At 67.9% G+C, this 53,566-nt stretch carries 58 protein-coding genes (1 of these 58 cut by a window edge); 18 read left to right on the plus strand and 40 right to left on the minus strand.

Annotated features, from left to right (window positions below):
* The 6 genes from vnfD to nifH form a co-directional block, all read right to left on the minus strand.
* On the minus strand, positions 1 to 261 hold the beginning of the coding sequence (vnfD, locus tag BMY22_RS06750; RefSeq protein ID WP_090620590.1) for a nitrogenase vanadium-iron protein, alpha chain. 1,164 nt of this gene lie to the left of the window's left edge; 261 of the gene's 1,425 nt are visible here — the first part of the coding sequence; the start codon lies at positions 259 to 261; the stop codon falls past the left edge of the window.
* A 402-nt stretch (positions 262 to 663) separates the two neighbouring features.
* The gene (locus tag BMY22_RS06755; protein ID WP_090620724.1) at positions 664 to 1,371 is read right to left on the minus strand and encodes an RNA ligase family protein; all 708 of its coding nucleotides are present in this window, start codon (positions 1,369 to 1,371) and stop codon (positions 664 to 666) included.
* 7 nt (positions 1,372 to 1,378) lie between these two features.
* Complete coding sequence (locus tag BMY22_RS06760; protein WP_090620592.1) at positions 1,379 to 1,915, minus strand: hypothetical protein; 537 nt, start codon at positions 1,913 to 1,915, stop codon at positions 1,379 to 1,381.
* Positions 1,912 to 3,300: a DUF3696 domain-containing protein gene (locus BMY22_RS06765; protein WP_090620593.1), complete on the minus strand. Its 1,389-nt coding sequence runs from the start codon at positions 3,298 to 3,300 to the stop codon at positions 1,912 to 1,914. The genes BMY22_RS06760 and BMY22_RS06765 overlap by 4 nt, the downstream gene beginning before the upstream one ends.
* A 353-nt stretch (positions 3,301 to 3,653) precedes the next feature.
* Positions 3,654 to 3,851 carry a ferredoxin gene (locus BMY22_RS06770; protein WP_090620594.1) on the minus strand — a complete coding sequence of 66 codons (198 nt, stop codon included), beginning with the start codon at positions 3,849 to 3,851 and terminating at the stop codon, positions 3,654 to 3,656.
* 129 nt (positions 3,852 to 3,980) lie between these two features.
* Entirely contained in the window at positions 3,981 to 4,853 is an 873-nt protein-coding gene (gene nifH, locus BMY22_RS06775; protein ID WP_090620596.1) for a nitrogenase iron protein, read from the minus strand.
* Between the two features lie 445 nt (positions 4,854 to 5,298).
* On the opposite strand from nifH, the gene pcaK reads away from it, so the two are divergent.
* A complete protein-coding gene (gene pcaK / locus BMY22_RS06780; protein ID WP_244158817.1) occupies positions 5,299 to 6,675 on the plus strand; it encodes a 4-hydroxybenzoate transporter PcaK in 1,377 nt (458 codons plus the stop codon).
* Positions 6,676 to 6,735: 60 nt separating this feature from the next.
* Here pcaK and gloA2 read toward each other — a convergent pair whose 3' ends face one another.
* The 12 genes from gloA2 to BMY22_RS06840 all read right to left on the minus strand — a co-directional run bounded on the left by gloA2 (position 6,736) and on the right by BMY22_RS06840 (position 18,549).
* On the minus strand, positions 6,736 to 7,140 hold the full coding sequence (gene gloA2, locus BMY22_RS06785; RefSeq protein WP_090620598.1) for an SMU1112c/YaeR family gloxylase I-like metalloprotein: 405 nt from the start codon (positions 7,138 to 7,140) through the stop codon (positions 6,736 to 6,738).
* Positions 7,141 to 7,347: 207 nt separating this feature from the next.
* Positions 7,348 to 7,728 (minus strand): hypothetical protein, encoded by a 381-nt coding sequence (locus tag BMY22_RS06790; protein WP_090620600.1) that lies wholly within the window; start codon positions 7,726 to 7,728, stop codon positions 7,348 to 7,350.
* Between the two features lie 115 nt (positions 7,729 to 7,843).
* Positions 7,844 to 8,392: a NifB/NifX family molybdenum-iron cluster-binding protein gene (locus tag BMY22_RS06795; RefSeq protein WP_090620601.1), complete on the minus strand. Its 549-nt coding sequence runs from the start codon at positions 8,390 to 8,392 to the stop codon at positions 7,844 to 7,846.
* On the minus strand, positions 8,389 to 9,771 hold the full coding sequence (nifN, locus tag BMY22_RS06800) for a nitrogenase iron-molybdenum cofactor biosynthesis protein NifN (protein WP_090620603.1): 1,383 nt from the start codon (positions 9,769 to 9,771) through the stop codon (positions 8,389 to 8,391). Before nifN ends, BMY22_RS06795 begins: the two co-directional genes overlap by 4 nt.
* 1 nt (position 9,772) lies before the next feature.
* A complete protein-coding gene (gene nifE, locus BMY22_RS06805) occupies positions 9,773 to 11,182 on the minus strand; it encodes a nitrogenase iron-molybdenum cofactor biosynthesis protein NifE (RefSeq protein ID WP_090620605.1) in 1,410 nt (469 codons plus the stop codon).
* 262 nt (positions 11,183 to 11,444) lie between these two features.
* Positions 11,445 to 13,013 (minus strand): sigma 54-interacting transcriptional regulator, encoded by a 1,569-nt coding sequence (locus tag BMY22_RS06810; RefSeq protein WP_090620607.1) that lies wholly within the window; start codon positions 13,011 to 13,013, stop codon positions 11,445 to 11,447.
* 44 nt (positions 13,014 to 13,057) lie between these two features.
* A complete protein-coding gene (locus BMY22_RS06815; RefSeq protein WP_090620609.1) occupies positions 13,058 to 13,354 on the minus strand; it encodes a NifU family protein in 297 nt (98 codons plus the stop codon).
* 334 nt (positions 13,355 to 13,688) lie between these two features.
* On the minus strand, positions 13,689 to 14,072 hold the full coding sequence (locus BMY22_RS06820; protein WP_090620611.1) for a RidA family protein: 384 nt from the start codon (positions 14,070 to 14,072) through the stop codon (positions 13,689 to 13,691).
* A gap of 56 nt (positions 14,073 to 14,128) precedes the next feature.
* A complete protein-coding gene (gene spoT, locus BMY22_RS06825) occupies positions 14,129 to 16,237 on the minus strand; it encodes a bifunctional GTP diphosphokinase/guanosine-3',5'-bis pyrophosphate 3'-pyrophosphohydrolase (protein WP_090620613.1) in 2,109 nt (702 codons plus the stop codon).
* A gap of 60 nt (positions 16,238 to 16,297) precedes the next feature.
* A complete protein-coding gene (gene rpoZ / locus BMY22_RS06830; RefSeq protein WP_039806815.1) occupies positions 16,298 to 16,561 on the minus strand; it encodes a DNA-directed RNA polymerase subunit omega in 264 nt (87 codons plus the stop codon).
* Between the two features lie 466 nt (positions 16,562 to 17,027).
* On the minus strand, positions 17,028 to 17,645 hold the full coding sequence (gmk, locus tag BMY22_RS06835) for a guanylate kinase (protein WP_090620614.1): 618 nt from the start codon (positions 17,643 to 17,645) through the stop codon (positions 17,028 to 17,030).
* 40 nt (positions 17,646 to 17,685) lie between these two features.
* The gene (locus tag BMY22_RS06840; RefSeq protein ID WP_090620616.1) at positions 17,686 to 18,549 is read right to left on the minus strand and encodes a YicC/YloC family endoribonuclease; all 864 of its coding nucleotides are present in this window, start codon (positions 18,547 to 18,549) and stop codon (positions 17,686 to 17,688) included.
* A gap of 142 nt (positions 18,550 to 18,691) precedes the next feature.
* On the opposite strand from BMY22_RS06840, the gene rph reads away from it, so the two are divergent.
* Both rph and BMY22_RS06850 read left to right on the plus strand, forming a co-directional pair.
* Positions 18,692 to 19,411, plus strand: coding sequence for a ribonuclease PH (gene rph / locus BMY22_RS06845; protein ID WP_090620618.1), 720 nt, complete (start codon positions 18,692 to 18,694; stop codon positions 19,409 to 19,411).
* Between the two features lie 7 nt (positions 19,412 to 19,418).
* Positions 19,419 to 19,787 (plus strand): DUF4870 domain-containing protein, encoded by a 369-nt coding sequence (locus BMY22_RS06850; RefSeq protein WP_090620620.1) that lies wholly within the window; start codon positions 19,419 to 19,421, stop codon positions 19,785 to 19,787.
* 51 nt (positions 19,788 to 19,838) lie between these two features.
* On the opposite strand, the gene BMY22_RS06855 is transcribed toward BMY22_RS06850, so the two are convergent.
* Positions 19,839 to 20,618, minus strand: coding sequence for an exodeoxyribonuclease III (locus tag BMY22_RS06855; protein WP_090620622.1), 780 nt, complete (start codon positions 20,616 to 20,618; stop codon positions 19,839 to 19,841).
* 80 nt (positions 20,619 to 20,698) lie between these two features.
* Between BMY22_RS06855 and pyrE the strand changes: the two genes are divergently transcribed.
* Positions 20,699 to 21,340: an orotate phosphoribosyltransferase gene (pyrE, locus tag BMY22_RS06860; RefSeq protein WP_090620623.1), complete on the plus strand. Its 642-nt coding sequence runs from the start codon at positions 20,699 to 20,701 to the stop codon at positions 21,338 to 21,340.
* 70 nt (positions 21,341 to 21,410) lie between these two features.
* Here pyrE and argB read toward each other — a convergent pair whose 3' ends face one another.
* From argB to coaBC, 4 genes are all read right to left on the minus strand, one after another.
* Positions 21,411 to 22,313, minus strand: a complete 903-nt coding sequence (gene argB, locus BMY22_RS06865; protein ID WP_090620625.1) for an acetylglutamate kinase — start codon at positions 22,311 to 22,313, stop codon at positions 21,411 to 21,413.
* A gap of 145 nt (positions 22,314 to 22,458) precedes the next feature.
* Positions 22,459 to 23,856: a phosphomannomutase/phosphoglucomutase gene (gene algC, locus BMY22_RS06870; protein ID WP_208599240.1), complete on the minus strand. Its 1,398-nt coding sequence runs from the start codon at positions 23,854 to 23,856 to the stop codon at positions 22,459 to 22,461.
* Between the two features lie 191 nt (positions 23,857 to 24,047).
* Complete coding sequence (gene dut, locus BMY22_RS06875; protein ID WP_090620629.1) at positions 24,048 to 24,503, minus strand: dUTP diphosphatase; 456 nt, start codon at positions 24,501 to 24,503, stop codon at positions 24,048 to 24,050.
* A 5-nt stretch (positions 24,504 to 24,508) separates the two neighbouring features.
* The gene (gene coaBC / locus BMY22_RS06880) at positions 24,509 to 25,717 is read right to left on the minus strand and encodes a bifunctional phosphopantothenoylcysteine decarboxylase/phosphopantothenate--cysteine ligase CoaBC (RefSeq protein WP_090620630.1); all 1,209 of its coding nucleotides are present in this window, start codon (positions 25,715 to 25,717) and stop codon (positions 24,509 to 24,511) included.
* 158 nt (positions 25,718 to 25,875) lie between these two features.
* Here coaBC and radC point away from each other — a divergent pair, with 158 nt between their 5' ends.
* On the plus strand, positions 25,876 to 26,550 hold the full coding sequence (gene radC, locus BMY22_RS06885) for a RadC family protein (RefSeq protein WP_090620632.1): 675 nt from the start codon (positions 25,876 to 25,878) through the stop codon (positions 26,548 to 26,550).
* A gap of 35 nt (positions 26,551 to 26,585) precedes the next feature.
* Here the strand turns inward: radC and mtgA are convergent, their stop codons facing one another.
* Positions 26,586 to 27,278 (minus strand): monofunctional biosynthetic peptidoglycan transglycosylase, encoded by a 693-nt coding sequence (gene mtgA / locus BMY22_RS06890; RefSeq protein WP_167363707.1) that lies wholly within the window; start codon positions 27,276 to 27,278, stop codon positions 26,586 to 26,588.
* Between the two features lie 69 nt (positions 27,279 to 27,347).
* Here mtgA and BMY22_RS06895 point away from each other — a divergent pair, with 69 nt between their 5' ends.
* The 4 genes from BMY22_RS06895 to trmB all read left to right on the plus strand — a co-directional run bounded on the left by BMY22_RS06895 (position 27,348) and on the right by trmB (position 29,700).
* The gene (locus tag BMY22_RS06895) at positions 27,348 to 27,725 is read left to right on the plus strand and encodes a DUF423 domain-containing protein (RefSeq protein WP_090620636.1); all 378 of its coding nucleotides are present in this window, start codon (positions 27,348 to 27,350) and stop codon (positions 27,723 to 27,725) included.
* Positions 27,726 to 27,813: 88 nt separating this feature from the next.
* A complete protein-coding gene (thiS, locus tag BMY22_RS06900) occupies positions 27,814 to 28,014 on the plus strand; it encodes a sulfur carrier protein ThiS (RefSeq protein WP_090620638.1) in 201 nt (66 codons plus the stop codon).
* 79 nt (positions 28,015 to 28,093) lie between these two features.
* Entirely contained in the window at positions 28,094 to 28,888 is a 795-nt protein-coding gene (locus BMY22_RS06905) for a thiazole synthase (RefSeq protein WP_090620639.1), read from the plus strand.
* A gap of 89 nt (positions 28,889 to 28,977) precedes the next feature.
* Positions 28,978 to 29,700 carry a tRNA (guanosine(46)-N7)-methyltransferase TrmB gene (gene trmB / locus BMY22_RS06910; RefSeq protein ID WP_090620641.1) on the plus strand — a complete coding sequence of 241 codons (723 nt, stop codon included), beginning with the start codon at positions 28,978 to 28,980 and terminating at the stop codon, positions 29,698 to 29,700.
* A gap of 57 nt (positions 29,701 to 29,757) precedes the next feature.
* Here trmB and hemW read toward each other — a convergent pair whose 3' ends face one another.
* From hemW to BMY22_RS06955, 9 genes are all read right to left on the minus strand, one after another.
* The gene (hemW, locus tag BMY22_RS06915) at positions 29,758 to 30,912 is read right to left on the minus strand and encodes a radical SAM family heme chaperone HemW (protein WP_208599243.1); all 1,155 of its coding nucleotides are present in this window, start codon (positions 30,910 to 30,912) and stop codon (positions 29,758 to 29,760) included.
* 32 nt (positions 30,913 to 30,944) lie between these two features.
* Positions 30,945 to 31,541: an RdgB/HAM1 family non-canonical purine NTP pyrophosphatase gene (gene rdgB, locus BMY22_RS06920; RefSeq protein WP_090620643.1), complete on the minus strand. Its 597-nt coding sequence runs from the start codon at positions 31,539 to 31,541 to the stop codon at positions 30,945 to 30,947.
* Positions 31,538 to 31,954 (minus strand): DUF4426 domain-containing protein, encoded by a 417-nt coding sequence (locus BMY22_RS06925; protein ID WP_090620645.1) that lies wholly within the window; start codon positions 31,952 to 31,954, stop codon positions 31,538 to 31,540. Before BMY22_RS06925 ends, rdgB begins: the two co-directional genes overlap by 4 nt.
* Before the next feature lie 93 nt (positions 31,955 to 32,047).
* Positions 32,048 to 32,638, minus strand: coding sequence for a methionine biosynthesis protein MetW (metW, locus tag BMY22_RS06930; protein WP_090620646.1), 591 nt, complete (start codon positions 32,636 to 32,638; stop codon positions 32,048 to 32,050).
* Positions 32,639 to 32,645: 7 nt separating this feature from the next.
* Entirely contained in the window at positions 32,646 to 33,779 is a 1,134-nt protein-coding gene (gene metX, locus BMY22_RS06935; RefSeq protein ID WP_279626350.1) for a homoserine O-succinyltransferase MetX, read from the minus strand.
* Between the two features lie 80 nt (positions 33,780 to 33,859).
* The gene (locus BMY22_RS06940) at positions 33,860 to 34,159 is read right to left on the minus strand and encodes a DUF167 domain-containing protein (RefSeq protein WP_090620648.1); all 300 of its coding nucleotides are present in this window, start codon (positions 34,157 to 34,159) and stop codon (positions 33,860 to 33,862) included.
* Entirely contained in the window at positions 34,159 to 34,752 is a 594-nt protein-coding gene (locus tag BMY22_RS06945; RefSeq protein ID WP_090620650.1) for a YggT family protein, read from the minus strand. The genes BMY22_RS06940 and BMY22_RS06945 overlap by 1 nt, the downstream gene beginning before the upstream one ends.
* A 17-nt stretch (positions 34,753 to 34,769) precedes the next feature.
* Positions 34,770 to 35,588 carry a pyrroline-5-carboxylate reductase gene (gene proC / locus BMY22_RS06950; protein WP_090620652.1) on the minus strand — a complete coding sequence of 273 codons (819 nt, stop codon included), beginning with the start codon at positions 35,586 to 35,588 and terminating at the stop codon, positions 34,770 to 34,772.
* 17 nt (positions 35,589 to 35,605) lie between these two features.
* Positions 35,606 to 36,298 carry a YggS family pyridoxal phosphate-dependent enzyme gene (locus tag BMY22_RS06955; protein WP_090620654.1) on the minus strand — a complete coding sequence of 231 codons (693 nt, stop codon included), beginning with the start codon at positions 36,296 to 36,298 and terminating at the stop codon, positions 35,606 to 35,608.
* Positions 36,299 to 36,369: 71 nt separating this feature from the next.
* On the opposite strand from BMY22_RS06955, the gene BMY22_RS06960 reads away from it, so the two are divergent.
* From BMY22_RS06960 to BMY22_RS06970, 3 genes are all read left to right on the plus strand, one after another.
* The gene (locus BMY22_RS06960; protein ID WP_090620656.1) at positions 36,370 to 37,404 is read left to right on the plus strand and encodes a type IV pilus twitching motility protein PilT; all 1,035 of its coding nucleotides are present in this window, start codon (positions 36,370 to 36,372) and stop codon (positions 37,402 to 37,404) included.
* A 73-nt stretch (positions 37,405 to 37,477) separates the two neighbouring features.
* Entirely contained in the window at positions 37,478 to 38,623 is a 1,146-nt protein-coding gene (locus BMY22_RS06965; protein ID WP_090620657.1) for a PilT/PilU family type 4a pilus ATPase, read from the plus strand.
* A gap of 68 nt (positions 38,624 to 38,691) precedes the next feature.
* Positions 38,692 to 39,093: a TM2 domain-containing protein gene (locus tag BMY22_RS06970; protein WP_090620659.1), complete on the plus strand. Its 402-nt coding sequence runs from the start codon at positions 38,692 to 38,694 to the stop codon at positions 39,091 to 39,093.
* 63 nt (positions 39,094 to 39,156) lie between these two features.
* Here BMY22_RS06970 and BMY22_RS06975 read toward each other — a convergent pair whose 3' ends face one another.
* The 7 genes from BMY22_RS06975 to gshB all read right to left on the minus strand — a co-directional run bounded on the left by BMY22_RS06975 (position 39,157) and on the right by gshB (position 45,046).
* Positions 39,157 to 40,428, minus strand: a complete 1,272-nt coding sequence (locus BMY22_RS06975; RefSeq protein ID WP_090620661.1) for a dihydroorotase — start codon at positions 40,426 to 40,428, stop codon at positions 39,157 to 39,159.
* Positions 40,428 to 41,444, minus strand: a complete 1,017-nt coding sequence (locus BMY22_RS06980) for an aspartate carbamoyltransferase catalytic subunit (RefSeq protein ID WP_090620663.1) — start codon at positions 41,442 to 41,444, stop codon at positions 40,428 to 40,430. The genes BMY22_RS06975 and BMY22_RS06980 overlap by 1 nt, the downstream gene beginning before the upstream one ends.
* 18 nt (positions 41,445 to 41,462) lie before the next feature.
* A complete protein-coding gene (pyrR, locus tag BMY22_RS06985) occupies positions 41,463 to 41,972 on the minus strand; it encodes a bifunctional pyr operon transcriptional regulator/uracil phosphoribosyltransferase PyrR (protein WP_090620665.1) in 510 nt (169 codons plus the stop codon).
* Positions 41,973 to 42,015: 43 nt separating this feature from the next.
* Positions 42,016 to 42,444: a Holliday junction resolvase RuvX gene (ruvX, locus tag BMY22_RS06990; RefSeq protein WP_090620667.1), complete on the minus strand. Its 429-nt coding sequence runs from the start codon at positions 42,442 to 42,444 to the stop codon at positions 42,016 to 42,018.
* Positions 42,441 to 43,007 carry a YqgE/AlgH family protein gene (locus tag BMY22_RS06995; protein ID WP_425265962.1) on the minus strand — a complete coding sequence of 189 codons (567 nt, stop codon included), beginning with the start codon at positions 43,005 to 43,007 and terminating at the stop codon, positions 42,441 to 42,443. The genes ruvX and BMY22_RS06995 overlap by 4 nt, the downstream gene beginning before the upstream one ends.
* A gap of 93 nt (positions 43,008 to 43,100) precedes the next feature.
* Positions 43,101 to 43,994 carry an energy transducer TonB gene (locus BMY22_RS07000; RefSeq protein ID WP_090620670.1) on the minus strand — a complete coding sequence of 298 codons (894 nt, stop codon included), beginning with the start codon at positions 43,992 to 43,994 and terminating at the stop codon, positions 43,101 to 43,103.
* A 95-nt stretch (positions 43,995 to 44,089) separates the two neighbouring features.
* Positions 44,090 to 45,046, minus strand: a complete 957-nt coding sequence (gene gshB / locus BMY22_RS07005) for a glutathione synthase (RefSeq protein ID WP_090620672.1) — start codon at positions 45,044 to 45,046, stop codon at positions 44,090 to 44,092.
* Between the two features lie 232 nt (positions 45,047 to 45,278).
* Here gshB and pilG point away from each other — a divergent pair, with 232 nt between their 5' ends.
* From pilG to BMY22_RS07035, 6 genes are all read left to right on the plus strand, one after another.
* Complete coding sequence (gene pilG, locus BMY22_RS07010; RefSeq protein WP_090620731.1) at positions 45,279 to 45,686, plus strand: twitching motility response regulator PilG; 408 nt, start codon at positions 45,279 to 45,281, stop codon at positions 45,684 to 45,686.
* A 46-nt stretch (positions 45,687 to 45,732) separates the two neighbouring features.
* Positions 45,733 to 46,098 (plus strand): twitching motility response regulator PilH, encoded by a 366-nt coding sequence (pilH, locus tag BMY22_RS07015; protein WP_090620674.1) that lies wholly within the window; start codon positions 45,733 to 45,735, stop codon positions 46,096 to 46,098.
* 44 nt (positions 46,099 to 46,142) lie between these two features.
* A complete protein-coding gene (locus BMY22_RS07020) occupies positions 46,143 to 46,685 on the plus strand; it encodes a chemotaxis protein CheW (RefSeq protein ID WP_090620675.1) in 543 nt (180 codons plus the stop codon).
* A 182-nt stretch (positions 46,686 to 46,867) separates the two neighbouring features.
* Positions 46,868 to 48,916 (plus strand): methyl-accepting chemotaxis protein, encoded by a 2,049-nt coding sequence (locus BMY22_RS07025; protein ID WP_090620677.1) that lies wholly within the window; start codon positions 46,868 to 46,870, stop codon positions 48,914 to 48,916.
* A gap of 80 nt (positions 48,917 to 48,996) precedes the next feature.
* On the plus strand, positions 48,997 to 49,866 hold the full coding sequence (locus BMY22_RS07030) for a CheR family methyltransferase (RefSeq protein ID WP_090620733.1): 870 nt from the start codon (positions 48,997 to 48,999) through the stop codon (positions 49,864 to 49,866).
* Positions 49,867 to 49,887: 21 nt separating this feature from the next.
* Positions 49,888 to 53,566 (plus strand): FimL-related protein (locus BMY22_RS07035; protein ID WP_208599241.1); only part of this gene is annotated, 3,679 nt, incomplete at its 3' end.

Raw genomic sequence — 53,566 nt, forward strand, 5'->3', positions numbered from 1 at the left:
GGTCGGGTAGCGCTTGGTGTGCCAGGTGTCGTAGGCACAGCCGAGCGGGCCGTGAATCATCTGGATGGTGTCTTTCAGCACGCCGCCGATCACCAGCTTGGCGCCGCAGAAGGCGCAGCCGCGTTCGGAGAGGGTGCCCGGGATGGTCGCCGCGTTGGCGATCGGCAGGAACTCGCGGGTATCCTCGTTGGGCGCCTTCAGATAGATGTGTTTCTGGCGCTCGGGTATGTCCTTGTCACATTCCAGCAATACCATTGGCATGGTTAACGTCTCCTCGGCTCTATGCGTTAATCGAACCCCGTGACCGGTACTCGATCGGGACCGGAAAAACCGGTTGGCAAGGAGGAGATGGCAGGATGCGTGCCAGATGCCCTTGCGGGGGTTGCGGGAATTTTCCGCTCGCCCGCCTATCGACCTGATTAGTCCTTTTGAATCAATGACTTGTTGATCGCTTTCGCTGCTGCAGAAAGGCGTCGCGCGGGGGGCTTTTCGGGTGTTTTTTCCAGGTGTGCGGCGCTTGCGCGGGCGGCGGGCGGAATACGCAAAAGGTTTTTCGTTCGGCCAAGTACGGAGCGTTCGGGGTCTGTACGTCGAGGTGCGTGGGGGATGCGCGGAGGCTGCTCAAGGCCTATGGGCGAGGAGCCCTGGCGGCGGCTGCAACGGTCAGCTCGAACTGCCGGGTTTTCCCGAGGGCCTTCGAATCCGATTCCATTGAATGGCCCTGCTTCTCCAGTGTTCGCCGATATTCTGAGTGAAGTCCGGCCGTACCAGCTTGGCTCTGGCCTGGCACCCGTCGGCCGTTTCCCGGCGGATCACCACACCTTCCGGCGGTCCCTGGCGATAGTGGCTTGGCTGGGCGAACAGCAGTTTTTTCAGGTCGTCCAAGGTCGTTCGTCCATGCAGCACTTGGGGGACCACGGAAAGCTCAAGCGTTTTTGCCAGGGCATTGCGGCGGCGCGTGCTCCAAAAGCGCCGTTCACGTCGATCATAGACATCGAACAGAAGGAACCAGTCAGGCAGGGTTGCATAGCCCAGCGAGTGCCGGGCCGCACACCACTCGCCAAACAGGATCAGGTGCTCGTCCAATTCATCCGTAAGGGCATAGCGATGCTGCGCCAGCCATGAGGTGAGACGGGAAAACTGGCCGGAAAACGGCTCCTGCAGGTACTGGCCACGGTTTTGAATGCGCAACTGGCCCTCTGGCCCGAGGGAGATGCCGAGGTTGGCGCCATCGAGTTTTTCTTCGACAACCACCTCGCCTGCCAGCAGGGCGCTGGCTTCGGCAGCGTCCAACACCTTGTCGTCGCGAGGCTTGCCAGTGGCCAGCCAGGTGATATGGGGCGTGTGGGGAAAGCGGAAGAAGTCGTGCATCTCTGTTTCAAGCATCGGGCAAGGCTGGCACGGCCTGCGACGGGAACTTCTTCCGGTAGAAGCGACAGGCGTCGTCCGGACACAGAAACTTGACGGCAATACCTTGAGCCCGCAGTGCCTGCCACCAGTCCAGCCATTTGCAATCGGCTGCCTGCAGAACCGGTGGCTTGTCCGGATGGGCATGCGCCACGGCGGCAAACTTGCGATCCGGTGCATCGAATTGCGGCTGCAATAGCTGATCGGGAAACTCGGCAAACTCGTCCGGCGCCAATTCGGTAATGGACACCTGTTCGACATGCTTCGGATTGCTGGCATTTTGCAGCAGCCACTTCAGGAAGACATCGCCAACTCCTTTGGGCGGCTTGAGCTGAGTCTTGTTCAGATATTCGCCCAGAATGCGGTAGCCATCATCAATCACGGTCACGCCCTTGGACTGCATATCCCGCAGATAGCGTACACATTCGGCCACGCATTCGGGCGACACCTCGGGATGTTGTAGATTGGCCACCAGCAACACATTGGTGTCGATTACTGCCTTGATCATTCGTCGTCCTTGCGCTGCTCGATCTTGCGCTGCATGGCGGCAAGGGTTCGCGCCGAGATATCGGCCATTTCATCGCCAAAGAAGTTTTCCGGCCAATTCTCGATTTCGCCGAACATGTTCAGCCGCAGTGGTTCCAGTTCTGCGGCGGAGCCGGGGCGGCGGCAGAAATACACGGCCACATCGTCCGGCGTGATCTCGCCTTCGGCGACACGGCGCTGCAGGCGGTTGAGGAAGTGCTCGGAGTGGCTTTCCACGATCAACTGAATGTTCCGCTCCTTGCTGTCCTCGCGCGACTTGATGGCGGAAATGAACACGTCCGCCAATTCGGCCTGAACTTGCGGATGCAGGTGGATTTCCGGTTGCTCCATCCAGACGGTGGAGTTGGGAGGGCAGTAAAACGCTTGCACCAGCGCCGGCAATACCTGCGATACGCCAAAACCCACGTCGGTGATCTTCACATCGCTCGCGCTGGCATGCGCTTTTACCAGTACTTCGTATTCCTTGCGGCCTTCCGCCACCGGCTTGACGACAAAACGTTCAATGATGCCTAAATCCTTAAGCCACTGGGCAATGAACGCATCAAACCGATATTGCCTTTTTTTGGGGCCACGATTGAGCATGCGCTCCTGCTCGCTGGCAGCAAGAATGGCGGCTATCGAGAACTCGCCTTTTTGTCCGACGCTTTCCGGCGTTTCGCCGGACCAGGAGTAAATGCGCTTTGGGTGCTCGCGCAGCGGTCCGAGGTAATAAACGCTGCCCAGTGCAGCCTCCGTCTGCAAGGCGAGGTCGGAAAGAAATTCGGCGTTTTGAAAACGTGCCCGGCTCTGATCGGAGATGCGGTAAAACTTGTCCGGCTCATCCAGCGGCCAGGCTCGCCCGGTATTGCGCACCAGCCGGTACTGCTCCGAGCGGATTTCCGGCTTGTCTTTCTCGTCGCGAAAATAGTCCACCACCAGAGTAGCGTGTTGCTGTTGGCGCAACTCATAAGCCAGACGCTGGATGCGTGGCTGTTCTTTCTTGTCCGCCTGGAGGGATACATTCAGGCGCAACTCATCGCCGACGAATTTAAGGTGACTGAGTGGGTCGCGTATTTCCAGCTTGCCTGGCACGCGCCAGCCAAGCTCAAACTGCAGGGGGTGGCCGAGATCGTGGTTATGCAGGCATTCGGCAAAGGTGCCCAGCTCGATTAGCGAGTTTTCATCGCCCAAATGCAGTGGACGTTTGCGGTCGGCAGACAATACCGTTTGCTTCAATGCCAGGAGCAAATGCCCAAGGCTGCTTTTACCAGCGCTGTTGGCGCCAAAAATCACGGTAAGGGGGGCCAGGCGAATCGGGCCGGTGTCTTTCCAGGCCTTGAAGTTCTGGATATGCAAAGAGGTCAGCATCGGCTCGGTTCTCCAGCGTGCAATTCGTTCCAAGCCTCCAGCACTAACCCAGAGGGATATTCGCCAGACCTGAGCAACTCGTCGTTCTCGAGCATATGCAAAGGGTGGTTGTGGGAGCAGTGTGCAGCGTGGCTAGTAGATTGAGGTGCTGTAAGGCTACCACTTCGCATGTGGCTTGGACGCAACGGGCAGGATGACCGTACGAAGCGAGTGCACGGAGTGCGGTCGCCCTCGGATGGAGAAAAACGAAAACGGCGATCGCCCCTGAGGAAAGCGATCGCCGTTTGGGACCCGGTGGCAGAGCGGCGCGGGATGCTCTGTCGCCGGCAAGCGGGTGCGGGCTCGTTCAGTCTTCAGTCATCGAGCGGCTGGATGCAGAAGTCCACGGGACAGACGCCGAGGCAGCGCGGTTCGCCTGCATCGGCGCACTCGTTGCAGCTGTCGGCATCGATCGTGTAGATCCCGCCCTGGAGGGCGATCGAGCCGGTCGGGCAGACCGGCTTGCAGTCGCCGCAGACGGTGCATTCGTAGCCGTCGATGGCCATGGCCATAGGGTCAGCTCCTGAGGTTGGAGAATTCGGGGCGATTCAAAAGGGAGGACGGCGTGCGCCGCCGGCCGCGAGAAGCCATTCCGGACAGCCCGCGACGCACGCTCCTCCGCAAACACTGCGCGGGGTGGATCAGCCTTCGGCGGCGGTCTTGCCGACGATGGATTCGTCTTCGGCTTCCATGATGCCGAACTCCATCAGCAGCTCTTCGAGGTCTTCCATGCTCGCCGGGTTCGGGATGACCAGCATCTTGTTCTCGACGATCTTCCTGGCCAGGGCGCGGTACTCGTCGGCCTGCTTGGCTTTCGGATCGTATTCGATCACGGTCATGCGGCGGATTTCGGCGTGCTGCACGACGTTGTCGCGCGGCACGAAGTGAATCATCTGGGTGCCGATCTTCGCGGCCAGAGCCATGATCAGCTCGTCTTCGCGGTCGGTCTTGCGGCTGTTGCAGATCAGCCCGCCCAGACGCACGCTGCCGGAGTGGGCGTACTTCACGATGCCCTTGGCGATGTTGTTGGCGGCGTACATGGCCATCATCTCGCCGGAGCAGACGATGTAGATTTCCTGGGCCTTGTTCTCGCGGATCGGCATGGCGAAGCCGCCGCACACCACGTCGCCCAGCACGTCGTAGAACACGAAGTCCAGGTCGTCGCTGTAGGCGCCTTCTTCTTCCAGGAAGTTGATCGCGGTGATCACGCCGCGGCCGGCGCAGCCGACGCCCGGCTCAGGGCCGCCGGACTCGACGCACTTGACGCCGCCGAAGCCCATCTGCAGCACGTCTTCCAGCTCGAGGTCTTCCACCGAGCCGGCGGATGCGGCCATCTCCATGACGGTGTTCTGGGCTTTGGAGTGCAGGATCAGGCGGGTGGAGTCGGCTTTCGGGTCGCAGCCGACGATCATCACCTTCTTGCCGGCCTCGGCGAGGGCGGCGACCAGGTTCTGGGTGGTGGTGGACTTGCCGATGCCACCCTTGCCGTAAATTGCACACTGACGCAATGCCATCTTGGAACCTCCATTGATTCGTGGGCGTTTGATTTGTGCCACTGGAGATTGAGCAAGGGCGGTGCCATCAAGTATCGATATGCGTGGATTATGGTTTTTTTGGGATAAAAAACCATCAATATGTTTTTATGTGGATTTATTTGCCTGATATTTCAGTTTTTTCGCCATCCATTTTGGATCGCTCGGTCGCCGTACCGCGCGCCGGCGTACCCGGAGGTACAGCCGGAGGGCGATCCGTTCCGGGCGGTACTCGGTTCCCTCTTGTCTGGCGCAGGAGGGGATGTCGGTGGCGTTCTCCATTAAGGAAGGGGGCGGAATGGCGGGAAGTGTCGTGCGCTGATCGAACGCTAAGGCGGTTATCGCCTTGTTCTGCCGGTTGGGGTGGTCGTAGCGTGGGCACCGGATCGCTCTGCAACGCCCAATAACAACGAACAAGGAGAGCCTCATGACCACCACCCTCGTGCTTCCGGGCGAGGCCGCCGCCCCCGGCGACGCCCAGCCCCCGCAAACCCTCGACGTACAAGCCTTTATCGATTCCCGGCCGCTGAGCCTCCACCAGTGGCGCGTCGTCCTGCTGTGCTTCCTGATCGTCTTCCTCGACGGCCTGGACACCGCCGCCATGGGCTTCATCGCCCCGGCGCTGATCCAGGACTGGGGCATCGACCGCGCTAGCCTCGGCCCGGTGATGAGCGCCGCGCTGATCGGCATGGTGTTCGGTGCCCTCGGCTCCGGCCCGCTGGCCGACCGCTTCGGCCGCAAGGGCGTGCTGGTCGGCTCGGCGCTGCTGTTCGGCCTGTTCAGCCTGGCCTCGGCCTACAGCAGCGGCGTCGGCGAGCTGGTGGTGCTGCGCTTCCTCACCGGCCTGGGCCTCGGCGCGGCGATGCCCAACGCCACCACGCTGCTCTCGGAATACACCCCGGTGCGCCATAAGTCGCTGCTGGTGACCAGCATGTTCTGCGGCTTCAACCTGGGCATGGCCGGCGGCGGCTTCGTCTCCGCCTGGATGATCCCGGCCTTCGGCTGGCACAGCCTGCTGCTGGTCGGCGGCGTGCTGCCGCTGGTCCTGGCGCTGGCCCTGCTGTTCTGGCTGCCCGAGTCGGCCCGCTACCTGGTGGCGCGCGGTCACGACGTCGAGCGCATTCGCCGGGTGCTGCGGCCGATCGGCGAGGAAGCGGCGCAGGCCAAAGGCTTCAGCATCCCGGAACAGCGCCAGGAGAAGTCCGGCAACGTCTTCGCGGTGATCTTCGGCGGCACCTTCCGCGTCGGCACCCTGCTGCTCTGGCTCACCTACTTCATGGGCCTGGTGATCGTCTACCTGCTGACCAGCTGGCTGCCCACGCTGCTGCGCGACAGCGGCGCGAGCATGGAGCGGGCCGCCTTCATCGGCGCGCTGTTCCAGTTCGGCGGCGTGCTCAGCGCGGTGGCGGTGGGCTGGGCGATGGACCGGGTGAACCCGCACAAGGTGATCGGCCTGTTCTACCTGATGGCCGGTCTCTTCACCTACGCGGTCGGCCAGAGCCTGGGCCAGACCGCCCTGCTGGCGACCCTGGTGCTGCTCGCCGGGATGAGCGTCAACGGCGCCCAGTCGGCCATGCCGTCCCTGGCCGCTCGCTTCTACCCGACCCACGGCCGCGCCACCGGGGTGTCCTGGATGCTCGGCATCGGCCGCTTCGGCGCGATCCTCGGCGCCTGGATCGGCGCGACCCTGCTCGGCCTGGGCTGGACCTTCGCGGAGGTGCTCACCGCCCTGATGGTGCCGGCCGGCATCGCCACCGCGGCGATCCTCGTCAAGGGTCTGGTCAGCCACGCCGACGCGACCTGAACCCCGCCGGCGCCTCCAAAGGCCCGCCGCGACCTCGGTCCGGCGGGCCTTTTTTTCGTCTCAGCCCTCCGTCCGCGGCGGCGCTTCGTACAACTCCAGCGGCAGCCCGTCCGGGTCGGCGAAGAAGGTGAAGCGCCGGCCGGTGTATTCGTCGGTGCGAATCGCCTCGACGGCGATGCCGCGGGCTTCGAGTTCCGCCTTGCAGGCCGCCACGTCGTCCACCTCGAAGGCCAGATGGCGCAGCCCCTGCGCCTCCGGCCGCGAAGGGCGCGGCGGCGGCGCGGGAAAGGAGAACAGCTCGACCTGCGAGCCGTCGGGCAATGCCAGATCGAGCTTGTAGGACTGCCGCTCGGTCCGGTAATGCTCGGCGACGACGCGCAGGCCGAGGACCTCGGTGTAGAAGCGCTTCGAGACGGCGTAGTCGGAGCAGATGATGGCGGCGTGGTGGAGGCGGCGGAGGTGCATGGGCGGGAGCGATCCGGCAAAGGGGTCGAAGGGGAGGGGCGCTCTTTGCATCTTAACCGGTGCGACTGCCGTTGCGTTCGCTGTCCTGCTTCAGGTCGGGCTGCCGAGCGGCTGGTAGTCGGCGAATACGGTGAGTGCGGTCAGCGCCATCAGCACCAGCGTGCACGGCCTAGAGCCGCGTCCATGATCTCGCCGCCGGGGCTCTGTTCAGCGGCGCAGCGACAGCGCGAGGCTGGTCAGGCTGCCGGCCGATACCGCCGCGTAGAACGGCGGGGAACCGAAGTCCAGCAGCGCGGAGAGGACTGCGCCTGTGCCGAGGGCGCACCAGGCGACGGTCACCTTGCGGGCCGGCGCCATGGCCGAGGCGGCGACGATGACCGCGACGGCGGACAGGCCGGCGAAGAGCACGATCAGCAGGTCGAGGCGGGCCTGGACCTGCTGATTCGTGCAGAAGTCGGAAACCCAGTCCGGCGCCGGACACCAGGCAAGCTCGGCACGGGCATGCACCATCATGCCGAGCAGCGCGGTGGCGATCCAGGCGAGGTAGGCGCAGGGGAGGACGAGCAGCCAGCGGAGCCAGGGAGGCATGGGGTAGCCCTGAACGGGGAAGGAGACGTGATGAAAGCAGACCTTGGTCGACAAGGAAACCCGGCCCTTGCCCGCCCGCCCCCGGGCTGGCGCGGCGGCGGGCCGGGCAGTGCGGTTACTCCAGTTCCTCGATGGAGGTGATCAGGCGCAGCCCGCCGGCGGACTCGCGGGGCGCGGTGGGTGTCTGGGCGGTGCGTTCGGCCTTGGCCTTGGCGCGTTCGACCCAGCTCAGGCCGCCGCAGTGCAGGGCCAGGCTGACTTCGTTGAGCAGGTCCTCGATGGTCTGGCCGGTGCCGACGATGATCGGCTGGATGCCGGCGGCGATCAGCCGCTTGATCGACGAGGTGCCGATCGAGGCGGCGTAGATCGCCGAGCAGTCGTCGAGGAACTCCAGCTTGGCGATCACCTTGTCTTCCGGCGGCTTGGCGGCGAGGCGTTCCAGTTCCTCGGCGCTGAGCTGCATGTCGACGACGTTGGCGGTTTCCTCGTCGGTCGACAGGGCCTTGAGGCGGTTCTCGCCCTTCATGTTGACCTTGACGAATTCGCCGACGCCGAGCAGTTCGGCGTAGCCCGGCGAGACGTCGTAGACCACCAGGGTGTCGGCGGCGCCGAAGTGCAGGTTGACGTTGACGCGGTCGTTGGAGGCGAAAGCGACTTTGATCATGCGGAAATGCTCCTCGCGGAAGGTTCGGCGGCGCCGTCGAAGTCCTGGCGCAGCGGCGAGTGGTAGGGGGCGATGCCGGCGCCCCGGGGGGCGAACAGGTTGGCCAGCTCGAAGAGCAGCTGGCGCGCGCCGCGGTAGCCGACCCACAGGCGCGCCGCCGCGCCGTAGTGGTCGTACTGCGGAAAGCCCGCGCGCAGCAGCGGGATGCCGAGGCGCTCGGCGCTCTGCAGGGCGTGGGAGTTGCCGATCAGCAGCTGCGCGCCGGCGTCCCGGGCGCGTTCTTCTAGGTCCTCGAAGTCGCCGACCACCACCTCCTCGACGTTCAGCGCCTGCAGCGCCGCGGTGCGGCAGGGGCTGACCGCGGCGACCAGGCGGGCGCCGATGTCGTCGAGAAAGCGCCCGAGGGCGACCAACTGGTCGGCGTCGGCGCCGACGGCGATGCGCGCGCCGCCGACCGGGACGTAGCTGTCGACCATCGCGTCGAGCAGCTGCTCGCGCTGGCGGAGGATGCGCGCCGGCACCGGGCGGCCGGAGACGTCGGCGAGCGCCTGGACGAAGGCGTCGCAGTCGGCCAGCGCGGTCAGCCCGGCCAGGCGCAGGTCGGGCACCCCGGTGCGCGCCTGCAGCAGGTCGGCAGCGCCGGCGAGGGAGTCGCCGATCACCAGGGTCAGCGCCGAGCGGCCCATCGCGGCGATCGCCTGGCGGCTGGTGCCGCCGGTGGTCAGGGTGGTGTAGCCCTGGGGCGTCAGGTGGCCGTCGAGGGAGTCGGCGAGGTCGGGGAGGATCACCGCCTGCAGGCCGAAGCTCTCGATCCATTCGCGGATCGCCTCGACGTCGGCGGGGGTCAGCATCGACGAGGCGAGCAGGTTGACCTGGCGGGCGCGCTGCACCGCCGGCACCACGGCGTCCGGCACCAGCGCCTCGATGATCGCCTCCACCGCCAGGGCGTAGCCGCTCTCCAGGCCGCCGAGGGTGTCCGGGGTGTTCACCGCGACGACGCTGGCGCTCTCGCAGCGGCCGGCGTGGAAGTTGCGCAGCACGCGGCGGATGTCGGCGCCCTGCATTTCCACCAGGCCGGTGGTGACCAGGCCGACCACTTCCGGGCGGTGTTCGTCGATCACCGTCGCCAGGCCTTCCTGCAGCCGCTCGTCGCCGCCGAGTACGCTGCTGACCATGTCCAGCGCGGTGGTCTGCAGCGGGATGGGCTCGCGGAAGTGGCGGGTGAAGAATACCTTGCTGAACGCCGTGCAGCCCTGGGCGCCGTGCTCCAGCGGCAGGCTGCGGGCCAGGCCGAGGAAGGCCAGCGCCGCGCCCATCGGCTGGCTGACGCGCAGCGGGTTGACGCTCAGCGGCTTGTTGGTCTGGACGATCCGGGCCATGTCAGGCTTCCTCCAGCAGGGCGGTATTGGCGCTCGCGCGCACCCAGCGCGGCTCCTGGCGCACGCGCTGCCACACCGGGCTGTGCACGGCCAGGGCGAGCTGGCGGGCCAGTTCGACGAAGCCTGCGTAGCCTTCGTAGCCGAAGTCGCGTTCGTGGTTGATGTCGAGGAAGGCCAGGCGCGCCTTGAGCGCGGCGTACAGGTAGCGTCCGCCGGCGATCAGGATGTCGGCGCCGCTCTCGATGCAGGTGGCGATCAGCGCGCTCTGGTCGTTGTCGTCGATCATCCGGGTGTTCTCGCCCATCAGTTCGCGAATCCGCGCGCGGTCCTCCTCGGTGGATTTCTCGGTACCGGTGGCGATCACCTCGACGCCGAGGTCCTGCAGCGCCGAGACCACCGACCAGGATTTCACCCCGCCGGAGAAGATCAGCGCGCGCTTGCCGGCCAGCCGCTCGCGCCAGGGGGCGAGCGCCGCCCGGGCCTTGTTCTCCTCGCGCAGGATCAGCAGCTCGGTGCGCACCGAGAGCGAGGGGTCGCCGATCGCCTTGGCGAAGTCGCGCAGCGCCTGCGAGGTGTCGGCGATGCCGTAGAAGCTGCCCTCGAAGAACGGCGTGCCGTGCGCTTCCCGCAGGTGGCGGGCGATGTTGAGCATGGCCTTGGAGCAGACCACCATGTTGGCTTCGGCGCGGTGCATGGTCTGGACCTCGCGAAAGCGCGCGTCGCCGGAGAGGGTGCAGAGGATGCGCAGGCCGAGTTCGTCGAACAGCGGCGCGACGCGCCAGAACTCGCCGGCGATGTTGTATTCGCCGATCAGGTTGACGTCGTGCACCTTGATCCCGGCGGCGACGGCGCCCGGCGGCAGCGGCGCCGGCTCGCGGCTGCCGATGACGTGGCGGTAGAGGGTCTCGCCGGCGATGCGGTTGCCCAGGCTCTTGGTGCCGTAGAAGCCGGCGCCGTCCACCGGGATCACCGGCACGCCCCAGCGCTGGCTGGCGTCGCGGGCCACGGCCTCGATGTCGTCGCCCTGCATCGCCGGCACGCAGGTGCCGTAGACGAACACCGCCTGCGGGCTGTAGCGCTCGACCGCGCGGCGGATCGCGTGGAACAGCTTCTTCTCGCCGCGGCCCATGATCACGTCGATGTCGGACAGCTCGGTGGTCATCCCCAGGCGGTACAGCTGCGGGCCGGAGGAGCTGCTGCCGCGCAGGTCCCAGGAGCTGCCGGAACAGCCGATCGGGCCGTGGACGATGTGCGCGGCGTCGGCGATCGGCAGGATCGCGATCTGCGCGCCGTCGAAGGCGCAGCCGCCCTGGGTGGCGCCGGGGCGCGAACGCGAACAGCCGGTCTTGCCCGCCGTGTTATGGGTGCAGGCCGGCTCGTCGAGCAGGTTCTGGATGTCGGTCTGGTTCATCGTCCCTCTCCGGACGGGCGGCACCCGTCGCGTGCGGTGGATGGAAAGTGCCGTTCGGCGGGCGGGGCGCGTGTGGCGGGGAGCGCTCCGCCGCGAACTCCTGCTGGGGGAGGGAGCAAACAGCGCGCCAATCGCGCCAAGCCGCGCCGTTGCGGGGTTTCGCGGCGAATGGCCGGGAGTCGCCGGGCTTTGGCGTACCGCGGCGAACGATCCGCGTACGCGGCGGTACCTTCGCGAACGGCGCCCGGCGCGCCGCCCGCGCTCAGCGGTAGTTCCGGTAGTTGAGGTTGTACTTGCCCATGCGCAGGCCGAGCACGCGGCGGGTCAGGCCGAGGTGGGTGGCCGCCTCGGTCATGTTGCCGTGGTGCAGCTTGAGGGCCTCGACGATGAGTTCGTACTCGATGGCGTTGAGGCGCGCCTCGAGGCCGTCCGCCGGCGCCTCGGTTTCGCCGACCACCGGCGCCTGCAGCGAGGGCGGCAGGTGGTAGCCGTGGATCACCCCGTCCTCGCTGAGCAGCATGGCCCTCTCGATGACGTTCTCCAGCTCGCGCACGTTGCCCGGCCAGTGGTAGGTCTGCAGCATGTTCAGCGCCGGGGTGGAGATGCGTTTGACCTCGATGCCCATCTCCTTGGAGAAGCGCGAGACGAAGTGGTCGGCGAGGGTGATGATGTCGCTGCCGCGCTCGCGCAGCGGCGGGATGGTGATCGGGAAGACGTTGAGGCGGTAGTAGAGGTCCTCGCGGAAGCTGCCGTCGGCGACCATCTCGGCGAGGTTGCGGTTGGTCGCGGCGATCACCCGCAGGTCGACGTGAATGGTGGTGTTGCCGCCGACCCGCTCGAAGCTGCGCTCCTGCAGCACGCGCAGCAGCTTGGCCTGGGTGGTCAGCGACATCTCGCCGACCTCGTCGAGGAAGATGGTGCCGCCGGCGGCTTCCTCGAAGCGGCCCTTGCGCAGGCCGATGGCGCCGGTGAAGGAGCCTTTCTCGTGGCCGAACAGCTCGCTCTCGATGACCGATTCGGGCAGCGAGGCGCAGTTGAACTTGATGAACGGACCCTTGGCCATCGAGCTGCTGTAGTGGATGGCGCCGGCCACCAGCTCCTTGCCGACGCCGCTCTCGCCGAGGATCAGCACCGTGGTCTTGGTGCGCACCACGCGCTCGATCAACTGGTAGACCTCGAGCATCGGCTTGGAATTGCCGATGATGTTGGCGGGCTTGAAGCGCTCGCCCAGCTCGTTGCGCAGCCGGCGGTTCTCCGCCTCGAGGGCGACGTTCTCGACGTTTTCCACCAGATACAGCTCGACCGCCTGGGCGGTGGTGGTGGCGAGGATCGACAGCACCTCGACGTCGAGCTTGAGCAGCTCGGCGTTGTCGTAGAGGCGCTCGGCGCTGATCGTGCCCATCACCTGGCGGCCGCGCATGATCGGCACGCAGATGAACGAGAGGTTGGCGTCGTCGCTGGCGCAGTCGCGGCTGCCGGTGCGGTTGAGGAACGCCGGCTCGTCGCGGATGCACGGCACGACGATGCTCTGGCCGCTCTCCACCACCCGCCCGGTGATGCCTTCGCCGAGCAGGTAGACGCCCTTGCCGGCCTCCTCGGGGCTGAGGCCGAAGCTCTCGTGCAGGACGATGCTGCCGGAGTCGCGGTCGTGGAGGCTGACCATGCCGCGCACCACCTTCATGTGGCGCTGCATCAGGCGCAGCAGGATGTTGATGATGCTCGACAGATCGCCGCTCTCCGTGGCGATCTGGCTCATTTCGTAGAGCAGCGGCAGCAGGTCCGTGCGGCACTCGCCGAAGTCGCATTCGCAGTAGTGGGGAAGACTGGACATGGGAACCGCTCCTGTCTGGCGTTCTGTCGGGCGCATGGGGGGGCTCAGGGGGCCGGCAGGACGCGAACCGAGGGATTGCCGAGCACCTTGACCAGCTCGCGGCGCACGCCGCCGAGGGTCTGGGCGGACATCGCGCAGCCGACGCAGGCGCCCTTGAGGCGCAGGCGGACGATGTTGTCCTGCACGGCGACCAGTTCGAGGTCGCCGCCGTCGCGCTGCACTCCCGGGCGCAGGCGCTCGATGGTGTCGCGCACCAGCGGCAGGGACTCGGCGGGGATGGGTTCGACCCGGTCGAGCGCGGCGCTTTCGCCGGCCTCGCTATCCAGCGGCGGGTGGGACATGGCGTGCCTCCTCATGGCGTGCCCGCCTCGGCTGCCGGGAGGCCGCGCGCGGGGCGGCGCTCCGGCGTGCACTGTGCAGCGGATGGCGGGCGGATTGTCGAATGCGCGGGTGCCCCTCGGGGATGCCCGGCGCGGGTCATTCGTGCGAATGCGTGACTTGCCCGGGCGTGCCGGACAGCGGCGAACAGATCCTTCTCCCGCCAGGGGCCACGACGCCTGGCCGGCGGGGCCGGGAGGAAGTGTAGGGCATGCGTTATATAGTAGTAAATATAACGATGCGGAGCGGGGGCTTTTGCCGCGGGGGAGGGCGGAGCGGCGGCTCCGCCCGCGGGCCTCAGCCGAGGACCAGGATGCCGTCCATCTCCACCTGCGCACCGCGAGGCAGGGAAGCGACGCCGATGGCGGCGCGGGCCGGGTAGGGCTGCGCGAAGTAGCGGCCCATGACCTCGTTGACCTTGGCGAAGTGCGCCAGGTCGGTGAGGAAGATGTTCAGCTTGACGATGTCGGCGAACGAGCCGCCGGACGCCTCGACGACCGCCTTGAGGTTCTCGAACACCCGCACGGTCTGGGCTTCGAAGTCGCCGGCCACCAGTTCCATGGTCTGCGGGTCGAGGGGGATTTGCCCGGACAGGTAGACGGTGTTGCCGGCCTTGATCGCCTGGGAGTAGGTGCCGATGGCGGCGGGGGCCTGGTCGGTGTTGATCGCGGTCTTGCTCATGGGGAGTTCCTTGGGGGGGAAAGTCTGGACGGGGCGCACGGGGTCGGCGCCCGCCGTCAGGCGCGCACGCGGGTGATCCGGATGACGCCCTTGAGGGCGCGCAGCTTGCGGATCACCCGGGCCAGGTGGATGCGGTCCTTCACGCTGATCACCAGCTGGACGACGCTGGTGCGGCCGTCGCGTTCGTCCATGCCGATCTTCTCGATGTTGCCGTCGGCGGCGTTGACGCTGCCGGCGAGCAGGGCGATCAGGCCGCGCTGGTGTTCCAGTTCGACGCGCAGCTCGACGTTGAACTCGCCGCCGACCTCCTTGGACCAGGTCAGCGGAATGCATTTCTCCGGGTTGTGGCGGATCTCGCCGATGTTGCGGCAGTTTTCCAGGTGCACGACCATCCCCTTGCCCGCCGACAGGTGGCCGACGATGGGGTCGCCGGGGATCGGCGAGCAGCAGCGCGCGTAGCTCAGCACCAGGCCCTCGGTGCCGCGGATCGCCAGCGGCCCCTCGTCGGCGGGCTCCTGTTCGCTGTCGCTGGCCAGCAGTCGGCGGGCCACCACGTAGGCCATGCGGTTGCCCAGGCCGATGTCTTCCAGAAGGTCCTCGAAGACCTCCATCTGGTACTCGCCGAGCACCTCGCGCAGGCGTTCCTCGGGGAGCTGTTCGAGGCTGGCGTCGAAGCCGGCGAGCACCTTGTTGAGCAGGCGTTCGCCGAGGCTGATGGATTCCGAGCGGCGCTGCTGCTTGAGGGCGTGGCGGATATGGGTGCGCGCCTTGGCGGTGACCACGAAGTTCAGCCAGGCCGGATTCGGCCGGGCGCCGGGGGCGGTGACGATTTCCACCGTGGCACCGCTTTCCAGCGGCTGGGAGAGCGGTGCCAGGCGGCGGTTGATGCGGCAGGCGATGCAGCTGTTGCCGACGTCGGTGTGCACCGCGTAGGCGAAGTCGACCGCGGTGGAGCCCTTCTGCAGCTCCATGATGCGGCCCTTGGGCGTGAACACGTAGACCTCGTCGGGGAACAGGTCGATCTTCACGCTCTCGATGAACTCCAGCGAATTGCCGGCGCTCTGCTGCAGTTCCAGCACGCCCTTGACCCACTGCCGGGCCCGCGCGTGGTTGCCCTTGATCGGGCCCTCGTCGCCGGACTTGTACAGCCAGTGGGCGGCGATGCCGTTGTTGGCCAGCTCCTCCATCTCGCGGGTGCGGATCTGGATCTCGATGGGCACGCCGTGCATGCCGAACAGCGTGGTATGCAGCGACTGGTAGCCGTTGGCCTTGGGGATCGCGATGTAGTCCTTGAAGCGGCCGGGCAGCGGCTTGTAGAGGTTGTGCACGGCGCCGAGCACGCGGTAGCAGGTGTCGACCTTGTCGACCACGATGCGGAAGGCGTAGACGTCCATGATCTCGGCGAACGCCTTGCGCTTGCCGCGCATCTTCTTGTAGATGCTGTAGAGGTGCTTCTCGCGGCCCTTGACGTCGCCGCCCAGGCCCTCGCGCTCGAGGCAGGCGACCAGCGACTGTTCGATCTTGGCGACGATTTCCTTGCGGTTGCCGCGGGCGCGGCGCACCGCCTGGCGGATGCGCGCCGAGCGCATCGGGTGCATGGCCTTGAAGCCGAGGTCCTCGAACTCCACGCGCATGCTGTGCATGCCCAGGCGGTTGGCGATGGGCGCGTAGATTTCCAGGGTTTCCTTGGCGATGCGCCGGCTCTTCTCGTAGGGCATGGCGTCGAGGGTGCGCATGTTGTGCAGGCGGTCGGCCAGCTTGACGAGGATCACGCGGATGTCGCGGGCCATGGCCATGGCCATCTTCTGGAAGTTCTCGGCCTGCGCCTCGGCCTTGTTCTCGAACTTCATCTGGGTCAGCTTGCTGACCCCGTCGACCAGTTCGGCGACGGTTTCGCCGAACTGGTCGACCAGCGCTTCCTTGGGAATGCCGGTGTCCTCGATCACGTCGTGGAGCATCGCGGCCATCAGGCTCTGATGGTCCATGTGCATGTCGGCGAGGATGCTGGCGACGGCGAGGGGGTGGGTGACGTAGGGTTCGCCGCTGCGCCGGCGCTGGCCGTCATGGGCCTGCTCGGCGTAGTAATAGGCCCGGCGGACCAGGTTGACCTGGTCCGGGGCGAGGTAGGTCAGGAGCCGATCGGCAAGGGCGTCTATGCTGGCCAAGGACGTCCCCCCTGGCGAGCGGACAGTGCCTCCGTGCTGCGACCGCGGTCGGACATCGAATTACAGGGCCTCGTTGCTGTCTTCCTCGAAGGCGGCGAACAGCGGCTCCTCGGCGACGATCTCGTCCTGGGCGATGACGTTGTAGTCGACCAGGCCCGCGGCGATCTCGCGCAGGGCGACCACGGTGGGCTTGTCGTTCTCCCAGGGTACCCGCGGCTCCTTGCCGCCGGTCGCCAGCTGGCGGGCGCGCTTGCTGGAGAGCATGACCAGCTCGAAGCGGTTATCGACGTTGTCCAGGCAGTCTTCAACGGTAACGCGGGCCATGGTGTTCCTCGTGACGAATGAGAGTGGCCGTACCCGGATGGGCAAGCGGACTGACTAGTCTAGGAAAACGCCCCTGCGAAGGGAAGGGCCAAATGACCGGCCGGTCGCGGCTGGCTGCCGGCTTTGTCGCACGGGCGGCAGGGGATGAGGAGCGGGACCCGGTCGGCGCGCTGGGCTAGCCGGCCGAGTCTGCGTGTGCGATTTCCAGCGCTATATAGAAAACGCGCCGGCTCAACCGGGTACGGTCGGTGGCGCTGTGCTCGGAAAAGTCGGGATTATGGCCCGAGTGGTGCGTGGTTCGCTTCTTGCCGAAGGGGGACCGTTATCTACCTATAGGCATATCGGTGAGTGCGCGACATGAGCGCAGTTGAACCCAGGCAGCCTTCCCGGCGCAGTGGCCAGGGGTCCTCGCCGGCGCGCTGATCGGCACCCTGGGCGGACTGCTCGGCCCGGTGCCGGCGCGGTTTCAGGCCAGCAGTTCGACGAGCAGGTTGCCGTGGCGGCGCTGCTGGCTTTCCTGCTGCAGCTGGCGGGCGCGGAAGATCGACTTCAGGTCCTCGAGGGCGTGGGCGAAGTCGTCGTTGATGACCAGGTAGTCGTATTCCAGGTAGTGGCTCATCTCGCTGACCGCCTCGCGCATGCGCCGCTCGATGATCTCGTCGCTGTCCTGGCCGCGGTTGGTCAGGCGCTGGCGCAGGGCTTCCTGGCTCGGCGGCAGGATGAAGATCGATTGCGCCTGGGGCAGCAGCCGGCGGACCTGCTGGGCGCCCTGCCAGTCGATTTCCAGGATCAGGTCGAAGCCCTCGGCGAGGGTCTGTTCCAGCCAGAGTTGCGAGGTGCCGTAGAGGTTGCCGAAGACTTCCGCGTGTTCGAGGAACTCGTCCCGTTCGAGCATCCCCAGGAAGGTCGGGCGCTCGACGAAGTGGTAGTTCACCCCTTCGACCTCGCCCGGGCGCATGCCGCGGGTGGTGTGGGAAACCGATACCCGCACCTGCGGCAGGGCGTCGATCAGGGCCTTGACCAGGCTGGTCTTGCCGGCGCCGGAGGGTGCGGAAATGATGTAGAGGGTGCCGGTGGCGGACATGGACGTTTCCTGGACGCGGATTCTGGTGGGTGAGGGGGCTTCACTCGATGTTCTGCACCTGCTCGCGCATCTGTTCGATCAGCACCTTGAGGTTGACCGCGGTCTGCGTGGAGCGGGGGTCGAAGGCCTTGGAGCCGAGGGTGTTGGCCTCGCGGTTGAGCTCCTGCATCAGGAAGTCCAGCCGGCGCCCGACCGTACCGCCGCCCTTGAGCACGCGGCGGACCTCGGCAATGTGGGTGCAGAGGCGGTCCAGCTCCTCGGCCGCGTCGCTCTTCTGGGCGAGCAGCACCAGTTCCTGCTCGAGGCGCTGCGGGTCGAGTTCCAGCTGGGTGTCGCGGAAGCGGTCGAGGATCTTCTGGCGCTGGTTGGCGAGCATCTGCGGGACCAGCTGGCGCAGGGTCTCGACCTCCTTGAGCATGGCGTCCAGGCGCTCCTCGAGCAGCCGGGCGAGTTCCGCGCCTTCGCGGGCGCGGCCGGCCTTGAGCTGGGCCAGCGCCTCGTCGAAGAGGCTCAGGGCTTCCGCCCGGAGCGCCTCGTGGTCGGTCGCGGCGGCGACCAGCACGCCGGGCCAGGCGAGCACTTCGAGGGGGTTGATCGGCGCCGGCTGCTGGATCAGCGCGGCGACGCTTTCGGCGACGGCCACCAACTGGCCGGCGCGCTCGCGGTCGATCTGCAGCGGCTGCCCGGCGGCGCCTTCGTCGAAGCGCAGGGTGCATTCGACCTTGCCGCGGGACAGGCCCTGGCGCAGGGCGTCGCGCAGGGCGCCTTCGAGGTCGAGGAAGGCCTCCGGCAGGCGCAGGTGCGGTTCGAGGTAGCGGTGATTGACCGAGCGCAGTTCCCAGCTCAGGGTGCCGTGGGCGCCGGCCCGTTCGGCACGGGCGAAGGCAGTCATGCTGTGCGACATGGTGTCCACCTCTCGGATCATCGTATTTAAAGGGACGGGATTGTAGCGCAGTGCGTCGGCGCGGCCCAATCGGCGTGTCCGACCGGCGTGGAGCACCCTATAATGGCCGGCAAATTTTTCCCGACCGTACAGGTAAGCCCCGATGAAACGTCCCAGTGGCCGTGCGCCCCACCAGTTGCGTCCGATTCGCCTCACCCGCAACTACACCCGGCATGCCGAGGGCTCGGTGCTGGTTGAGTTCGGCGACACCCGGGTGATCTGCACGGTCAGCGCCGAATCCGGCGTGCCGCGCTTCCTCAAGGGGCAGGGCAAGGGCTGGCTGACCGCCGAATACGGCATGCTGCCGCGGGCCACCGGCGAGCGTACGGCGCGCGAGGCCAGCCGGGGCCGGCAGGGCGGGCGTACCCTGGAGATCCAGCGGTTGATCGGCCGTTCGCTGCGTGCCGCCCTGGACATGAGCAAGCTGGGCGAGAACACCCTGTACGTCGACTGCGACGTGATCCAGGCCGACGGCGGTACCCGCACGGCGTCGATCACCGGCGCCATGGTGGCGCTGGTCGATGCCCTGGCGGTGCTGAAGAAGCGCGGCGCGCTGAAGGGCGATCCCCTCAAGCAGATGGTCGCGGCGGTCTCGGTGGGCGTCTACCAGGGCGAGCCGGTGCTGGACCTGGACTATCCCGAGGATTCGGCGGCCGAGACCGATCTCAACGTGGTGATGACCGACGCCGGCGGTTTCATCGAGGTGCAGGGCACCGCCGAGGGCGAGCCCTTCCAGCCGGAGGAGCTGAGCGCCATGCTGGCCCTGGCCACCCAGGGCATCCGCGAGCTGTTCGAGCTGCAGCGCGCCGTGCTGGCCGACTGAGATCGCCATGACTTCTCGGTCGCTCGTTCCCTTGCCCGACCCGCAGGCCCGTCGCTGGGCGATGCTCTGCCACTATGCGGCCTTCTTCTGGTTCATGGCGCCCCTGATCGGCAACGTGCTGGGGCCGCTGATCGTCTGGCAGCTGCAGAAGGATCGCGATCCCTTCGTCGACCGGCACGGCAAGGAGGCGCTCAACTTCCAGATCACCTACAGCCTGCTGATGATGGTCTGCGGCGCGCTCGCCTGGATCTTCATCGGCTTTCCGCTGATGGCCCTGGTCAGCCTGACCGCCTTGGTGCTGGTGGTCATCGCCGGCATCCGGGCGAATGCCGGCGAACTCTGGCGCTATCCCTTCTGCATTCGCCTGGTGAAGTGAGCGGGCAAAGAAAAAGCCGGCATCGCCGGCTTTTTCTTGCACGGGTGCGGCTCACAGGCTGAGCAGCCAGTCGTAGTCGACGATCAGCGGGGCGTGCTGGGAGAAGCGCGGCTGCCGGGGCAGGCGTGCGGTGCGCACGAAGCGGCGCATGCCCGGGGTCAGCAACTGGTAGTCGAAGCGCCAGCCGAGGTTGAGCATCTCCGCCTGCTCGCTGTCCGGCCACCAGCTGTAGAGATCGCCCTCGCGGCCGGTTTCCCGCAGGGCGTCCACGTAGCCCATGTGGCCGACGATCTGGTCCATCCAGGCGCGCTCCGGCGCCAGGAAGCCGGGCAGCTGCTGGCAGTCGCGCCAGTTCTTAACGTCCTGCTTCTGGTGCGCCACGTACAGCGAGCCGCAGTAGATGTATTCGCGACGCTTGCGGCGCTGCTTGTCCAGATAGTGGGCGAAGTCGTCCATGAACTTGAACTTCTGGTTCAGGTTCTCGTCGCCGCCCTGTCCGCTGGGCAGCAGCAGGCTGGCGATGCTGACCTTGTCGAAGTCGGCCTGCAGGTAGCGCCCGTAGCGGTCGGCCGTCTCGAAGCCGAGGCCGCCGATCACCGCCTTGGGTTGCAGTCGCGAATAGAGCGCGACGCCCCCCTGGCTGGGGACTTCCGCTTCGCTGGCGTAGAGGAAGTAGCCGTCCAGCTGGTAGGTCGGGTCGTCCAGTTCGAAGGCGGAAGCGCGGGTATCCTGCAGGCAGATCACGTCGGCATTCTGGGCTTGCAGCCAGCTGAGCAGGCCGCGCTCGACCGCTGCCTGAATACCATTGACGTTTACACTGATGATCCGCATACATGGCCCCCAAAAAAACCAGCGTGTATGATACCCGACCTCGGAGCATATAGCTAAATCCGTGCCTATCGGGACTTTTCATGCAGGCCTACCAGCGCGAGTTCATTCGTTTTGCCATCGAGCGCGGCGTGCTGCGCTTCGGCGAGTTCACCCTCAAGTCGGGACGGACCAGTCCCTACTTCTTCAATGCCGGGCTGTTCAACAGCGGTCTGGCGCTGGCCCGGCTGGGGCGTTTCTACGCCTCGGCGCTGGTCGACAGCGGCATCCCCTTCGACGTGCTGTTCGGCCCGGCCTACAAGGGCATCCCGCTGGCCGCGGCGACCGCGGTGGCGTTGGCCGAGCACCACGGCCGCGACCTGCCCTGGTGCTTCAACCGCAAGGAGGCCAAGGATCACGGCGAGGGCGGTACCCTGGTCGGCGCGCCGCTGGCCGGGCGGGTGCTGATCGTCGACGACGTGATCACCGCCGGTACGGCGATCCGCGAGGTGATGCAGATCATCCAGGGCCAGGGCGCCCAGGCGGCCGGCGTGCTGATCGCGCTGAACCGCCAGGAGCGCGGCCAGGGTGCGCTGTCGGCGATCCAGGAGGTCGAGCGCGACTTCGCGATGCCGGTGGTCAGCATCGCCTCCCTCACCGACGTGCTGGAATACCTGGCGGAAGATGCCGAACTCAAGCGGCATCTGCCGGCGGTGGAAGCCTACCGCGCGCAATACGGCATTTGATCGGGCCGATGAAGAAGAAGGGGAGCTTGAGGCTCCCCTTTTTCGTGTCCGCGTCTGCCGGCCGCCGGCCTCAGGGCTGGCAGTTGGTGATCAGGGTACCCACGCCGCTGTCGGTGAAGATCTCCAGCAGCACCGCGTTGGGCACCCGGCCGTCGACGATGTGCGCGCTGGTCACCCCGCCCTGGACCGCCTCGAGGGCGCAGCGGATCTTCGGCAGCATGCCGCCGTAGATGGTGCCGTCGGCGATCAGGGCGTCGACCTGCTCGGTGGACAGGCCGGTGAGCACCCGGCCTTCCTTGTCCATCAGCCCGGCGATGTTGGTCAGCAGCATCAGCTTCTCGGCCTTGAGCGCCTCGGCGACCTTGCCGGCGACCAGGTCGGCGTTGATGTTGTAGGACTCGCCGTCGGCGCCGACGCCGATCGGTGCGATCACCGGGATGAAGTCGCCCTGCACCAGCATGTTGAGCAGCCCGGTGTTGACCGACTCGACCTCGCCGACCTGGCCGATGTCGATGATTTCCGGCTGGGTCATTTCCGGGGTCTGGCGGCTGACCTTGAGCTTCTTGGCGCGGATCAGCCCGGCGTCCTTGCCGGTCAGGCCGATGGCGCTGCCGCCGTGGCGGTTGATCAGGTTGACGATGTCCTTGTTGACTTGGCCGCCGAGGACCATCTCCACCACGTCCATGGTCTGCGCATCGGTGACGCGCATGCCGTCGACGAAGCGGCTCTCGATGTTCAGGCGCTTGAGCAGGTCGCCGATCTGCGGGCCGCCGCCGTGCACCACCACCGGATGGATGCCGACCGCCTTCATCAGCACGATGTCGCGGGCGAAGCCGGTCTTCAGCTCGTCGCTCTCCATGGCGTTGCCGCCGTACTTGATCACCAGGGTCTTGCCGACGAAGCGGCGGATGTAGGGCAGTGCCTCGGAGAGAACCTTGGCGACTTGGGTGGCGGCATCACGGCTGAGGGTCATGCTGAACTCCGCTGAACAGAGACTGATACTGGGGTGAATGCGTCCGGCGCCGCGGTGGCGTCGGAGAGAAATCGGTCGCCGTCCAAATGGCGAAAGGCCGATTCCCGCCCGGTGGCGGGAATCGGCCTTGGCATGCCGGGGGGATTTAGAACGGCAGCTTCAGATCCGGGGCGACAGTATAAAGCTGCGCACGGAACACTTCCTGGATGCGTTGCAGCTCCTCGGCGCTCTCGGCCTCGAAGCGCAGCACCAGCACCGGGGTGGTGTTGGAGGCGCGCACCAGGCCCCAGCCCTTCGGATAGTCGACGCGCACGCCGTCGAGGGTGCTCACCTCGGCGCCGGCGTCCCAGCGGGCATCGCGCTGCAGGGCCTCGATGATGGCGAACTTGCTTTCCTCGGTGACCTTGATGTTGATCTCCGGGGTGGAAAGGTCGACCGGGAAGTCGGCGAACACCTGGTCGGCGTTGCGCGAATCCTGGGCGAGGATCTCCAGCAGGCGGGCGGCGCTGTAGAGGCCGTCGTCGAAGCCGAACCAGCGCTCCTTGAAGAAAATGTGCCCGCTCATCTCGCCGGCGAGCAGCGCGCCGCTTTCCTTCATCTTCTTCTTGATCAGCGAGTGGCCGGTCTTCCACATCAGCGGGCGACCGCCGTTGGCCTTGATCAGCGGGGTCAGACGGCGGGTGCACTTGACGTCGAAGATGATCTCGGCGCCGGGGTTGCGCGAGGCGACGTCCTTGGCGAAGAGCATCAAGAGCTGGTCGGGGTAGATGATGGCGCCGCTGTTGGTCACCACGCCGACGCGGTCGCCGTCGCCGTCGAAGGCCAGGCCGAGGTCGGCCTTCTCGCTGGCGACCTTGGCGATCAGGTCTTCCAGGTTCTCCGGCTTGCCGGGGTCCGGGTGGTGGTTGGGGAAGTTGCCGTCGACCTCGCAGAACAGCGGGATCACCTCGCAGCCGAGCGCCTCGATCAGGCGCGGGGCGATCACCCCGGCGACGCCGTTGCCGCAGTCGACCACCACCTTCAGCTTGCGCGCCAGACGGATGTCGCCGCTGACCTGCGCGAAGTAGCGCTCCAGCACGTCGACCTGCTCGACGCGGCCTTCGCCGGCGGTCAGGTCGCCGCTCTCGATGCGCTCGCGCAGTACCTGGATCTGTTCGTTGGCCAGGGTATCGCCGGCGACGACGATCTTGAAGCCGTTGTAGTCCGGCGGGTTGTGGCTGCCGGTGAGCTGCACGCCGGACTTGCCGGCGAGGATGTTGGCCGCGTAGTAGAGCACCGGGGTCGGCACCATGCCGACGTCGCTGACGGTGCAGCCGCTGTCGCGCACGCCGCGGATCAGTTGCTCGACCAGCTCGGGGCCGGACAGGCGGCCGTCGCGCCCGACCGAGACGTTCGGCTCGCCCTTGGCCAGGCTTTCCGAACCGATGGCCCGGCCGATCCAGTAGGCGGCTTCCGGGGTCAGGCTGTCGCCGACCACGCCGCGGATGTCGTAGGCCCGGAAGATGCTGGCGGGCAGGTTGGGGGCTTTCTGCAAGCTGTTCATGCGGGGGTGGTGCTCCGATGTTTCCGGACCGGCGGTCCGGGTTACTTCAGGGATGTCCATGTCGGGCATGTCGTTGGGTACAGCAGCCAGCGACCGATTCGGCGGGCAAGCGGCCATTCGATTGCCATCAGGCGCCGGCCCGCAGGTTTGATGGACGAAGCGGCGCAGAGTTCCAAGGGGCCGGGTTTTCGTCAGTGGCTGCCCGAGTGGCCGAAGCCGCCGGTGCCGCGCTGGCTTTCGTCGAAGGCCTCGACCAGTTCGAAACGCGCCTGCACCACCGGCACCAGCACCAGCTGGGCGATGCGCTCGCCGACCGCGATGCGAAAGGCGCTCTGGCCGCGGTTCCAGCAAGAGACCATGAGTTCGCCCTGGTAGTCCGAGTCGATCAGCCCGACCAGATTGCCGAGGACGATGCCGTGCTTGTGGCCGAGCCCCGAGCGCGGCAGGACCAGCGCGGCCAATCCCGGATCGGCGATGTGGATGGCCAGCCCGGTGGGAATCAGCGTGGTCTGTCCCGGCTCCAGGGTCAGTTCTTCCTGGAGCATGGCGCGCAGGTCGAGGCCGGCGGAGCCGGCGGTGGCGTAGGCGGGCAGCGGGTAGTCGCTGCCCAGGCGGGGGTCGAGAATCTTGGCTTGCAGACTGTGCATGGGTATCAGGCCTGGTCGAGGCGGTCGGCGATGAAGGCGATCAGCTGGCGGGCGATCTTGCCCTTGCTAGTCTGGGCGAAGCGGGTTTCCCGTTGTGCGCGGTCGATCACGCTGACCGCGTTCTCTTCGCTGTTGAAGCCGATACTGGGGTTGGCCACGTCGTTGGCGACGATCAGGTCGAGATTTTTGGCCTTGAGCTTGCGCAGGGCATATTCCAGCAGATTTTCGGTCTCGGCGGCGAAGCCGACGCTGAACGGTCGGTCGGGGCGCTGCGCCAGGGTGGCGAGGATGTCCGGATTGCGCACCAGCTGCAGGAGCAGGCCGTCGTCGCGGTCCGGATCTTTCTTCAGCTTCTGCGGGGCGATCACCTGCGGGCGGTAGTCGGCCACCGCGGCGGCGGCGATGAGCAGGTCGCAGGGCATCGCCGCCTCGCAGGCGGCGAGCATGTCGCGGGCGCTGACCACGTCGATGCGCTCGACCCGGTCCGGGCTCGGCAGATGCACCGGGCCGCTGACCAGGGTCACCCGGGCGCCGGCCTCGGCGGCGGCCTCGGCCAGGGCGAAGCCCATCTTGCCGGAGCTGTGGTTGGTGATGTAGCGCACCGGGTCGATGTTTTCCTGGGTCGGGCCGGCGGTGATCAGCACGTGGCGGCCGGTCAGGCGGCCGCTGGCGAAGCAGTCGGCAGCCCGCTGGGCCAGTTCCGCCGGCTCCAGCATGCGTCCTGGGCCGACGTCGCCGCAGGCCTGGCTGCCTTCGGCCGGGCCGAACAGGCGCAGGCCGCGGGCGGCGAGGGTCTGCGCGTTGGCCTGGGTCGCCGGGTCGCGCCACATCGCCTGGTTCATCGCCGGCGCCAGGGCCACCGGGGCGTCGGTGGCCAGCACCAGGGCGGTCAGCAGGTCGTCGGCCACGCCCTGGGCGAGGCGCGCCAGCAGGTCGGCGGTGGCCGGGGCGATCAGCACCAGGTCGGCCCAGCGGGCCAGTTCGATATGGCCCATCGCCGCTTCGGCGGCGGGATCGAGCAGATCCAGGTGCACCGGGTGGCCGGACAGGGCCTGGAGGGTCAGGGGGGTGATGAATTCGCGCCCGCCCCGGGTCATCACCACATGGACTTCCGCGCCCTGGTCGCGCAGGCGACGGACCAGCTCCGCGCTCTTATAGGCGGCGATGCCGCCGCCGACGCCCAGGACGATGCGTTTCCGATACAGCCGCTGCATAGACCTGCCTTGCGTTGTTGTCGTGGTCGCGTGCCCCGGCGTGTCCCGGGCAGCGGGACTGCCTGAGCGTGCTCCCCGTCACGGCCGGGCACAAAATGCCGGTTAAGATAGCACAGCCCCCGCGCAGGAAGCAGCGGGGCGCTCGACAGGGAGGTGACATGAGCATTCGGGACTGGCCGGCGACGGAGCGGCCGCGGGAAAAACTGCTGGAGCAGGGCGCGCCGGCGCTGAGCGACGCCGAACTCCTGGCGATCTTCCTGCGCACCGGGGTCGCCGGGCAGAGCGCGGTGGATCTGGCCCGTCATCTGCTGAACGACTTCGGCACCCTGCGCGCCCTGCTCGAGGCCGATCAGGCCTCGTTCAGCCGCCGCCTCGGCCTCGGGCCGGCGAAGTTCGCCCAGTTGCAGGCGGTGCTGGAGATGTCGCGCCGCCATCTGGCCGAGCGCCTGCGCCGCGACTCCGCGCTGGAGAGCCCGCAGGCGGTGCGCGACTACCTGAAGGCGCGCCTGCGCCACGAGCCCCACGAGATCTTCGGCTGCCTGTTCCTCGATGCCAAGCACCGGGTGCTGGCCTTCGAGGCGCTGTTCCACGGCACCGTCGACGGCGCCAGCGTCTATCCGCGCCAGGTGGTCAAGCGCGCCCTGGCGCACAACGCCGCCGCGCTGATCCTCACCCACAACCACCCCTCCGGCGTCGCCGAGCCGAGCCAGGCCGACCGCAGCCTGACCCAGCGGCTGAAGGAAGCGTTGGCGCTGATCGACGTGCGGGTGCTCGACCATTTCATCGTCGGCGACGGCGAGCCGCTGTCGATGGCCGAGCACGGCTGGCTGTAGCGGCGGCCGAGCGCTCGGCGGGCGGAGTACGGCGCTCAGAGGCGCTCGAGGTAGGCGCTGCCGCCCAGCTGGCGGATCTGCCGGGCGATCCAGTCGGCGCGGTGCCCGACGTAGGCGCTCGGTGCGGAGGCGCTCCGCTCCCGCGGATTGGGCAGGACGGCGGCGAGCAGGCTGGCCTGGCGGGTCGACAGGTAGGGCGCACCGATGCCGAAGTGATGGCGGGCGGCGGCCTCGGCGCCGAAGATCCCGTCGCCCCATTCGGCGCTGTTCAGGTAGACCTCGAGAATCCGCTGCTTGGGCCAGCAGAGTTCGATCAGCGCGGTGAACCAGGTCTCGATGCCCTTGCGCAGCCAGCTGCGCCCGGACCAGAGGAACAGGTTCTTCGCCACCTGCTGGCTGAGGGTGCTGGCGCCGCGCAGCGTGCCGCCCAGCTCGTTGTGTTTCAGGGCGGCGCGGATCGCCGCGAGATCGAAGCCCCAGTGCTCGGCGAAGTGCTGGTCCTCGGCGGCGATCACCGCCATCTTCAGGTCGTCCGGCAGTTCTTCCCAGGGACGCCATTCCCGCCGCAGTTCGAGCGGTCGGCCGTCGAGCCAGGACTCCAGCTCGCGCTCCACCATCAGCGCGCTGCCCGGCGGCGGCAGCCAGCGCAGGGTCAGTACCAGCAGGAGGGAGCCGGCGGCGAGCCAGAGCGGCAACTGGAGCAGGCGGCGGAGCAGGGATCTGGGCATGGTCGGCTTGGCCGGGGCGGTCGGGCGGGTCATTATAGCGACCCCGTTTGGTCTGTCCGGAGTTCATCCATGGCGCGTGTCTTCCTGCTGCTGGCCGCCCTGTTCGGTTTCGCCGGCGTCGCCCTCGGTGCCTTCGGCGCCCACGGTCTGCGCGGTCTACTGACACCGGAATACCTGGAGGTGTTCCAGACTGGGGTGCACTACCAGCAGTTCCATGCCCTGGCACTGCTCGCCGTCGGCCTGCTCGCCCTGCACCGCCCCGGACGCCTGCTGGCGGCGGCCGGCATCCTCTTCGGACTGGGCATCCTGATGTTCTCCGGCAGTCTCTACCTGCTCACCCTCGGCGGTTTCAAGCTCGGTCTGGTCACGCCGTTCGGCGGTCTGGCCTTCCTCCTCGGCTGGCTGTGTCTGGGACTGGCCGGCTGGCGGGTCGGCGCATCGGCCTGAGTGGCCGGGTGGGCCCCCTGCCGCTACCTTGGTGATCGCCGCGGATCGGGGCTAGAATGCCGAACCTTCCGGACGCAGCGAACCCGTCATGCGCATTCACCTGAACGGCGAACCCTACGAACTTGCCGATGGCCAGACCGTCGCCGACCTGTTGGCCCGTCTGGATCTGGTCGGCCGGCGCGTCGCGGTCGAACTCAATCTCGACATCGTGCCCCGCAGCCTGCACGCCGCCACCGCCTTGCGCGAGGGCGACCGGATAGAGGTGGTGCACGCCATTGGTGGTGGTTGAAACACCTTCGCGCCCGGCCCGACCGCGGGACGGCGCTCCGGCACCACCCTTTCAACCGCCTGCCCAGGAGGAAATCCCGATGAGTCCCGCTCGCAACGACAAGCCCTTTACCCTGGCCGGCCGCACCTACAGCTCGCGTCTGCTGGTCGGCACCGGCAAGTACAAGGATCTCGAGGAGACCCGCCAGGCCATCGAGGCCTCCGGCGCCGAGATCGTCACCGTCGCGGTGCGCCGCACCAACATCGGCCAGAACCCCGGCGAGCCGAACCTGCTCGAGGTGATCAGCCCGGCGCGCTACACCATCCTGCCGAATACCGCCGGTTGCTACACCGCCGAGGAAGCGGTGCGCACCTGCCGCCTGGCCCGCGAGCTGCTGGACGGCCACCAACTGGTCAAGCTGGAAGTGCTGGCCGACCAGAAGACCCTCTTCCCCAACGTGATCGAGACCCTCAAGGCCGCCGAAGTGCTGGTCAAGGACGGCTTCGACGTGATGGTCTACACCAGCGACGACCCGATCATCGCCCGCCAGCTGGCGGAAATGGGCTGCATCGCAGTGATGCCGCTGGCCGGCCTGATCGGCACCGGCCTGGGTATCTGCAACCCCTACAATCTGCGGATCATCCTCGAGGAGGCGACGGTGCCGGTGCTGGTGGATGCCGGGGTGGGCACCGCCTCGGACGCGACCATCGCTATGGAGCTGGGCTGCGAGGCGGTGCTGATGAACAGCGCCATCGCCCACGCCCAGGACCCGGTGCTGATGGCCCGGGCGATGAAGCACGCCATCGAGGCCGGACGCCTGGCCTATCTGGCCGGGCGCATGCCGAAGAAGCTCTACGCCAGCGCCTCGTCGCCGCTGGAAGGCTTGATCCGTTAATTTTCCCGGCGGCGCCCGGCGTCGCCTGCGTTCAGCGAAGCGAGTCCGGTCCGCGAGGGCAGGGCTCGTTTGTCTTTTCAGGAAGCGTTATGACCGACGAAATCCAACAGGCGCCGCAAACCGCCGACGAAGCGCCGCGCCTGCGCACCATCAAGAGCTTCGTGATGCGCGCCGGGCGCATGACGGAAGGCCAGCAGCGCGGCCTCGAACAGGGCTGGCCGAAGTTCGGCCTGGCCCTGGAAGACGGCCTGCGCGATTTCGACCAGGTGTTCGGGCGCCGTGCGCCGCGCACCTTCGAGATCGGCTTCGGCATGGGCCACTCGACCCTGGAGATGGCGGCAAGCGCGCCGGAGCAGGACTTCATCGGCGTCGAGGTGCACAAGCCGGGCGTCGGCGCCCTGCTCAACGGCGCCCTGGCGCAGAACCTGACCAACCTGCGCGTCTACAGCTGCGATGCGCTGGACGTGCTGCGCCAGTGCGTGGCCGACGCCAGCCTGGACCGGGTGCTGCTGTTCTTCCCCGACCCCTGGCACAAGAGCCGCCACCACAAGCGGCGTATCGTCCAGCCGGCGTTCGCCGAGCTGGTGCGCCAGAAGCTCAGGGGCGGCGGCGTACTGCACATGGCCACCGACTGGCAGCCCTACGCCGAGTACATGCTGGAGGTGATGAACGCCGCGCCGGGCTACCGCAACCTGGCCGCGGACGGCACTTATGTGCCGCGCCCCGACGAGCGCCCGGTGACCAAGTTCGAGCGCCGCGGCGAGCGCCTCGGGCATGGGGTGTGGGACTTGAAGTTCCAGCGCATCGATTGAGTGGGCGCGCAGGGTGGAAAAGGCCTGCGGTCGTTTTCCTCCCTGCGCCGGCCACGCCTACGGCAGGAAATGTTGCAGCAGGTCGTTGAGAAACAGCTGGCCGCGGGCGGTCGGGCGCAATAGCTGCGGATCGTTCTCCAGCAGGCCGGCGGCGCGGGCGGCGGCGCAGGGCTCGGCGATGGCCGCCAGCGGCAGGCCGGTGCGCTGTTCGAACAGCTCCGCCGGCACGCCTCCGGTCAGGCGCAGGGCGTTCATCATGAACTCGAACGGCAGCTCGGCCGCTTCCAGCAGGCGCTCGCCGGCCTGGAAGCGTTTGTCCGGGTCGAGGTAATCCTTGGGCAGGCGGGTTTTCCAGGTGCGGCGGATCTGGCCGTGCGGATCGCTGAGCTTGGCGTGGGCGCCGGCGCCGAGGCCGAGGAAGTCGCCGAAGGTCCAGTAGTTGAGGTTGTGCCGTGCGCGCCGGCCGTCCCGGGCATAGGCCGAGGTCTCGTACTGGACGAAGCCTTCGGCGGCGAGCAGCGCCTGGCCGGCTTCCTGGATGTCCCAGAGCAGGTCGTCCTCGGGAGTTTCCGGCGGCTGGTTCCAGAACACCGTGTTCGGCTCCAGGGTCAACTGGTACCAGGAGAGGTGCGTCGGCGCCAGGGCGATGGCCTGGCGCAGGTCGGCCAGCGCGCCGGCCACGTCCTGGCCGGGCAGGCCGTGCATCAGGTCGAGGTTGACGTTGTCGAAACCGGCGCGCCGCGCCATTTCGGCGGCGCGGATCGCCTCGAGGCCGTCGTGGATGCGGCCCAGCGCCTGGAGCTGGGCGGTCTGGAAGCTCTGCACGCCGATCGACAGGCGGTTGATGCCGAGGCGCCGGTAGTCGGCGAACTTGGCCTGTTCGAAGGTGCCGGGATTAGCCTCGAGGGTGATCTCGATATCGCGGGCAAACGCGATGCGACGGTTCATGCCGGCCAGCAGGCGGTCGAGGGCGCGGGCGGAGAACAGGCTGGGCGTGCCGCCGCCGAAGAAGATCGATACCAGCTCGCGGCCGTGGACGGCCGCGAGATCCGTCCTGAGGTCAGCGAGCAGGGCGTCGACGTAGGCCTCTTCCGGCAGCTCGGGACCGGCGGCGTGGGAGTTGAAATCGCAGTACGGGCACTTGCGCACGCACCACGGGATGTGGACGTACAGTGCCAGCGGCGGCAGCCGGAAATGTCCGGCAGGCGGCACGCGCAATGTGCCGCCCGGGTCGGGCGAGAGGTTCACGCGAGTCCCAGCCGCTGCCTGAGCAGGGCCATGGCGCGGGCGCGGTGGCTCAGGCGGTTCTTCTCCGCCGGTGCCAGCTCGGCGCTGGCGCAGTCCGTCTCCGGCACCCAGAACAGCGGGTCGTAGCCGAAGCCCTGCGCGCCGCGCGCCTCATGGAGGATGCGCCCGTGCCAGAGACCCTCGCAGAGGATCGGCAGCGGGTCCTCGGCATGTCGCACCAGCGCCAGGGCACAGACGAACTGGGCGCCGCGCTCGGCGTCCGGCACGTCGCGGAGCGCTTCCAGCAGCTTGGCGTTGTTCGCCGCATCGCCGCCTCCGCCGGCATAGCGCGCCGAGTAGATGCCCGGCGCGCCGCCGAGGGCGTCCACCGCCAGGCCCGAGTCGTCGGCCAGCGCCGGCAGGCCGGACACCCGCGCGGCGTGACGGGCCTTGAGGAGGGCGTTCTCGACGAAGGACAGGCCGGTTTCTTCCGGCTCGACGTCGCTGAATTCGCCGACCGAGCGCACCGCGACGGCATCGCCGAGCAGGGCCTGGAGTTCCTTGAGCTTGCCGGCGTTGTGGCTGGCCAGCACCAGTTGGGAAAGAGTCATCATTCGTCGGGGAAGAATTCCTGGTCGAACTCGAAGCTGTTGAGGGGGCCGCCGCCGCTCTGGACGTCGACCTTGAAGTGCAGGGTTTCCCGGTCGAAGGGAAACTGCGCCAGGTAATAGATGGCCTCGCCCTCGCGCACCTCGCGAAAGCTCAGCGTGCGGAGCTGTCCCAGGGTATTGCGCAGCTGGGCCTTGACCGTCGCGGGCTGGGCCTTGCCGGCCTTCAGCACGGAGACGTTGAGTACGCCCTCGCTCTTGCCGCGGACGATGCCGGCGGCGCTGGCGATCTCCGGTTGCAGGAAGCCGGAGTTGAAGGCGCTGTAGTGCACGTCGAGGTCGCCGAACGTCTGCAGGCGTTCGGCGGCGGTAGCCGACAACAGGCAGAGGGCGAGCAGGAACAGGGCTGGGCGACGCATGGCGATCTCCTTGCCGCAAGGGCGCGAGAGGTGGGATGGCCCCGGCCATGTCGTGGCGCCCCCGGCGGTGGGACCTTCGGTCGCACGGGGCCGCTAGCGGCTGACATGGTAGATGCCGATTTCACCTAACAGATTAGGCCACAGGCGGCTGGCCAGGCCATGCCGGTGCTCGCGGTCTACGGCCAGGCGCTGCAGCACGCGCACCTGGCGTTCGCGGCAGAGCGCCTCGAAGTCCTTGAAGGTGCAGAAGTGGATGTTCGGCGTGTTGTACCAGGTGTAGGGCAGGAACTCGGAAACCGGCATCCGCCCCTTGCTCGCCAGATCCCAGCGGCAGCGCCAGTGCCCGAAGTTGGGAAAGGTGATGATGCAGGTGCGGCCGACCCGCAGCATCTCCTCGAGGATGCGGTCCGGGTAGTGCACGGCCTGCAGCGCCTGGGTCATCACCACCACGTCGAAGCTGTCGCTGGCGAGGTTGCCGAGGCCCTTGTCGAGGTCCTGCTCGATTACGTTGATGCCCTTGTCGAGGCAGGCGGCGATGTTCTGCGGGTCGATCTCCAGGCCGTAGCCGCTGACTCGCTTGTGTTCGCCCAGCCAGGCCAGCAGTTCGCCGTCGCCGCAGCCGAGGTCGAGCACCCGGCTGCCGGCGGGAATCCACTCTTGGATGATGTCCAGGTCGGCTCTCATGGTCGCCTCACAGCGCGATTCGGTTCATGTAGCTGCGAAATCCCTGCAGGTAGCGGGGAATCGGCATGAGAAAGGCGTCGTGGCCCTGCGGTGCATCGATTTCCAGGTAGCTGACGTTCTTGCCGGCAGCGATCAGCGCGTCGACGATCTCCCGCGAGCGGGCCGGCGAGAAGCGCCAGTCGGTGGTGAAGGACATCAGGCAGAAGTCGGCCCGGGCCGCCGCCAGGGTCCTGGCCAGATCGTCGCCGTGGGCGGCGGCGGGGTCGAAGTAGTCCAGCGCCTTGGTCATCAGCAGGTAGGTGTTGGCGTCGAAGCGCCCGGAGAACTCCTCGCCCTGGTAGCGCAGGTAGCCCTCCACCTGGAACTCGACGCTGTGGAAGTCGTAGTTGAGCTGGTCGGTCTTCAGCTCGCGGCCGAATTTCTCGCCCATCGCATCGTCCGACAGGTAGGTGATGTGGCCGACCATGCGTGCCAGCATCAGGCCGCGCTTGGGGATCACCCCGCGTTCCTGGAAGTGTCCGCCGTGGAAGTCCGGGTCGGAGAGGATCGCCTGGCGCGCCACCTCGTTGAAGGCGATGTTCTGCGCCGACAGCTTGGGGGCCGTGGCGATCGCCAGGCAATGGCGGACCCGCTCGGGATAGCTGATGGTCCACTGCAGGGCCTGCATGCCGCCGAGGCTGCCGCCGACCACCGCGGCCCACTGCTGGATGCCCAGGGCATCGGCCAGGCGTGCCTGGCTGTGCACCCAGTCTTCCACCGTCACCACCGGGAAGTCCGCGCCGTAGGGGCGGGCGGTCGCCGGGTTGAGGCTGCCGGGGCCGGTCGAGCCGTTGCAGCCGCCGAGGTTGTTCAGGCTGACGACGAAGAACTTGCGGGTGTCGATGGGCTTGCCGGGACCGATGCTGCTGTCCCACCAGCCGGGTTTGCGATCCTCGGGGCTGTGGTAGCCGGCGGCATGGTGATGGCCGGACAGGGCGTGACAGATCAGCACCGCGTTGCTGCGCGCCGCGTTGAGTTCGCCGTAGGTTTCATAGACCAGTTCGTAGTCGCTCAGACTGCGCCCGCAGGCGAGCGTCAGCGGTTCGCTGAAATGCAGCATCTGCGGGCGGACCAGGCCGACGGAATCTTCGGGAAAAGCCAATGCAGGCCTCTGCTGTCGCAAAAAAGAGGCGCCAGTCTAAAGAGCGCTGACAGCGGCGGCAAGCGCGCGGCCGCCGCGGCTCAGGCGCCCGGCCGCGGGGCGAGGCCGGGCAGCTCGGGCAACTGCCGGGGCTGGCGGATGCGCACCCGCTTCTGGCGATTCAGTTCGCCGCTTTCCAGGCTCACCTGGCTCTTCGGCACGCCGAAGGCGCCGGCGAGGAAGGCCAGCAGGTGGGCGTTGGCCTTGCCCTCCACCGGCGGGGCGGTGAGGCGGATCTTCAGGCGCTCGCCGTGCAGCCCGGCGAATTCGTCCTTGCTGGCCTTGGGCTGCAGGTGGCAGGCGAGGATCAGGTCCTCGCCGTCCCAGCGGTACCAGCTCATCAGAGGAAGGGGCTGAGCGCGCGCGGCATGCCGGTCATGGCGGCGAGGTTGTTGATCACCAGCATGTCGAGCAGGTTCAGCGCGATGAAGGCGAAGATCGGCGAGATGTCCAGCCCGCCGAGGTTCGGCAGGATGCGGCGGAGCGGCGCGAGCAGGGGTTCGCAGATCTGGTTGACCAGTTGCGCGGCCGGGTTGTAGCTGCCGGGGGCGACCCAGGAAAGGATCACGCTGACGATCAGGGCGAAGAAGAACACCTTGAGGAACAGCGAGGCGACGCCGATCGCCGACCAGATCAAGAGCGGCAGCAGGTAGCCGCCGACGCCGTAGCCCATCAGCAGCAGGACGCCGATCATCAGCGCCAGCTGGACCAGGATGGCCAGCACCAGGGAGGCGAGGTCCAGCCCGCCGAAGCCGGGAACGATCCGCCGCAGCGGCTTGAGCAGCGGCTGGGTGGCCTTGACCACGAACTGGCTGAGGGGGTTGTAGAAGTCGGCGCGGACCAACTGGAGGATGAAGCGCAGCAGGACGATCAGCAGGTAGAGGCTGCCGAGGCTCTGCACGATGTAGACGATCGCGGTGTTCAATCCGTTCATTCGGGAATGGCTCCTGGTTATCGGCCCAGCTGTTCGGCCAGTTCGGCGGAGCGCCGGGCGGCGGCGGCCAGCGCCTGCTGCACCAGGGCTTCGAAGCCGCCGGCCTGGAAGGCGTTGATCGCCGCTTCGGTGGTGCCGTTCGGCGAGGTCACCCGGCGGCGCAGTTCGGCGGCGTCGACGCCGCTTTCGGTGGCCATGCGTGCGGCGCCGAGGGCGGTCTGCAGGGTCAGTTGGGCGGCGGTGTCGCGCGGCAGACCGAGCTGCTCGCCGGCGGCGGTCATGGCCTCCATGAGCAGGAAGAAGTACGCCGGGCCGCTGCCGGACACCGCGGTGACGGCATCCAGCAGGCGTTCCTCGTCGAGCCACAGGGCCAGGCCGACCGCGCCCAGCAGCTGTTCGGCCTGCTGGCGCTGGGCGGCGGATACCCGGGCGTTGGCGAACAGGCCGCTGACGCCCTGGCGCAGCAGCGCCGGCGTGTTCGGCATGCAGCGCACCACGGGCCGCTCGCCCAGCCAGGCTTCGAGGCTGGCGCAGCCGATGCCGGCGGCGATGGAGACGATCAGCTGCTCCGGGCGCAGATGGGCGGCGAGCGCCTGGCAGACCGCCTTCATCACCTGCGGTTTGACTGCCAGCACCACCACCTCGGCACCGGCGACGGCCTCGGCGTTGTCGGCGAACAGCTCGATGCCGTGCTCGGCGGCGATGAGGGCGCGCTGTTCGGCGCCCGGGTCGCTGGCACGGATCGCAGCGGCCGGCACGCCCTGGGCGCGAAGCCCGCCGATCAGGCTGGCGGCCATGTTGCCGGCGCCGATGAAGGCGATGCGGGTGTCACTCATGGGAGACTTTCCTTTATCTAGCGGGGAGGCTGCCCGTAGTCGCGGGCGCCGAACAGGGCGGTGCCGATGCGCACCCAGGTGGCGCCTTCGGCGATGGCGGCCTCCAGGTCGTGGCTCATGCCCATGGAGAGGGTGTCGAGATCGAGGCCGAGCTTTTCCTTCAACTCGCGCAGGCGGGCGAAGGCGGCGCGCTGGGCGGCTGGGTCGTCGGTCGGTTCGGGAATCGCCATCAGCCCGCGCAGGCGCAGGTTGGGCAGCTCCGCCACGGCGCCGGCGAGCGCCGCCAGCTCCGCGGGGGCGCAGCCGGACTTGCTGGCCTCGCCGCTGACGTTGACCTGCAGGCAGAGGTTCAGCGGCGGCAGCCGCGCCGGGCGCTGCTCGGAGAGACGCTGGGCGATCTTCAGGCGGTCCACCGAGTGGACCCAGGCGAAGTGCTCGGCGAGGGCGCGGGTCTTGTTGGACTGGATCGGCCCGATGAAATGCCAGGTCAGCTCCAGGTCGCCCAGTTCGGCCTGCTTGGCTAGGGCCTCCTGCAGGTAGTTCTCGCCGAAGTCGCGCTGGCCGCAGGCGAAGGCCTCGCGCAGGGCGCTCGCCGGCTGGGTCTTGCTCACGGCCAGCAGCTGCACGTCCTGCGGATCGCGCCCGGAAGCTTGCGCCGCCTCACGGATACGCGCGCGAACCTTTGCAACACTCTCTGGGATCGTGGACATTTGTGCCGTTTCCTGCCCGGGCCGCCGGTTGTCGCGGCATTCTACCCGCTTGTTTGTGATTGGGGACCCCCATGGACATTACCGAGCTGCTCGCCTTCAGCGCCAAGCAGGGTGCGTCGGACCTGCACCTCTCTTCCGGTCTGCCGCCGATGATCCGCGTCGACGGCGATGTGCGCCGGATCAACCTGCCGCCGATGGATCACAAGCAGGTGCACGCGCTGATCTACGACATCATGAACGACAAGCAGCGCAAGGATTACGAGGAGTTCCTCGAGACCGACTTCTCCTTCGAGGTACCGGGCGTGGCGCGCTTCCGGGTCAACGCCTTCAACCAGAACCGCGGGGCCGGCGCGGTGTTCCGGACCATTCCGTCGCGGGTGCTGAGCATGGACGACCTGGGGATGGGCGAGGTGTTCAAGAAGATCACCGAGGTGCCGCGCGGGCTGGTGCTGGTCACCGGCCCCACCGGCTCGGGCAAGTCGACCACCCTGGCGGCGATGCTCGACTATCTGAACGCCAACAAGCACCACCACATCCTCACCATCGAGGACCCGATCGAGTTCGTCCACGAGTCGAAGAAGTGCCTGATCAACCAGCGCGAGGTGCACCGCGATACCCTGGGCTTCGCCGCGGCGCTGCGTTCGGCACTGCGCGAGGACCCGGACGTGATCCTGGTGGGCGAGATGCGCGACCTGGAAACCATCCGCCTGGCGCTGACCGCCGCGGAAACCGGCCACCTGGTGTTCGGCACCCTGCATACCACCTCGGCGGCCAAGACCATCGACCGGGTGGTCGACGTGTTTCCCGCGGAAGAGAAGTCGATGGTCCGCTCGATGCTCTCCGAGTCGCTGCAGTCGGTGATTTCCCAGACCCTGCTGAAGAAGGTCGGCGGCGGCCGGGTGGCGGCCCACGAGATCATGATCGGCACTCCGGCGATCCGTAACCTGATCCGCGAGGACAAGGTGGCGCAGATGTACTCGGCGATCCAGACCGGCGGCTCGATCGGTATGCAGACCCTCGACATGTGCCTGAAGAACCTGCTCTCCAAGGGCACGATCACTCGCGAGGCGGCCCGCGAGAAGGCGAAGATTCCCGACAATTTCTAGACCATGCGTCCTCCGGCGAACGGCCTGCCGCAGGCGGCCGTTTCTCCCGGGGGCGCGACAGGCGACCGAGACCATGGAATTCGAAAAGCTGCTGCGCCTGATGATGGAGAAGGGCGCTTCCGATCTGTTCATCACCGCGGGCATGCCGCCGTCGATGAAGCTCAACGGGCGCCTGGTGCCGGTGACCCGCAACCCGCTGTCGCCGGAACAGGCCCGGGAAACCGTGTTTTCGGTGATGAACGAGCAGCAGCGCCGCGAGTTCGCCGCCAGCCACGAGTGCAACTTCGCCATCAGCGCTCGCGGCATCGGCCGTTTCCGGGTCAGCGCCTTCTACCAGCGCAACCTGGCGGGGATGGTGCTGCGGCGCATCGAGACGCACATTCCGACCTTCGACGAACTGCAGTTGCCCGAGGTGCTGCGCGAGCTGTCGATGACCAAGCGCGGCCTGGTGCTGTTCGTCGGCGCCACCGGCACCGGCAAGTCCACCTCGCTGGCGGCGATGATCGGCTATCGCAACCAGAACAGCAGCGGCCACATCATCTCCATCGAGGACCCGATCGAGTTCATCCACCAGCACCAGGGCTGCATCGTCACCCAGCGCGAGGTGGGCATCGACACCGAGTCCTTCGAGGTGGCGCTGAAGAACACCTTGCGCCAGGCGCCGGACGTGATCATGGTCGGCGAGATCCGCACCCGCGAGACCATGGACTACGCGGTGGCCTTCGCCGAGACCGGCCACCTGTGCCTGGCTACCCTGCACGCCAACAATGCCAACCAGGCGCTCGACCGGATCATCAACTTCTTCCCCGCCGACCGTCACCACCAGGTGTGGATGGACCTGTCGCTGAACCTGCGCGCGATCGTCGCCCAGCAACTGATCCCGACGCCGGACGGCAAGGGTCGCCGGGCGGTGATCGAGGTGCTGATCAATACTCCGTTGATCTCCGACCTGATCCGCAAGGGCGAGGTCCACGAACTCAAGGCGGTGATGAAGCGCTCCACCGAGCACGGCATGCAGACCTTCGACCAGGCGCTGTACCAGCTCTACACCCAGGGCGAGATCACCTACGAGGAAGCCCTGCGCCACGCCGACTCGGCCAACGACCTGCGCCTGATGATCAAGCTGGAGTCGGAGACCGACGGTGCACACCTGTCCAACGTGGCCGACGGGTTCAGCCTGCAGGCCAGCGAGGACGACACCGGCCGGCGTGGACGCTGACGGGGCGGGCCGCTCTGGCCGCGGCGGCGGTTTGCACCCATCCTGCGGTTCTTTTCGGGAGGTTGGTCATGCAGATTCAGGATACCCACAGCAAGCTCATCGGCTACCTGTTGTGGATCTTCGGCTTTCTCGGCGCGCACCGCTTCTACTACGGCCGTCCGGTGACCGGGACGATCTGGTTCTTCACCCTCGGGCTGCTCGGCGTCGGCTGGCTGATCGACCTGTTCCTGATTCCGTCGATGGACCGCGAGGCTGATCTGCGCTTCCATGCCGGCCCCCTCGACTACAACGTCGCCTGGCTGCTGCTGACCTTCCTCGGGGTCTTCGGCGTGCACCGCCTGTACCAGGGCAAGTGGCTCACCGGCCTGCTCTACCTGCTGACCGGCGGCCTGTTCCTGGCCGGCGTGCTCTACGATTTCTGGACGCTGAACGAGCAGGTATCCCTGCGCAACGCCCAACAGAGCTATTGATCCCCGCACGACGAGGCCCGCCGGTTGGCGGGCCTCGTCGTGCGGGCGCTGCGCAGGCAGCCATCAGGCCTGGTAGCTGATCCGCCCGTCGAGCAGGGTGTAGCGCACCGCGCCGGGCAGGACGTGGCCGATGAACGGGCAGTTGCGGCCCTTGGACAGCCAGTGCTCGCCGGCCAGGGTGGAGGCCTCGGGGTCGAACAGCACCAGGTCGGCCGGGGCGCCGGCCGCGAGGCGCCCGGCCGGCAGGCGCAGGGCCTGGGCCGGGCCGTGGGTGAGGCGGGCGAGCAGGGTCGGCAGGTCGAGCACGCCTTCCTGGACCAGGCTCAGGGCCAGCGGCAGCAGCAGTTCGACGCTGCTGATGCCGGGCTCGGTGGCGCCGAACGGCGCCAGCTTGGCGTCCGGCTCGTGGGGCTGGTGGTGGCTAGCGATCGCCTGGATGGTGCCGTTTTTGACCGCCTCGCGCAGGCCGTCGCGGTCGGCGCGCGAACGCAGCGGCGGCTGCACGTGGTAGAGGCTGGAGAAGTCGGCCAGTGCCTCGTCGGTGAGGATCAACTGGTACAGCGCCACGTCGGCGGTCACCGGCAGGCCGCGGGTCTGGGCCTCGGCGATCATCTGCGCGCCGCGGGCGCTGGAGAGCTGGCTGAAGTGGGCGCGCACGCCCGCCTGCTCGACCAGCAGCAGGTCGCGGGCCAGGGCCACGGTTTCCGCCGTTTCCGGAATGCCCGCCAGGCCCAGGAAGCTGGCCATCGGTCCTTCGTGGGCAAGGCCGTCTTCGGCAAGGGCGGCGTCCTGGGAGTGGAACACCACGGTCAGGTCGAAGGTGGCGGCGTATTCCAGGGCGCGGCGCAGGTTGCGGTGGTTGGCGAAGCTGGCCAGGCCGTTGCCGAAGGCGACGCAGCCGGTGTCGCGCAGGGCGACCAGTTCGGCCAGTTGCTCGCCGGCCAGTTCCCGGCTCAGGGCGCCGATCGGGAAGACCTTGGCGTGGCCGGCCTCGCGGGCGCGGTCGAGGATCAGCTCGGCCACCGCCGGGGTGTCCAGCACCGGCTTAGTCAGCGGCGGGCAGCACAGGCTGGTGACGCCGCCGGCGGCGGCGGCGCGGGTTTCGCTGGCGATGTTGCCCTTGCGGCTGTAGCCGGGCTCGCGCAGGGCGACCGACAGGTCGACCAGGCCGGGCGCGGCGATCAGGCCGCGGGCGTCGAGGGTCTGCTCGGCCTCGAAGGCGGCCGGCGCCGTGCCAACGGCGGCGATCCGGCCGTCGGCCAGGTAGAGGTCGGCGACCTGGTCGAGACCGCTGGCCGGGTCGATGACGCGGGCGCCGAGGATACGGATACGCATCAATTGGGCTCCTCGGAGGCGGATTCGGAAGTGAGCTGGCGCTGCGCGGTCTGCCCGCTCATGGCCATGGACAGCACCGCCATGCGCACGGCGATGCCGTAGGTGACCTGGTTGAGGATCACCGACTGGGCGCCGTCGGCGACTGCCGACTCGATCTCCACGCCGCGGTTGATCGGCCCCGGGTGCATGACGATGGCGTCCGGCTTGGCCAGCGCCAGGCGCGTGGTGTTCAGCCCGTAGAGGCGGTAGAACTCGCCCTGGCTGGGCAGCAGGCCGCCCTGCATACGCTCGCGCTGCAGGCGCAGCATGATCACCACGTCGACGTCCCGCAGGCCCTCGGCCAGGTCGTGGAAGACGCGCGCGCCATACTGCTCGAGACTCGCCGGCAGCAGGGTCTTCGGGCCGATCACGCGGATGTCCGGACAGCCGAGGGTGCGCAGGGCGAGCATGTCGGAGCGTGCCACCCGCGAGTGCAGGACGTCGCCGACGATGGCCACCGAGAGGTTCTCGAAGCCGCCCTTGTGGCGGCGGATGGTCAGCATGTCGAGCATGCCCTGGGTCGGGTGGGCATGGCGGCCGTCGCCGCCGTTGATCACCGCCACGGTGGGGCAGACGTGCTCGGCGATGAAGTGCGCGGCGCCGGAGTCGGCATGGCGGACGACGAACATGTCGGCGGCCATCGCCTCGAGGTTGCGCAGGGTGTCGAAGAGGGTCTCGCCCTTGCTGGTCGAGGAGGTCGACACGTTGAGCGTGATCACGTCGGCGGAGAGCCGCTGAGCGGCCATCTCGAAGGTGGTGCGGGTGCGCGTGGAGTTCTCGAAGAACACGTTGCAGACGGTCTTGCCGCGCAGCAGCGGGACCTTCTTCACCGCGCGGGTGCCGACTTCGAGGAAGGAGTCGGCGGTGTCGAGAATCTCGGTCAGCAGCTCGCGGGACAGGCCGTCGAGCGAGAGGAAGTGGCGCAGCTGGCCCTGGTCGTTGAGCTGCAGCGGGCGCTTGGCGTCGTTCGGCGTCATCGCGGAGGGACTCTTGGGTTAGGCGGAGGCAAGGGCCTGGCGCTCGAGGGCGAGCGGTGCGGGGCCGAGCAATTTTACCCGCTCGTCGGGGGCGAGCGACAGGGTCTGGCCGACCACGTCCGGACGGATCGGCAGTTCGCGGGCGTCGAGGTCGAGCAGGCAGACCAGGGTCACGCTGGCCGGCCGGCCGTAGTCGAACAGTTCGTTGAGGGCGGCGCGCACCGTGCGGCCGGTCATCAGTACGTCGTCGATCAGCACCAGGTGCTGGCCCTCGACCTCGAAGGGCAGCGTGGAGGGGCGCACCTGCGGGTGCAGGCCGCCCTGGGTGAAGTCGTCGCGGTAGAAGGATACGTCGAGCACGCCCAGCGGCTCCTCGCGGCCGAGGGCCGCCAGCAGCGCTTGGGCGACCCAGACGCCGCCGGTATGGATGCCGACGAAGCGCGGCGTATCGATGTGGTGGGCCTGCAGGTGGCGTGTCAGTTCGGCGGCCATCCCGGGCAGCAGTGCGGCGGGGTCGGGCAGGGTCATGGGCGGTCTCCTTGGGTGCGCCGCCGGATGCGGCGCCGCGGTTTCAGCCGGCCGGGCGTTCCGCCAGCCAGCCTTCCAGTAACAGGGCGGCCGCCAGGGCGTCCACCGGGCGCTGGCGATAGCCGTCGCGCTGGCCCTGGGCCAGGCGGTGCCCCTTGGCTTCGAAGGTGGTCAGGCGCTCGTCGTGGGTGTGCACCGGCAGTTCGAAGCGGCCGTGCAGGCGGCGGGCGAAGCGCTCCGCGCGCGCACTCATCGCGCTCGGCGTGCCGTCCATGTTCAGCGGCAGGCCGACGACCAGGGCGTCCGGCTGCCACTCCTTGATCAGCTTCTCGACCTGGGTCCAGTCGGGCACGCCGTCCTGCGCCTTGAGCACGCAGAGTTCGCGGGCCTGGCCGGTGATCGCCTGGCCGACGGCGACGCCGATCTGCCGGGTGCCGTAGTCGAAGCCGAGCAGCAGGCGCAGCCCGCTCATGCGTGGCCGGCCTGGGAGGTCAGCAGGGCGAGGTTGATGCCCAGACGGGCGGCGGCGGCGGGCAGACGCTGCTCCGCCGGGGTGTCGAAGAGGATCGCGGGATCGGCCGGGCAGGTCAGCCAGGTGTTCTGCAGCAGCTCGGCCTCCAACTGGCCGGCGTCCCAGCCGGCGTAGCCGAGGGCGATCAGGCAGCGCGCCGGGCCGCTGCCGTCGGCGATCGCCAGCAACGTGTCCTGGGAGGTGGACAGCGCCAGCCCGTCCAGCTCCAGGGTGGCCTGGAAGCGGTAGCCGGACGCATGCAGGACGAAGCCGCGATCGGTCTGCACCGGCCCGCCGGTATAGATCGGCAGGCTGCGGCGCGCCTCGAGCGTCGGGCTGTCCGGGCTCAGTTGGGCGAGCACCTGGCCGAGGTCGAGTTCGCTCGGGCGGTTGACCACCAGGCCCATGGCGCCCTGGTCGTTGTGGTCGACCAGATAGACGAGGGCCTGCGCGAAATTGGGATCGGCCATGTGCGGCATGGCGATCAGGAAGTGATGCTTGAGGTAGTGGGGGGTGGTGTTCATCTTCATCGGCCTAGTTTCAAGCTTCGGGGCGCAGGCTTCAAGAGTGGCACAGGGTGGCGCGGCGGGCCTGCGCGGCCGGCCTGGCCTCCGTCGTCAGTTGCTCGACAGCCGGTCGCCGCGCTCGAAGCGCCAGGTGCGGATGATTTCCAGCCGGTCGATGTCGGCCAGGTCGCCGGTGAAGGGCGCGTAGGGGGCGGCCAGGCGGACGATGCGCAGCGCCGCCTGGTCCAGCACGGGCTCGCCGGAGGGCTCCAGGATCTGCACTTCGTGGAGGGTGCCGTCGCGGTTGATCGACACCAGCAGGCGCAGGCTGCCGTAGAGCTGCCGGCGGCGGGCATCCTCGGGGTAGTTGAGGTTGCCGATCCGCTCGACCTTGCGGCGCCATTCGTCCTTGTACCAGGCGCCCTTGTCGCGCATGGTCGAGGCCGCGCTAAGGCGAAGGATCCGCGGGCGCTTGGCGTAGCGCTGGACGTCGTAGGCCAGTTCGGCCTCCAGGCTGGCGATCTCGGCGGACAGCTGGGCGCTGTCGAAGGTCGGCGTCGCCGGGCTGGGCGGTGCCGGCTTGGTCGCTTCGTGCTTGACCGGGGTCTTCTCCGGGTGCGGCCGGCGGGTCGCCACGGCCGCCTTCGGCGCCGTTTCGGGCGCCGCGGGCGGTGCCGCGGCGGGCGGGGAGACCCGGTTGATGGCGGTGTCCTGGAAGGGCGCCGTCTCGGTGGTCTTGGGTTTGGCCTGGTGCTCCAGGGTGCCGCTGCCCTGCTGGTTGTCCTGGGCGAGGAAGTCGGCTTCCTTGGGCTTTTTCTCGCTCTTGAAGGTGGACAGGGTGATGTCCAGGGTCTTGCTGACGTCGGTCTGCCTGGGCAGGTCGAAGCCGAGGCCGAAGATCGCGGCCAGGTGCAGCAGCGCGGCGAGGAACAGGGTCAGGCCCAGGCGATCCGCGGGACGGACGCCGGGGCGGGCGGGTGCGGGCGGAGGGAAGGCTGCGGTCATGGCTTTTCGGCTGGCTACGAATTGCCGCGCAGTCTGCCGAGGGGGCGGCGAAAAGTCTATGAACCAGGCGGCAGCTTCGCAGCCCTGCCGGCCGCTCAGCCCCGGGCCGCGAGCTTCTGCGCGATCACTTCCATCAGGCGTTCGCCGATGCGCGTGTCGTAGGCGTTGTCGATCTCACGGATGCAGGTCGGGCTGGTGACGTTGATTTCCGTCAAGTGCTCGCCGATCACGTCGAGACCGACGAACAGCAGGCCGCGCCGGCGCAGCTCCGGACCCACCTGGGTGGCGATCTCGCGGTCGCGCTCGGTCAGCGGCTGGGCCACTCCGCGGCCGCCGGCGGCGAGGTTGCCGCGCGTCTCGCCGGGTGCCGGAATGCGCGCCAGGCAGTAGGGGACGGGTTCGCCGTCGACCATCAGGATGCGCTTGTCGCCGTCCTTGATCGCCGGCAGGTAGCGCTGCGCCATGATCTGCCGTGTGCCGTGCTCGGTCAGCACTTCCAGGATCACCGACAGGTTGGGGTCGCCCTGGCGGTGGCGAAACACCGAGGCCCCGCCCATTTCGTCCAGTGGTTTGAGAATGACATCACCGTGCTCGGCGGCGAACTCGCGCAGAATGTCGGCGCGACGGCTCACCAGGGTCGGTGGGGTGAGCTGCGGGAACTGGGTGGCGAAGAACTTCTCGTTGCAGTCGCGCAGGCTCTGCGGGCGGTTGACCACCAGGCAGCCGGCCTTTTCGGCGAGTTCGAGCAGGTAGGTAGCGTACACGTACTCGCTGTTGAAGGGCGGGTCCTTGCGCATCAGCAGCACGTCCAGATCGGCCAGGGGCGCGTCGTGCTCTTCCTGCAGCTCGAACCAGTGCGCCGGGTCGTCGAACACCTTGAGGGCGCGCATCCGGGCTCGGGCCTCGCTGCCGCGCTGGTAGAGGTCCTGCGGCTCCATGTAGTGCAGCGACCAGCCGCGCGCCTGCGCGCTCTGCAGCATGGCCAGCGAGCTGTCCTTCTTGAAGGCGATCTGCGCGATGGGGTCCATGACGATCCCGAGGCGAATGCTCATGGGGTGTCCTCCGGGTGAAAGGCGGCCGGAAATTCGGCCGGGGTGCAAAAAAGAGGGCCCAGATTGGCGTCGGTCCGGCGCTCGGTCAAGAAAACCTTGAGCGAGCGCACGGTTAGATGCGGAGCGAATGTGCTAAAACGTCCCGGCGATGGGGTGGCCCTTTGCCGGTAAATCCCAGATGGCCTGGGAGCAACGCGTGGTCAACGGCTCGGCGGAGCCCGGTAAGACGAATATGGAACAGCATTCCGACGGTTTGAAGGTCATGGTGATCGACGATTCCAAGACGATTCGTCGCACTGCGGAAACCCTGCTGAAAAAGGTGGGGTGCGAGGTCATCACCGCCGTGGACGGTTTCGATGCCCTGTCCAAGATCGCCGATGGCCATCCGCGGATCATCTTTGTCGATATCATGATGCCGCGTCTGGACGGCTATCAGACCTGTGCCTTGATCAAGAACAACAGCGCATTCAAGTCTACGCCGGTGATCATGCTGTCCTCCAAGGACGGTCTGTTCGACAAGGCCAAGGGACGGATTGTCGGCTCCGACCAATATCTGACCAAGCCCTTCAGCAAAGAAGAGCTGCTGGGCGCGATCAGGGCCCATGTGCCCGATTTCGTCCCGGTAGAACAAGCATCCTGAGCGCCGGCCGCAGGGCCGCGCTGCCTTATTCCGTATGGGGAAATCCATGGCTCGAATTCTAATTGTCGATGATTCGCCGACCGAGATGTACAAGCTGGCCGCCATGCTCGAGAAACACGGGCATAGCGTGCTCAAGGCGGAAAACGGTGCCGACGGCGTCGCCCTGGCCCGGCAGGAAAAGCCGGACGCCGTGTTGATGGATATCGTCATGCCGGGTCTGAACGGCTTCCAGGCGACCCGCCAGCTGACCAAGGACGAGGAGACCAGTCATATCCCGGTGATCATCGTCACCACCAAGGATCAGGAGACCGACCGGGTCTGGGGCAAGCGCCAGGGCGCCCGCGACTACCTGACCAAGCCGGTGGAAGAGGGCACCCTGCTGAAAACCCTGAGCGCGGTGCTGGCCGGCTGATGCCGGCCCGCCGTACCCGTCTCCGTTCATAAGGCACAGACCGGATGTCGCCTGCAGACACGCCCTTTCAACTGCTGCTCGAGATCGATCGGCGCTGCCGCTCGCTGGCGGCAGCGCTGCCTGCCCAGCAGGCAACGGCCCAGACCTGGAGCGGTATCGGTTTTCGCATGGGCGAGCGGCGGTTCGTCGCCTCCATGGGCGAGGTGAGCGAGGTGCTGCACGAACCGCGCTACACCCCGCTGCCCGGCGTGAAGAGCTGGGTGAGGGGGGTCGCCAACGTGCGCGGGCGCCTGCTGCCGATCATGGACCTGTGCGAGTTCTTCGGCCGCGAGGCGGCGGCCCTGCGCAAGCAGCGGCGGGTGCTGGTGGTGGACTGCCAGGAGGTGTTCGCCGGACTGATCGTCGACGAGGTCTACGGCCTGCAGCACTTCCCGGTGGACACCTTCGCCGAGCGGCTGCCGCCGCTGGAGGCGGCGATCCAGCCGTTCATTCTCGGCGTGTTCCAGTGCGAACAGCCCTGGCTGGTGTTCAGTCCGCACGCGTTGGCACGGGACGCCGGCTTTCTCGACGTGGCGTCGCGGCACTGAGCCGGACGCCCGTCCGTTTTCGAAAAACCGGGCCCATGCTGGACGGGCCCGGTCGGCAAGGTGCGCAACCTTGCCCTCAATGGCGTTCCTGGTGGGCGCCGATCAATGTCGGGTCGGCCGTTGGCCGGCTCATTGGCGGTACAGTGGACCGTCGTTCTGCAGGGTAAGGCGGGGGTTGGAGCATGCAAAAACACAATACGGACACTCTGTGGATGAGCCTGCGCAGCAGTGCATGGCTTGCCGGATTCTTCGTGATCCTGATCGTATCCATCATTCTGCTGTTCGCCATCTTCACCTATCTCAATACCCAGGCGCTCAACGACCAGCAATACATCACCCATGCCGGCGAGTTGCGTGTGCTGTCCCAGCGCATCGCCACCAACGCCGGCGAGGCGTCGGCGGGCAACGGTCCGGCCTTCGCCCTGCTCAAGGAGTCCACCATGGACTTCGAGAAGCGCTGGGACATCCTGAAGAACGGCGACAAGGAGACCGGCCTGCCGCCGGTGCCCTTCTCGGTGCAGGAGACGATGAACTCGGTGCAGGTCGACTGGGAGACCCTGAAGACCAACAGCGCCACCATTCTGGCCAGCCAGAAGGCCATTCTGTCCCTGCATGCGGTGGCGATGACCCTGACCGAGACCGTGCCGCAACTGCAGGCCGAATACGAGAAAGTGGTCGAGAGCCTGGTCGCCGGCGGTGCCTCGGCCACCCAGGTGGCGCTGGCCCAGCGCCAGGCGCTGCTGGCCGAGCGGATTCTCGCCTCGGTGAGGATGGTGCTCGAGGGCGGCAAGGGGGCGATCGAGGCCGCCGACCGCTTCAGCAACGACGCCGGCGAGTTCGGCCTCGTGCTCAACGCCATGCGTAACGGCAATCCGGCCCGGGGCATCGCCAAGGTCGGCGATCCCAAGGTCCTCGAGCGTCTGGCCGGGATTGCCGAGCTGTTCCAGTTCGTCAGCGGTTCGGTGGACGAGATTCTCGAGGCCTCGCCGGAGCTGCTCCAGGTGCACGAATCGGTCAATGCCGTCTTCTCCGTTGCGCAAGTCCTGCTGGACAAGGCAATGACCCTGAGCCTCAGCCTCGAAGGGCTGGCCGACGAGCGCGAGCTGACCTCCGTGGCGGGCTATGTGCTGGTCATCCTGATGGTGGCGGCGATCGTCATGATCGCCTTGGTCATGGTGCAGGGTACCCGCCGGCGCCTGCTGGAAACCGCGGAGAAGAACGAGCGCAACCAGGCGGCGATCCTGCGTCTGCTCGACGAGATCGCCGACCTCGCCGACGGCGACCTGACCGTGGCGGCGACCGTGACCGAAGACTTCACCGGCGCGATCGCCGACTCCATCAACTACTCCATCGACCAGCTGCGCGAGCTGGTGGCGACCATCAACCAGACCGCCCTGCAGGTGGCGGGTTCCGCCCAGGAAGCCCAGTCGACCGCGATGCACCTGGCCGAGGCTTCCGAGCACCAGGCCCAGGAAATCGCCGGCGCCTCGGCGGCGGTCAACGAGATGGCGGTGTCCATCGACCAGGTGTCGGCGAACGCCGCGGAGTCCTCGGCGGTGGCGGAGCGCTCGGTGGCCATCGCCAACAAGGGCAACGAGGTGGTGCACAACACCATCACCGGCATGGACAACATCCGCGAGCAGATCCAGGACACCTCCAAGCGGATCAAGCGCCTCGGCGAATCGTCCCAGGAGATCGGCGACATCGTCAGCCTGATCAACGACATCGCCGACCAGACCAACATCCTCGCCCTGAACGCCGCGATCCAGGCGGCGATGGCCGGCGACGCGGGTCGCGGCTTCGCGGTGGTGGCCGACGAGGTGCAGCGCCTGGCGGAGCGTTCCTCGGCGGCGACCAAGCAGATCGAGGCACTGGTGAAGACCATTCAGACCGATACCAACGAGGCGGTGATCTCCATGGAGCAGACCACCACCGAGGTGGTCCGCGGGGCTCGCCTGGCGCAGGACGCCGGGGTCGCCCTGGAAGAGATCGAGCGGGTATCCAAGACCCTCGCCGCGCTGATCCAGAACATTTCCAACGCGGCGCGCCAGCAGGCCTCCTCGGCCGGCCACATCTCCAACACCATGTTCGTGATCCAGGAGATCACCTCGCAGACCTCCGCCGGTACCAGCGCCACCGCCATGGGCATCGGCAACCTGGCCAAGATGGCCAGCGAGATGCGCAAATCGGTGTCCGGCTTCACCCTGCCGGACACCGCGGACACGCTCTGAGCCGCCAGCCCGGCTCCGGACCGACAAAGAGGCGGCGGCCCCGCACGGGTCGCCGGGTGCGCATGAACGAGATTCGGGCGATGCAGCCAGGAAATGCCTGGGCGATGAAAACCTCGGCCGAGATGTCCGCGGCCGAGTTCCGCGAGTGGCAGCGCCTGCTCGAGCAGCGTTCCGGCATGGTGCTCGACGAGCAGCGCCGGCGCTTCCTGCAGATCGGCCTGAGTGCCCGGATGGGCGAGTTGGGGCTGAGCGACTACGCCAGCTACTACCGGCGGGTCGTCGACGGGCCGCGGGGCGCGGTGGAGTGGTTGCAGCTGCTGGATCGTCTGACCGTCCAGGAAACCTGCTTCTTCCGCCATGCGCCATCGTTCGCGCTGCTCGCGCGCCATCTGCGCGCTCGCCTGGCCGCGGAGCGGACGCCGCGCCCCTGGGCCTTCTGGAGCGTCGGCTGCTCCACGGGCGAGGAGCCCTACTCGCTGGCCATCACCGCCATGGAAGTGCTGGCCGGCGAGTTCACGGTCCCGGCCGAGCGCTTCGGCGTCACGGCCACCGACATCAGCCGCAGCGCCCTGGAGAGGCTGGGCCGCGGGCTGTATCCGGCGGCCAAGCTGGAGCGCCTGGATACGGCGCTGCGCGAACGTTATTTCATCGCCCAGCCGGACGGGCGCTACAGGATTCTGCCGGGGCTGGCGTCGCGCGTGTGCGGCGCCCGGCTCAACGTGCTGGACCTGGCCAAGGCGCCGATGTCCGGCATGGACGTCATTTTTTGCCAGAACCTGCTGATCTATTTTCGTCGCTGGCGGCGCCGCGAGATCCTCAACCGGCTGGCCGAGCGCCTGGCACCGGGCGGACTCCTGGTGGTCGGGGTGGGCGAAGTGGTCGGTTGGCAGCATCCGGACCTGGTGCCGGTGGCCGACCCTCTGGTACTGGCCTTTACCCGCAGGGGGTAATTCACGTTGACTGGAGTCGCTATGGGTGATCGGCATGATTATGTCGCCCTGGAATGGGTCAAGGGCGAGATCGCGGAGACCCTGAAACAGGCCCGGCATGCCCTGGAGGCCTTTGTCGAGAGCCCGCAGGATCTGTCGCGGATACGCTTCTGCCTGGCCTATATCCATCAGGTGCAGGGCACCCTGCAGATGGTCGAGTTCTATGGCGCGGCGCTGCTCGCCGAGGAAATGGAGCGGCTCGCCCAGGCCATGCTGGAGGAGCGGGTGAGCGACCGCGGCGAGGCGCTGGAGGTGCTGATGCAGGCCATCCTGCAGCTGCCGGTCTACCTCGAGCGGATCCAGACCGCCCGTCGCGACCTGCCGCTGGTGGTGCTGCCGCTGCTCAACGACCTGCGCATCGCCCGCGGCGAGACCCTGCTCTCGGAGACCAGCCTGTTCGCGCCGGACCTGGGCGGCCCGGCGCCGCTCCCGGAGGCGGCGCTGGCCGCGCTGCGCACCCCCGAAACCATGGTCCTGCTGCGCAAGCTGCGGCAGATGCTGCAGCTTGCGCTGGTCGGGGTCATCCGCGACCAGGACGTGAACACCAACCTCGGCTACCTGGCGAAGGTCTTCGCCCGCCTGGAAAGCCTGTGCCGGGAGGCGCCGCTCGGCCCCCTGTGGGAAATCGCCTCCGCGCTGGTCGAGGGCCTGAGCGACGGCAGCGTGGGCCACAGCGGCGCGCTGCGCGATCTGCTGCGCCAGGTCGAGAAGGAGTTGAAGCGGCTGGTGGAGCAGGGCGTCGACGGGATCAACCAGCCCGCCCCGGAAGAACTGCTCAGGAGCCTGCTGTTCCACGCCGCCAAGGCCCCGGCCGGCGGCGTGCGCCTGCGGGCCTTGAAGGTGCGCTACCGGCTCGACGAGGCGCTGCCCGACAGCGGCGTGGTGGACGAGGAGCGCGCGCGCCTGGCCGGCCCGGACCGCGACGCGATGCGCTCGGTGGTCGCCGCCCTCTGCGAGGAGCTGGTGCGGGTCAAGGACAGCCTCGATCTCTTCGTGCGCAGCGACCGCCGCCAGCTCGCCGAGCTGGAGGCCTTGCAGGCGCCGCTCAAGCAAGTCGGCGACACCCTCGGGATGCTCGGTTTCGGCCAGCCGCGGAAGATCGTCGCCGACCAGCTCGAGACGATCCGCGGCCTGGCCCATGGCCAGCAGGCGCCGAGCGACGCCGTGCTGATGGACGTCGCCGGGGCGCTGCTGTACGTCGAGGCGACCCTCGCCGGGATGGTCGGCACCGCCGAGGAGCGCAGCCGCGAGGAGAACCTGCTGCCCACCACCGACGTGGCGCAGATCCACCAGATGGTGATCAAGGAGGCGCGTACCGGCCTGGAGCAGGCCAAGGACGCGATCATCGAGTTCATCGCCTCGCAGTGGAACCACGAACACCTGCAGCGCGTGCCGGTGCTGCTGACCCAGGTCCGCGGCGGACTGTCGATGATTCCCCTGGCCCGTGCGAGCGCGCTGGTCGACGTCTGCAACCGCTACATCCGGGAGCAGCTGCTGGTCGGCCGGGTGGTACCCGACTGGCAGAGCCTGGACACCCTGGCCGATGCGATCACCGGCGTCGAGTACTACCTCGAGCGGCTGAGCGAGGACCACGGCAGCGCCAGCGAACGGCTGCTCGACGTGGCCGAGGAAAGCTTGGCCAGCCTTGGCTATCCGCTGGTGGAAAAGCCTTCGATCCTCGACCGCGACACCCCGGCACCCGCACCTGTCGTCACTCCGGCGCCGGCCGCTCCCGCCGAGCCGGAGCCGGCCGTGGCGGAGCTTCCGGCCCTGCCGGAAACCGTTGCGCCGCCGGAGGCTCCCGCGCCGCCGCCCGCGAGGCTCGAAGCCGAGTCTCCGCCGCCCGCCGGGGATGCGCCGGCCCCGCCGCCGCCGACCCTGGCCGAGGTTCTGGCCGCCCCTGTGCAGGCGATCAATCCACCGGCCGGCGAGGCGCCGCCCAGCCTGCTGCCGCCGCCGGCCGACGAGGAGCCGGTGGACGAGGACCTGCTGGAGGTGTTCATCGAGGAAGCCGGCGAGGTGCTGGAAACCCTCGGCGAATACTTCCCCCGCTGGCGCGCCGACAGTGCGAACAAGGAGGCCCTGATCGAGGTCCGGCGCGCCTTCCATACCCTCAAGGGCAGCGGGCGGATGGTGCGCGCGCTGATCATCGGCGAGCTGGCCTGGTCCATCGAGAACCTGCTCAACCGCGTGCTCGACCGCAGCATCCAGCCGACCGCCGGGGTACTGCAGGTGGTGGCCGACGTGCTGGCGCTGATGCCGGCGCTGGTCGAGGAGTTCGCCGCCAAGGCCCAGCGCCAGCGCGACGATGTCGACCGCCTGGCGGCCACCGCCCACGCCCGGGCCCAGGGCGAGGAGCCGGCCGGCGCATCTGCCGAGGCCGAGGTCGAGACCCGTGCCGCGACGCCGTCGGCGAGCGGCGAGTCGGCCGACGAACTCGACGTGCAACTGCTGGAAATCTTCCGCAACGAGGCGATCTGCCATCTGCAGACCCTCGACCGCTTCCTCGCCGCCTGCGCCCGAGAGCTGCCGCAGGGAGTCACCGACGACTTGCAGCGTGCCCTGCACACCCTCAAGGGCAGCGCGCACATGGCCGGTCTCCTGCCGATCGCGGAAATCGCCATGCCGCTGGAGCGGCTGGTCAAGGAGTTCAAGACCAACCTGATTCTCATCGATCTCGCCGAGGTCGAACTGCTCCAGCGTGCCGCGCAGCTGCTGCAACGCGGTCTGGCGCAGCTGGACAGCCGGCCGCTGGCGCCCATCGACGGCAGCCCGGCGTTCCTCGCCGAGGTCAGGCGGCTGCACCAGGAGCGCCTCGAGGCGGCCAAGGAAGGTTGGCTGGGCGACAGCGGCGAAGTGCGCGATCCTCGGCAGATCGGCCGCTTCCTCGCCGAGGACCTGGACACCCTGCTGGAGGCCGAGGATCTGCTGCGCCGCTGGCGGCGCGATCCGGAGCCGCCGCAGGAACTCGCCGCGCTGCGCGGCGAGCTGGATACCCTCGGCGCCAGTGCGCGGCAGGCCGAGCTGCCCCAGATCGACGCGCTCTGCCAGGCGCTGCTGGCCCTGTACTGCGCCGCACAGGCCGGTCGTCTGACGCTCGACGAGCGCTTCTTCGGCGCAACCGAGGCCGCCCACGAGGCCTTGATTGGCATGCTCGACCAGGTTGCCGCCGCCCTGGAGGTGATTCCGCAGCCCGAGCGCGTAGCCGCGCTGCAGGCCTTGCTCGAGGACGCGGCGACCGTGGTGCCAGTGGAGGCCCTGCCGTCTGAGGAGCCGGTGCTCGATGCGCTGGATCTTGCCGAGTTGGAAGAGCTGTCTGCGGCCGAGTCGGAAATCCCCGAACCGGCGCCCGAAGAACCGGCGGAAGCCCTGGCGGCCGAAGCGCCAGGGCTCGATGCGCTGGATCTCGCCGAGCCGGAAGAGCCGCCTGCGGTCGAGCCGGAAAACCTCGAACCGGCGCCCGAAGAGCCGGCGGAGGCCCTGGCGGCCGAAGCGCCGGCGCTCGATGCGCTGGATCTCGCCGAGCTGGAAGAGCTGCCCGCAGTCGAGCCGGAAATCCCCGAGCTGGCGCCCGAAGAACCGGCGGAGGCCCCGTCAGCCGAGGAGCCGGTGCTCGATGCGCTGGATCTTGCCGAGTTGGAAGAACTGCCCGCGGCCGAGC

Source organism: Azotobacter beijerinckii (assembly GCF_900110885.1).
Classification (GTDB): domain Bacteria; phylum Pseudomonadota; class Gammaproteobacteria; order Pseudomonadales; family Pseudomonadaceae; genus Azotobacter; species Azotobacter beijerinckii.

Coding starts and splice junctions, on each gene's coding strand:
- BMY22_RS06755 (WP_090620724.1), bottom strand. CDS start 1,371: ATGCACGACTTCTTCCGCTTTCCCCACACGCCCCATATCACCTGGCTG.
- BMY22_RS06760 (WP_090620592.1), bottom strand. CDS start 1,915: ATGATCAAGGCAGTAATCGACACCAATGTGTTGCTGGTGGCCAATCTA.
- BMY22_RS06765 (WP_090620593.1), bottom strand. CDS start 3,300: ATGCTGACCTCTTTGCATATCCAGAACTTCAAGGCCTGGAAAGACACC.
- BMY22_RS06770 (WP_090620594.1), bottom strand. CDS start 3,851: ATGGCCATGGCCATCGACGGCTACGAATGCACCGTCTGCGGCGACTGC.
- nifH (WP_090620596.1), bottom strand. CDS start 4,853: ATGGCATTGCGTCAGTGTGCAATTTACGGCAAGGGTGGCATCGGCAAG.
- pcaK (WP_244158817.1), top strand. CDS start 5,299: ATGACCACCACCCTCGTGCTTCCGGGCGAGGCCGCCGCCCCCGGCGAC.
- gloA2 (WP_090620598.1), bottom strand. CDS start 7,140: ATGCACCTCCGCCGCCTCCACCACGCCGCCATCATCTGCTCCGACTAC.
- BMY22_RS06790 (WP_090620600.1), bottom strand. CDS start 7,728: ATGCCTCCCTGGCTCCGCTGGCTGCTCGTCCTCCCCTGCGCCTACCTC.
- BMY22_RS06795 (WP_090620601.1), bottom strand. CDS start 8,392: ATGATCAAAGTCGCTTTCGCCTCCAACGACCGCGTCAACGTCAACCTG.
- nifN (WP_090620603.1), bottom strand. CDS start 9,771: ATGGCCCGGATCGTCCAGACCAACAAGCCGCTGAGCGTCAACCCGCTG.
- nifE (WP_090620605.1), bottom strand. CDS start 11,182: ATGAACCAGACCGACATCCAGAACCTGCTCGACGAGCCGGCCTGCACC.
- BMY22_RS06810 (WP_090620607.1), bottom strand. CDS start 13,013: ATGTCCAGTCTTCCCCACTACTGCGAATGCGACTTCGGCGAGTGCCGC.
- BMY22_RS06815 (WP_090620609.1), bottom strand. CDS start 13,354: ATGTCCCACCCGCCGCTGGATAGCGAGGCCGGCGAAAGCGCCGCGCTC.
- BMY22_RS06820 (WP_090620611.1), bottom strand. CDS start 14,072: ATGAGCAAGACCGCGATCAACACCGACCAGGCCCCCGCCGCCATCGGC.
- rpoZ (WP_039806815.1), bottom strand. CDS start 16,561: ATGGCCCGCGTTACCGTTGAAGACTGCCTGGACAACGTCGATAACCGC.
- gmk (WP_090620614.1), bottom strand. CDS start 17,645: ATGTCCGCCACCGGCACCCTCTACATCATTTCCGCACCCTCCGGCGCC.
- BMY22_RS06840 (WP_090620616.1), bottom strand. CDS start 18,549: ATGTCGCACAGCATGACTGCCTTCGCCCGTGCCGAACGGGCCGGCGCC.
- rph (WP_090620618.1), top strand. CDS start 18,692: ATGAAACGTCCCAGTGGCCGTGCGCCCCACCAGTTGCGTCCGATTCGC.
- BMY22_RS06850 (WP_090620620.1), top strand. CDS start 19,419: ATGACTTCTCGGTCGCTCGTTCCCTTGCCCGACCCGCAGGCCCGTCGC.
- BMY22_RS06855 (WP_090620622.1), bottom strand. CDS start 20,618: ATGCGGATCATCAGTGTAAACGTCAATGGTATTCAGGCAGCGGTCGAG.
- pyrE (WP_090620623.1), top strand. CDS start 20,699: ATGCAGGCCTACCAGCGCGAGTTCATTCGTTTTGCCATCGAGCGCGGC.
- argB (WP_090620625.1), bottom strand. CDS start 22,313: ATGACCCTCAGCCGTGATGCCGCCACCCAAGTCGCCAAGGTTCTCTCC.
- algC (WP_208599240.1), bottom strand. CDS start 23,856: ATGAACAGCTTGCAGAAAGCCCCCAACCTGCCCGCCAGCATCTTCCGG.
- dut (WP_090620629.1), bottom strand. CDS start 24,503: ATGCACAGTCTGCAAGCCAAGATTCTCGACCCCCGCCTGGGCAGCGAC.
- coaBC (WP_090620630.1), bottom strand. CDS start 25,717: ATGCAGCGGCTGTATCGGAAACGCATCGTCCTGGGCGTCGGCGGCGGC.
- radC (WP_090620632.1), top strand. CDS start 25,876: ATGAGCATTCGGGACTGGCCGGCGACGGAGCGGCCGCGGGAAAAACTG.
- mtgA (WP_167363707.1), bottom strand. CDS start 27,278: ATGCCCAGATCCCTGCTCCGCCGCCTGCTCCAGTTGCCGCTCTGGCTC.
- BMY22_RS06895 (WP_090620636.1), top strand. CDS start 27,348: ATGGCGCGTGTCTTCCTGCTGCTGGCCGCCCTGTTCGGTTTCGCCGGC.
- thiS (WP_090620638.1), top strand. CDS start 27,814: ATGCGCATTCACCTGAACGGCGAACCCTACGAACTTGCCGATGGCCAG.
- BMY22_RS06905 (WP_090620639.1), top strand. CDS start 28,094: ATGAGTCCCGCTCGCAACGACAAGCCCTTTACCCTGGCCGGCCGCACC.
- trmB (WP_090620641.1), top strand. CDS start 28,978: ATGACCGACGAAATCCAACAGGCGCCGCAAACCGCCGACGAAGCGCCG.
- rdgB (WP_090620643.1), bottom strand. CDS start 31,541: ATGATGACTCTTTCCCAACTGGTGCTGGCCAGCCACAACGCCGGCAAG.
- BMY22_RS06925 (WP_090620645.1), bottom strand. CDS start 31,954: ATGCGTCGCCCAGCCCTGTTCCTGCTCGCCCTCTGCCTGTTGTCGGCT.
- metW (WP_090620646.1), bottom strand. CDS start 32,638: ATGAGAGCCGACCTGGACATCATCCAAGAGTGGATTCCCGCCGGCAGC.
- BMY22_RS06940 (WP_090620648.1), bottom strand. CDS start 34,159: ATGAGCTGGTACCGCTGGGACGGCGAGGACCTGATCCTCGCCTGCCAC.
- BMY22_RS06945 (WP_090620650.1), bottom strand. CDS start 34,752: ATGAACGGATTGAACACCGCGATCGTCTACATCGTGCAGAGCCTCGGC.
- proC (WP_090620652.1), bottom strand. CDS start 35,588: ATGAGTGACACCCGCATCGCCTTCATCGGCGCCGGCAACATGGCCGCC.
- BMY22_RS06955 (WP_090620654.1), bottom strand. CDS start 36,298: ATGTCCACGATCCCAGAGAGTGTTGCAAAGGTTCGCGCGCGTATCCGT.
- BMY22_RS06960 (WP_090620656.1), top strand. CDS start 36,370: ATGGACATTACCGAGCTGCTCGCCTTCAGCGCCAAGCAGGGTGCGTCG.
- BMY22_RS06965 (WP_090620657.1), top strand. CDS start 37,478: ATGGAATTCGAAAAGCTGCTGCGCCTGATGATGGAGAAGGGCGCTTCC.
- BMY22_RS06970 (WP_090620659.1), top strand. CDS start 38,692: ATGCAGATTCAGGATACCCACAGCAAGCTCATCGGCTACCTGTTGTGG.
- BMY22_RS06975 (WP_090620661.1), bottom strand. CDS start 40,428: ATGCGTATCCGTATCCTCGGCGCCCGCGTCATCGACCCGGCCAGCGGT.
- BMY22_RS06980 (WP_090620663.1), bottom strand. CDS start 41,444: ATGACGCCGAACGACGCCAAGCGCCCGCTGCAGCTCAACGACCAGGGC.
- pyrR (WP_090620665.1), bottom strand. CDS start 41,972: ATGACCCTGCCCGACCCCGCCGCACTGCTGCCCGGGATGGCCGCCGAA.
- ruvX (WP_090620667.1), bottom strand. CDS start 42,444: ATGAGCGGGCTGCGCCTGCTGCTCGGCTTCGACTACGGCACCCGGCAG.
- BMY22_RS06995 (WP_425265962.1), bottom strand. CDS start 43,007: ATGAACACCACCCCCCACTACCTCAAGCATCACTTCCTGATCGCCATG.
- BMY22_RS07000 (WP_090620670.1), bottom strand. CDS start 43,994: ATGACCGCAGCCTTCCCTCCGCCCGCACCCGCCCGCCCCGGCGTCCGT.
- gshB (WP_090620672.1), bottom strand. CDS start 45,046: ATGAGCATTCGCCTCGGGATCGTCATGGACCCCATCGCGCAGATCGCC.
- pilG (WP_090620731.1), top strand. CDS start 45,279: ATGGAACAGCATTCCGACGGTTTGAAGGTCATGGTGATCGACGATTCC.
- pilH (WP_090620674.1), top strand. CDS start 45,733: ATGGCTCGAATTCTAATTGTCGATGATTCGCCGACCGAGATGTACAAG.
- BMY22_RS07020 (WP_090620675.1), top strand. CDS start 46,143: ATGTCGCCTGCAGACACGCCCTTTCAACTGCTGCTCGAGATCGATCGG.
- BMY22_RS07025 (WP_090620677.1), top strand. CDS start 46,868: ATGCAAAAACACAATACGGACACTCTGTGGATGAGCCTGCGCAGCAGT.
- BMY22_RS07030 (WP_090620733.1), top strand. CDS start 48,997: ATGCAGCCAGGAAATGCCTGGGCGATGAAAACCTCGGCCGAGATGTCC.